This is a genomic window from Acinetobacter sp. TSRC1-2, assembly GCF_049895885.1.
Classification (GTDB): domain Bacteria; phylum Pseudomonadota; class Gammaproteobacteria; order Pseudomonadales; family Moraxellaceae; genus Acinetobacter.
Genome location: NZ_JAFCTF010000012.1, coordinates 57,672 through 115,342 on the forward strand (window position 1 = coordinate 57,672; position 57,671 = coordinate 115,342).

A 57,671-nucleotide genomic window follows, 5' to 3' on the forward strand; every position below is an offset into this window, starting at 1 on the left:
TTTAATGGTTGTATCTAGCTGATTTTTTATGTTTTTTGAAGATGCCAATAAGACTTGACCTGCTTCTGTGAAATCAATATTTTTACTATATCGTTTTAAAATTTGGAAACCCAACGCATTTTCAATATTTTGAATCCTACGTGTAAATGCAGATTGTGTGACGTGACGTATCTCTGCCGCCTGGGAGATAGATTCTTCTTGCTCAAGTGCAAGTAAATCTTCAATCCATCGAATTTCCAAAGTCATAATCAATCCTTAATACATACTTTTATAAATTATAATCTATTATGCAAAAAATGCATGCAGTAATATCTTTTTACATTAGAAAAAAAATACTCTGCGCTCTAATATGGATTTATTGGAAATTAGAGTCTATTTAAATGAACATTAAGATCAATACACGTACTGAAAAAGACTTATTGGGTTATAAAGAAATTCCTACTCATTGTTATTATGGTATCCAGACTTTAAGAGCATTAGAAAATTTTAATTTAAGTCAAAACAAATTAAGTCAGTTTCCTGTTTTTATTAATGCACTCGCAATGGTTAAATCGGCATGTGCACATGCTAACTTTAAACTTAATAAGCTTGACGAAAACAAAAACAATGCCATTCAATATGCTTGCCAACAAATTTTTGATTATAAGTACCATGATCAATTTCCGATAGATATGATTCAAGGTGGTGCAGGCACTTCAACCAATATGAATATTAATGAAGTTCTGGCTAATATTGGTTTAGAGTATTTAGAATACTTAAAAGGTGACTATCAATACTTACACCCAAATAATGATGTTAATATGTCCCAGTCTACAAATGATGTTTATCCTACAGCTATTAAAATTGGTTTAATTGCTGCAATAGATCAATTAAACACCCCATTTTTAAACTTAATTCAAAGTTTTAAACATAAGTCAGATGAGTTTTCTCATATTTTAAAAATGGGTCGTACTCAGTTGCAAGATGCTGTTCCGATGACTTTAGGTCAAGAATTTGGCGCTTTTGCAACTACGCTACAAAATGATTTGAACAAGCTTAATCAAATCATGCCAGATGCCTTAAGTGTCGTGAATTTGGGGGGGACTGCAATTGGAACAGGTATTAATACCGAAGTTAAGTACCGTGAGTATGCGATTGCCTCATTATCGGAAATTACCCAACGAAAAATTAGTAGCGCACCTGATTTAATTGAAGCGACTTCAGATATGGGCGATTTCGTTTTATTATCTAGCTTATTAAAACGTACAGCCACTAAACTATCAAAAATTGCCAATGACTTACGTTTACTTTCTAGTGGCCCGCGCACAGGTATAAATGAAATTCATTTAGAACCACGTCAACCTGGTAGTTCAATTATGCCAGGTAAGGTTAATCCAGTTATTCCAGAAGCAATGAATTTAGTATGTTATCAAGTCATTGCCAATGATTTAGCCATTACTTTGGCTGCAGAAGCAGGCCAGTTACAGTTAAATGCTATGGAGCCTTTGATCGCTTTCAAACTGTTCGAATCTATTGATTTGCTAAGCAAAGCGATGCAAATGTTCCAACATAAATGTATTGAAAATATACGTGCAAATGCTGAACATTGTCAGGCAAATGTTGAAAATTCAATTGGTATTATTACCGCACTGAATCCGTATTTAGGTTATGAAACAACAACACGTATTGCGAAACACGCCCATGAATCAGGCCACAGCATTTTGGCTTTAATTAAAGCTGAAAATCTACTGTCAGATCAAGTTTTGGCTGAGGTTCTAGCGATCAACAATATGGTACAGCCTAAACAATGTGCTTAATCATCAGTTCGTATTAGTATTAATAGTTATCTAAGCTAAAAGGAATCTATTATCAGGTTCCTTTTAGCTTGAAACCCTTGTGCTGGAGGGGAAGATAAACAGCATGATCCATCATAATAAAAATCAGATCTTTCTTTTCTGGTACTTTTTGATCGACTCCCGGCCACTTTGGCATAGGACATTCTTATTTTGGAGCTGCCTCAAATAATTCTGCACTCACCCTATCGAGATGCGAATGGTACATGATTCGATTGTAGGATATTTCGATATACTCATCCTTTCCAAATATGGCTGTAGGTTATGTCAGTTTAGATAATTCCCTGTTGTGCCTAGAAGATTAGAGATAGGTCACTTGTCATTAACTTTACAAAATGAATAATGTATCCCCTAGCTCTCTTTGATAAATCAAAAAGTTGTTTATTTTTTAATTTATGAAAAAGTTCTAAGTAAGTTTGCTAATCTTCCTGTATGCACTCAATCTTCTAACTTTGATTGAATGCCAGCTCGTTAACAACCGTTTATATTTAGCTGTCTGATAAAACATTTCCCGTCGCTCTTATCACTTGGCATTTAAGGTAAATGATCTGGTTTAACGATTGGGTGAATCACTTTCAATACGACCATCAACCAAATTGATGGTGCGATCACAAGTGGCTGAAAGACGCGGATCATGCGTGACTAGCAGTACTGCACAATCACGTTCACGATGTACTTTACGAAACAGTTCAAACATTTCAGCAGCGGTCTGGGTATCCAGATTGCCTGTGGGTTCATCCGCCAAGAGTAGGGCCGGTTCAGTAATCAGCGCCCGGGCAATCGCCACCCGCTGTTGCTGACCACCTGAAAGCTCATTCGGTTTCCGGTCAGCGAACTTTTCCAAACCCACAGCAGCGAGCAAATCACGCGCCCGTTGCAGCCCTTGTTGATTCGGTTTGCCACGAGTCATCATTAGTGGCATTAAAATATTATCCAATGCGGTAAATGCCTGAATCAGATGATGAAACTGAAAAACAAACCCGATGCTGTTACCGCGCAGCGCAGTACGACCGCTGTCCTCCATCGCACTGGTCGGTTGTCCCAGTAGATAAAGTTCACCGCTGCTAGGTTTATCCAGCAGACCCAAGATATTCAATAAGGTACTTTTGCCAGATCCAGAAGGGCCAATCAGCGCAGCAAAGTCGTTGCGACCAATACACAGATCAATGCCATGCAGAACTTCAACTTCATTAGGCTGGCCGATATTATAAGATTTACGCAACCCTTCTAGGCGCAGCACTTCCTGAGACTGATCAGACATGACGAATTGCCTCCACAGGGTCGAGCGCTGCTGCCCGGCGCGATGGCACCGCTGCAGCCAGTACGCCTGTGAGTGTGGCCAGTAATAATGCCAGCATCACCAGCTCGATTGAAATCGGGATATAGAATAACCCCGGGCCAAAATTATTAAAGACCCAGACCAGACCATAACTGACCACACTGCCCAGCACCGAACCGAGCAAGCCAAAGATTGCGCCCTGGAATAAGAAAATTCGTAAGATTTGTGATTGAGTTGCTCCAGTGGCGCGTAAAATACCAATTTCCCGGGTGCGCTGTACCACACTGACCGACATCACGCTAGCAATCCCGAAAGCGACTGAAATCGCCACAAACACAATAATCATATTGGTCGACAGGCTCTGTGCGGTAATCGCATTCATGAGTTGCGCATTGGTTGAAATCCAGCTTTCTGCTTTCAATGAGGTCAAACGTCCTATCTGTGCCGCAATGTTATCTGCCTCAAAAATATCTGCAATGGTCAGGTCAATGACCGTCACCCCGCCCGGCAGACCCAGTAAAGACTGCGCCTGTTTCAAGTCCAGATAAACATAGCGTGCATCCAGTTCGCGTACCCCCAGTTCAAATATCCCGGCAATATTCACCAATGCACTATTCTGCTGACCGGTATCCAGTCGCAACTTGCTACCCACCTGAACACCCAGATCTTTGGCTAACTGGCTGCCAATCAGTACATCGTCAGCGCCCACTCGTAACTGACCACTCAGCAGATATTCTTTCAGCGGAATGATCTGTTGATAACGCTCTAGATTGATACCGACTAACGCGACCGATTCGACTGCATCACCCCGCTGGACAAATGCAGGTCCAGACACTACCGGAGATACAGCTGTCAGTACAGGCAACTGATCCAAGGTTTCGGTAATTTGCTGCCAGTTATTGATCGAGCGCAGCCGCTGTGCTCGCTTGTCTTCCTGCACTAATTGCACAGTCCCTACAGGAGGCGGCACAATCTGGTTCACCTGATCCGGTGAAAGCAAACGGATATGTGCCTGAGTGCCCAAAGTACGTTCGACAATATTCGACTGCAACCCTTGAATTAAAGCGCTAATAAACACGATTACAGCCACACCCACTGCGACACCGACAGTGATCATGATGGACTGCGCGCGACCCTCGCGCAAAAAACTGACCGCGATTTTCCATTCGATCCAAAGCCGCCCGAGAAAGTTTTTCAATCGAATTTCACCGGTAATTCATTTTTGCTGTCGGTATCATTAGCAGGATTCACCAATGTATTGTCTTGTGGCTTTAAACGGACTCTTGCCCCATCTTTTAAGGAAGATTCTGCATTAACCAGTACTTGATCACCAGCACTTAAACCAGAAATCACTTCTGACATGGCAAGACCACGTAAGCCTAAACTCACCTGCTGATGCTGTATTTTCCCATCATGCACCATTAATACCACTGCCTTATTTCCCTTGATACCACTTAAAGCATCATTGGGAATCGTGAGTGCCCGCGCTCGTCTATCTGTCTCGACATTAACCGATACGGTCATGTCCTGACGTAGAAAATCAGGCACTGGATTCACATTTAATCTGACCTCGACCGTACCACGCTGAGGATCAATGCTCGGTGCAATAAAATTGATACGGGCAGGGAAAGATTGATCTGGATAAGCATCGGTAATGACTGTTGCATTTTGCTGCAAGGCCAGTTGTGGTAAATTCCGCTCATCCAGCGGCACCCGGATTTCTGTATTACCCTTCAATGCAATCGTAAATAAAGTTTGCCCTGGCTGGACCAAATCACCCGGCTCCACATCACGTGTCAGTACAGTACCTGCGACCGCAGTGCGAATTTTTGTTTTGGCCAATTGCGCCTGCGCCACTGCAAGCTGCTGACGAAGTGAAGCTTCTTCGACTTGCCCCGGAGCCAGGGCTGCCGCTTTTAAGCGTGCCGTTTCAAAATTGTTACGCGCGACTCTTTCTGCTTCTACCGCCTGTTCTATTTCTTCAGCCGACAGGATCCCCGCTTCTGCATTGCGTCTACGGACTGCCTCACGACTCGCCTGTTCCAGTTGTGCTTTGGCACTGGCCAACTCTGCCACTGCCTGTGGCCGTGTGCTGGTTGCCAATTCGGTGAGTGTAAGCTCGGCCTGCCGCACTTGGGCAAGCAGCTCATCCGATTTCAGAACCACCAACAGGTCACCCGGTGAAACCTGGTCTCCTTCCTGTACCAGCCGTTGAAGAACTACACCGCTAATTTCACTGCCTACCTGAGCACGCGAAACCGTCGCCACTCGTCCGGTCGCAACGACATTTTGCACCAGAGGCATAGAGGTTATAGTATAACTTGGCAATACTGGCCCTTGCCACCAGCGAAATAGAGCAAAACCTACTGCAAGCACAAGCAATATAATGATCAAATATTTATAGCGGGTAGCACGCAAGGAGCATCTCCAGTTCGAATTAAAAGCTTGGGGCCTTAAATGGCAAAGTATCGTTAGCCTATAAATTTGTATCTTTTCATTTTAGTTAATTATCAAGCTCTATTGAAAAGTCTCATAAACCTAAACAGTTGAACGCGGCAGAAGAAACCCGGTATAGATTGATGATTATCCTCATTATCACCCGAATACGCCCATCTAAAGATAAACGAAAATAGTATCTTATACCTCTCTATTCGCACTTTTTGCTTGAAGACAGTTACATACAAACTTATTTCATAAGTCACTTTTACTGCATTATATATTATAAATCCGGTCATTAAGTTGAATCTAAGCTTCCCTCTTTTCCTTCGGTTTTGATAATGCGTTGCAAGTGTTTTGAAAGTTTTTCAGCCTGCCGAATAGATACTGAATCCCTATTCTTATTTATTGATCTCTCGATTATGAACTCTTAATTCAGCATTCAATTCGCAGTATTTTTTGATTTTAATAACAATAGGGTGTGGGAATAAAATGCATCAATATCCTCATAGCCTTAATCTGCAAGAATAAAAACCCCTGTAGAAATCAATTTTGAATTTCTTTTAAATAACTCGAACTCATGTACCGCACCGCGACTGTTACATAAACTTAGAATTTGCGGAGTTTTGGAGTAAATCCTGACTTAAACGTTAAAAGCGGAATTCTGCACATCAGTAGTTGAGAAATTTCCTATAACATGTAAACCAGAAGCCCAGGTTACTGTTATATGCTGAATTTATGTTTTATACATCTGCTAACAGATTTTTAGAGAGCTATCTGACCCTGCTAATCCATTATAAAAGTTTAGTACCTAGAGGATAGATCTCAAACTGCAACACAAGAGTAAAGCTTTCCTTTTTACATCATGTAATCCCCTATTCTGATTGAGTTGGTCCAATCGGTTTTTAGGAAAGTTTATAACTGCCGGTACTTTTTACCCACTCATTCTTTTTTAAGATAGTGTTGTCCAATTTGAGCGCTGCTTTATCTTATTCCTTTCATATCCAGGATACGAAGCGTGACTACTAGATTCCCCGCTTTTTAATATGCATTTTTGAAATCAGTTCTACGTAATACTAAAAACCCAGTCGTTATCAAAATAAGTAACAATTAAAATGCTTCCCGGAAGGGAAGCATGAATGTGTGTAAAAATAAAAAATTAAACCATAAACTTGCATTGGTACTTTTTTGATTAGACTTAGATTAATGGGCTAAATTTCTGAAAATAAGTTTAAGACTTTCTAACATTTTTTCAATTTGTAATGGCGTTAAACCTTCAAAAGATTGATCTAAAACGATGTAGCTGAGATCGTTAATTTTTTGCGCCATTAGTTGTCCTTTCTCGGTTAATACAACCCGTGTAATGCGGGCGTCATCTTCACAACAATAAGTATTGACTAATCCTTCATCTTTTAAACGGTAAACAATTTTTGTGGTGGTCGACATTTTGCAAATCACCATTTCGGATAGATCAGATACACTTGCCTGGGGTTTGACTTTTAAAGCTTGTAAAATACGCCGACGAGAATTATCTAAACCATATTTTTTTAATGCCTGATCAACATTCTTTACATATTGAGCATGTACTTGTGTGACCCAGTAATATGGGGAATGATCCAGATTAAAATCGGCTGCTGGAGAAAAAAACTTATTGAATTTTTTTGTCATGATTGAAAACCTTTAATTTATTGTTGTAATTGAAATTATTTTTTAATCCTCAAATTCTATTTGAAAGATACTCGTTTTAGCAATACATATTAAATTACTTTTATTGCTTATACCGATATTAAGTTTCTTGTACAATTGTTAGAAAAGCTACACATACTTTAAATCCTGTGTAACAAAATTTTAGTAAATAAAAAATCTGCCCTCTTGCCCGAGTTTTCGTATCGCTTAGCTTCGTATAACTCCTGCCTTACCTTACTGTTTTGTGCACATCTATATTTTTATTATTGTTTGGGACTTGCTATTCTTCAGATCCTTATCATGGGAAATTACACTCGAAACATATAACTACAAAGGGTCGGAATTTTACTCAGCAAATGTGCAGCAAACCGTGTAATAACTATCCCCACTTTATCCACAGAAATTGGGGATAATTTTGATGCCGAAAGCAGCACAAACATTGAAAAAAAATCATTTTTGATTATTTTTTGATCAATATTAAGCTTTCAAACATAAAAAAGTTGACCTACTTGCAAACTCGTATTTTGCTCATTGTTCAATTTTTTTTTATTGTGTACTTCCCTGTTGATATTCAATTTTTATTTAAAGCTTGAATGGAATAAATAATTTAACTTAAGTTACGCCTCAACATAATCTTGAATCTCTTTGAAATCTGTACCTAAAATCAGTGGTTTAAGATGACGGAACCTTCTCTTAGCAATGATCAAAGCAAGTTTTCGATTTATACATAATATAAAAATTTCATTCTAAAAAATAATGAGTTATTAATGGCGATGAAAATTCACGTCAATTTTGATGATTTATAAGTTTAAGCAATATGTGATTTTAGTCACACTAACTTACATTTTAGTGAACATATTTTGAGTTTATGTGATGAGTATTTAATCAATAAGTGGTTTAATCAGTCTCACAATAACAATAAATAAATATAAATAGACAAGGGTGCGGAAATTTAACTCTCTAATTCTTTGTTATAAAAAGAAGTAAAATAAAGAATTAGAGAGTTATGCTTTTCTTGTCCAATTCACGACACTTTCCCTCGCATAAATCATATGAAGCATGGGTATAGAATCCAAATATTTTTGAGCGCGTATAAGCGCTATTAGAATAATTTTAGAAAAGATTAAACATGGAATGTTCTAAAGAATCTTCAAATGAACCGTACCGTGTTTGTCGGAGACCCATTTACTTGAGAGAATGTCCCGATGACAAAATCAAACCATACCCCTGAAATCAAAGAAAGAGCGGTTCGCTTACTTCTTGAATCCGAAAAAGACTATCCTTCAATTTGTCTGTAATCACAGCAATTGCGCCTAAAATTGGTTGTACTCCTGAAACACTTCGTGCCTGGCATGTGAGCAATATATTGCGCAAGATTTAGATCAACAAAATCCTGTCAAAGTGCAGCTCCTACAGATCAGCAACGCATCAAACAAATGGAACGCGCAATTAAACAACTGCAACGGGCGAATGAAATTCTTCCTAAGGCAGCCGCTTTCTTCGCCCAGGCGGAGCTCGACCGCCCACGCAAATAATGGTTGATTTCATTCAAAACAATAAAGTGCTCTATATTATTGAAGTCATCTGTAAGATCCTGCCGGTTTCACCATCGACTTACTATCGTGCATTCGATCTTGCAGGAAACCCTGAATATCGATCAAAACGAGATCTGCATGATCAGCATTATGGTGAACAAATTAAACGAATTTGGCAGGAAAGTACTGGTCGATACGGTGTTCGTAAAGTATGGCAACCACTGACACAAGAAGGATATGCTATTGCACGCAGTACAGTGGTTCGATTGATGTAGCAGCTTGAAATATAAGGTGTATGGCGTGGTAAGAATAAACGAACGCCACGTCGCAGAGATGGTCAAGAATGAGCTGATGATTTGGTGAAGCGTGGTTGCAGTGCGAAACACCCCAACCCTTGCGAAAAAGTGTTTCTCAGGTTGCTGACTTCACCTATATTTAGATAAATACGGGCTAGATTTATACAGCTTATTATTGATGTATTCTCCACAGGGATCGTCGGTTGGAAGGGATCAATACGGATGAATACAGATATGGTACTGGATGCACTTGAACAGGCAATTCATAGCCGTGGCATGCCTGAAAATGTCATTCATCATAGCCTTGCGCAGTAGCGCTGCTCAGGTGTGCAATACCTTTCAATTCGTTATACCAATCGTTTAGAGACTGCAAAATTAAGGGCTCCGGTCGGTACCACAGGAAATTCGTATGACAAGGCATTGACTGAAACAGTGAATGGTTGATACAAAACCGAGCTGATTGAATATTTGAAATCAGATTGAAGAGGTTGAGCTGATGTTGAGCTTGCCATATTAAATTGGGTGGATTGGTTTAAAAAAAACGGCCGCATAGTGCAATTGGGGATGTGTCACCATGTCAGTTTGAAGCAATGTACTATAATAAGTTGAATGTGTTAGGTCAGGCAGCCTAACTTAAATAAACTGTCTCCGACAAACCCGTTACGGTTCACCCTGTATAACTCCTCTCATACCTGCAGGTTCTTGTGCGGTAGTTTTCTTTTTATTTTCTGGAACTACCCGGTTCTATATGTTTCTATCGTAGAAAATTACAGTCAGGCCGCAGAGACTAGGAATTCTTGTGTTCAAATACTTATAACATCGAGTAAATTTTGTCCCATAGTTATTTGCAGAAATTGGGGATATTTTTTGCTCTGAAAATAGCGAAAACATTGAAAAAAGCTTAATTTTGATTAAAAAATGATCAATTTTCTTGGCAAAATATTTCAGTTAGAAGTAAAAAAGCTGACTTGTTTCCAAGCCAATTTGTTTGAGCATTTTTAATCATCTGTAAAATTTCTAAAGAGTTCATACTTAAACGAATATAAAACTGTACTTTATATATATACCCTTCTGCTAAATACAGAGGAAAATTGGTGGAAGTTTCACTAAAATATTTATAATTTTTGCTCTAATTTATACTTGAGTAAATATAGGGGACTTTAATGTTGCTTATAGTAAACAGGAATCACTCATCATTTTTTAACTCACCGTTTCTCATATAAAAAATAAATCTTATTTTTACATTAATAAATTTCGATACACCTGCTGGATTCCTTATTAAATTTATTTCTCTTAACGTGTACAGGCTATTTACCTTTTGCGAATAAAAATGAAAGGATACTATAGATATGGCGACTCGAAATAATGAAAATGATACAGATAATAGTTCAAATCGTGGATTTGCAAGTATGGATCCAGAAAGACAACGTGAAATAGCCAGTCAGGGTGGCAAAGCCGCGCATGAAAGTGGAAATGCTCATGAGTTTACTTCAGAGGAGGCCCGTGAAGCAGGTACACGTAGTCATATAAACGATAATAATTCAGGTGGCCGGGGGGTCGCAGCCGTGATGACGATGATGATCGCGGTAGTCGCTCTGGTGGTCGGGGTCGCAGCCGTGATGACGACGACGATGATCGTGGCAGCCGTTCAGGTGGCCGAGGCTCAGGTAGAACTCCACCACGTGATGAACAGGGACGATTCACGTCTAGATAATTAGAAAATTTCTATAATTTTTTTCAAATTATTAAAAAAGCGTAGATTTAATATCTGCGCTTTTTTATGTTCTTCCCAAATAGAAGTATTCTGTTTTAATTTCTGTAAATTATCTAAAATTTTAGATACTCGATTACTAAGAGATTTAGGTCTCTAGCCTCCCCAATAAGTTTTCAGTTTCTATTAATTCTACATTTCTTTTTCACACTTACATTATTAACTCAGAAAAACTCAAACCCTGATAACCCTTACACATATCCGATTTTTTATTGCGTAGACTGTGTATCTCGGCTTCTATAAATAGGCAATTATAATGAATAATTTCAATCCAAATGAGATCAAAGAACATGCTTCAGTAATCGCTTCATGTGGTACTCAAATAGGCAAAGTAGACCATTTAGAAGGTCAAGACTCGATTAAATTGACAAGAAGTGATGATGAAAATAATGAGCACCATATTATTCCCTTAAGCTGGGTAAGTGAAATCAAGGATGAAAATGTGATTTTGAACAGAAATGCAGAAGATGCGAGAAGAGAATGGAAGACCTTATAACAAGGTAATGCTTTTGAGTGAATTAATTCTATTCTTTGAATTTTAGAATGCCAGTCCAATCGACTGGCATTTTAGTGTCACATATAAATTTATAACCGCCCCTAAAATGATGTTTTACAGCTTCTAAAACATTGATTGTAGGTTCAGATTTTGGCTGCTATAACATTATTTTGAGGTGTAGTCTATTTTGACAAATTGTTGTTAAATCTCCTGAATCCAGAAAGGGAAAAACCAAGTTGTCAAAATCTCTTAATTGATTTCATTTAGTATAACTAACAAGTGTCTAAAAAATTGTCGCTCTTCACCAATACACATGTCTAGCCTAGGATGGTTTTTATCACCTGCATTAATCCTTCCACAAACATACAGATAATTGTATATGAGGTTTATCACAATTTTGTTATATTATTTAAGTGAGATTGGTACTCAATATTTGGATCTAATTTAAAGAATTTCAGTTGAGAATCTAGCAAATATGAGTAATACAACTCAAGGATGGGATACTAGATGAGTCAGACAGCGAGTTATTTGGATACTCAATCTATTTTTAATTTAATCGGGCAGCATGCCGACTTAACAGTCATCTTTGATACGGTCAGTCAATGGTTAGAAGCACGGATACCAGAGTCAATGGTATCTATTATGTTGTACTCAGAAGCCGAACAAACTTTAAATCTGATCAGTGGTAAACAGCATTTTTCTGATCGTTATAAAGAAGCGATGAAGGATTTAAAAATAGGACCCCATATAGGTGCCTGTGGGGCCGCAGCTTTTTATCGAAAATTAATTATTTGTGAAAATTTAGCTACCCACCAAAACTGGTCTTCTTTTTTGCAGTTTATGCAGCAAGATCAACTAAATGCCTGTTGGTCGACACCTATTATTAATGCAAACGGGAAACTATATGGTACTTTTGGAACTTATTATCCCTCCCCTAAAATTCCGACCAAGATTGAAATTAAATTACTTCGTCATGCCGCATCGCTCATTGCCTTAAGCATAGATTTGAATCAAGAACGTCAACATACCCTTGCATTGAATGATAAATATCGTTCTTTCTTTACCTATCATCCGGATACCATTTTTGAACATGATTTAAATGGGATTATTATTGATAACAATTTAGCCTCTAAAGAGTTAACCAAATTTAGTCTTGAACAAAGTAAAGGTTTACATTTTTCCCAGTTGGTTTGTCCTGAATATCGGGCGATAACACAAAGTGCTTTTGAGCAAGCTGTACAAGGCGTAGGACAACATCTTGAAATACAGGCGGTTAATAGTTTAGGAGAGAACTACTGGGTAGATCTGACTTATTTACCGATTAAACAGGCTCAACAGGTGGTTGGCATATTTAGTATCGCACGTAATATTACCGATCGGCGGATAAGCGAAGAGTTTCTACATCTTCTTAAACGCAGCGTGGATGCTAATCCTCATGGAATAATATTAACCGGAGCTTCCGATGACCAGGCTATCGAGTATATTAATCCTGCTTTTGAAAGCCTAACCGGCTATACAAAAGAAGAAATTTTGGGGAAAAATTGTCGTTTTCTGCAAGGTGCCGATACCGATCCTGAAACGCTAAATAAAATTCGAGAGGCGATTCAGCAGCAGCAAGAAATTCAGGTCACCATCAAAAATTACCGCAAAGATGGCAGCTGGTTCTGGAATCAGCTGGTACTCGCCCCCGTGTTTGATGAGCAACAACGTTGCAAGCATTTTATTGGAATTCAGCAAGATATTACCCAGCAACGAGCAAATATAGAATATAGAGCCCACCAACAAAATCATGACAGTTTAACCGGATTAATGAATCATCATGCTTTTGAAAAAGCACTTGAAGTGGCTTTTTGCATACAACATAATCGTCCTCAATCTTTGATTATTATGTATGTTGATCTGGATGATTTCCAACCTTTAAATCAAAGCTTGGGACATGTAGTAGGTGATGAACTGCTTATTGCTGTAGCCAATCGTTTGCGGCATATTATTCCAGAAGATGATTTAGTCGCTCATTTTTCAGGTGATGAATTTGCTATCCTGCTGAATAGATGTGAGGACCTAAAACAAGTTATCGTGATGGCCGAAAAAATATTAAAAGGCTTATCTGTGCCTTTTGATATTCAAGGCCACAAAGTCCATATTAGTGCCAGTATTGGCATTGCAGACGATGACCCTCAGGTAGAAAAATCTAAACAATTGCTCCATCATGCTATTCATGCCATGAGCGAAGCAAAAAAAGAAGGTGGAAATACTTGGCATTGGTATGCTTTTAACTCTACCCTTACCCCTAAAATTGATTATGTGCTAATGCGTCATGAATTAATGGTCGCGTTAGAGGAAAAGCAGTTTAGACTGGTTTATCAGCCGATTGTGAATGCCAGTACAGGACAGCTTAAAAGTGTAGAAGCATTAATCCGTTGGCAGCATCCTGAGAAAGGGATTATTTCTCCCGCAGACTTTATTCCTTTTGCTGAAAGAACCGGTCAAATTGTAGTGATCGGTCAATGGGTTTTACAGCAGGCTTGTCTGGATATGGTAGATTGGAATAACAAGCATGGGACTCATCTCAGTGTAGCAGTCAATCTTTCTCCCTTGCAATTTAGACGTAGTGGTTTTTTGCAAGAACTACAGCAAACGCTAGCAGAAACCCAGTTACCGCCTCGATTGTTAAAAGTTGAAGTCACTGAAACCATGTTAATTGCGGGTGCTGACCGATCATTAGAAATTTTAAAAACAGTCCGAGAACTGGGTGTAAGAGTTTCAGTGGATGACTTTGGAACTGGATATTCTAGTCTGAGTTATCTACGAACTTTACCTATTGATGAGATAAAACTTGATCGTAGTTTTATTGAACATTTACCTGAAAATGAAAAAGATGGCGCTATTGTTGCGGCAATTATTGTTATGGCTCATAAACTAGGATTACAAGTGATTGCTGAAGGCATAGAAACTCAAGCTCAAGCTCAGTTTCTAAGAGAATATCAATGTGACCATTTTCAAGGCTACTATTTTGCTAAACCTGCTCCCCTTAACGAGCTCAAGCTGAGTTATGAATAGATTGAATTATTATGAAAATAAATACAGTTCCACTCTCTAATAACAAATACAGTTACGGCCACTATTTTTAGCTTGATAAAGCTTATTATCCGCCATTTTAAAAACCTCGGTCACATCGTGTGAGTGTTTAGGCCAAAATGCGACTCCAATAGATATCGTAATCGGACCAATAGAATTGATATTGCTTGATTCCATTGTTTTTCTTAAACGTTCCGCAGCATTGTAAGCTACCTTAGGATCTGAAGTAGTCATTAAGACAATAAACTCTTCTCCTCCTACCCGGCAACAAATGTCTTCGTCCCTGAAATTATTTTTCATAAAGCTGGTCAGGGTTTTTAAAACAACATCCCCCTGATTATGGCCATACCTATCATTAACATTCTTAAAAAAATCAATATCAATTGCAAGAACAGCAAAATCTCTTCTTAAACTCACCACTTCTTTTAAGAAGAGTTGCATACCGCGTCGATTATACAAACCCGTCAGTGGATCAGTATTTACATGTTGACGCAATTCAGTAATCTTTTCACTGAACACTTGTGAACTGAGGAGCAAAGAAGTTCTAAATTTTAGTACTTCAAAATACCAAGGATCAACTTGTCTGATTTTGTCTTGAATGTCTGGCTGATTAAGCATACTGGCCATTTTAGCTAAACTATTTAAAGGTGAAGAAATAAAGCGCGACAATCGCCAGACAATAAAAAATATAAAAAAATAAAAAATAAAAATGCCAACTGAAACTTTCAAAAGAATTGTATTGGCTTGCTTTAACAACTCTTCGGTTGGCTGCTGGGAAACTACAATCCAGTTCACACTCGGAATATATGCAAAACCCGCCAGATTTTCGACCCCACGACTATTGATTAACCGGATATTTCCCATCCGTGTACGCACCATATAGTCTAGACCATTATTATTAATAATTTTTTCCCCAATTCTTTTCGGATTAGGGTGAAAAATAATTCGATTATCCTGATCAATAACATACATATAACTTTTTTTAAAGTCATACTCAGTGGAAAGCATGTTCTGAATCAGATTATTCTTTTGTAAATAAATCGTGCCGCCAATCATGCCATAATAATTTTTATTTTGGTCATAAATAGGTTGAGATAGCAGTACAACGAGATTATGTTTAATTGACCAATAGGGAGGAGAAATATAAGTCGTTTTATGCTTTAAGGATTCAGTAATTCCCACTGTGTTATATAAAATTTGGGTACTCAGATTCAAACTTTGCGGTGCAAAAGAGACGACTCTTCTTTGCTTATCAACAATTAATAAACTATTAAATTTGTTGGATTGATTTTTAAGCCGCTTTGCTTCTTCTTGTGTTAATTGGTGATTAGAAAAATTCTGTCCTAACAGGTCAGCACTATACTTTAATTCTTTGAGCATATCATCGAAATGCTGATCTGCACTGGTGGCAACCTTTGAGGCATATTTTTCATTGACTGAAAGCGAGTTCTGAATGAGTTGATCTTTAATCACATAATTGAGAATACATATAGAAACAATAAACAAGCATGAAACACTGACAATAGTCGAAATCAGGATCAGTTTACGCAAATTTAATTTAAGGGCCAGGAGAATCTGTTTCAAAAACGCAGTCTCGCATTATTGTGTCCATGTTTACACTTTATAACATATTTGCAAAATGAGTTAATAAATTGATTTGTAATAAACTTGATTATTTATGTTTTTAATTACAAAAACATGAAAGTATTCATTAAACTATTTAAAGAGAGCGTGATTGATCTGCTTTAAATTTTTAAAGCTTAATCCTTTATTTCAATGCAATTTATATATCACGATTCTAGACAACCACCTTATTTCAAGTTCAATCAGCAGCTAGATGGATGACGCTTTATTTAAAAAAACCGAGCTATTTATATAACTCGGTTTAATCTTAAAAACGATCCATCTATAGGAACCTGAAGCTATATTTACATCGAATCAGAATGTCACCCGCTTATAAGTACGGTAGGTGGGCTTCCAGAAATTTGCCTCGATTGCTTGAGTTAACAACTCATCAGAAATTACAGGTGCAACACCAGCATCCATAGCTGCCTTAGCCACTTTGAACGCAATAATTTTAGAAACCTGTTGTATTTCATTCAAATCAGGCAATAAATCTGCTTCTGGATTTTGTAACATAGGTGAACATGCGGCCAAGGTATTACTCGATGCTATCAGCATACTGTCAGTTATTCGAGTTGCACCTGAAGCAATCACCCCCAAACCAATACCAGGAAAAATATAAGAGTTATTACATTGCGAAATGTTGTAAATCTTGCCCTGATAATTTACAGGCGCAAATGGGCTGCCGGTCGCAATGAGTGCCCTGCCTTCGGTCCATTGCAAAATATCTGCTGGCACGGCTTCAACTTGTGAAGTCGGATTTGACAATGGCAAGACAATCGGACGTTCACAATTGGCAGCGAGCGTCTTAATGATCTCTTCAGTGAATAAACCGGATTGACCAGATACACCGATCAACACCGTTGGTTTGGCATTGTGTACCACATTCAATAAAGAAATAATTTCCTCCGCATTACCCCAATGTGCCACATTTTCAGGTTTTTGCGCAAGCCTGCGTTGGAAATCAAGCAAATTCGGCTGATTTTCAGTGATTAATCCAAAACGATCAACCATATAAACCCGGGCACGCGCCTGTGCATCGGTTAAGCCTTCAGTAATCATTTGTGCCACGATTTGTTCCGCGATTCCACAACCCGCTGACCCTGCCCCCAAGAAAGCAATCGTCTGATCCTTCAGTTGTTTTCCTGCTGCATGCGAGGCTGCAATCAAACTGCCTACAGACACGGCAGCCGTACCTTGAATGTCATCATTAAAACAACAGATTTGATGACGATATTTACTTAACAAAGGCATCGCATTTTTTTGGGCAAAATCTTCAAACTGAATGAGGGCTTTTGGCCAGCGGCGCTGAATGGCTGCAATCACATGGTCAACAAATTCATAATATTCATCGCCACTGATACGCGGTTGATTCCAGCCCATATAAATAGGATCATTCAGTAACTGCGGATTGTTGGTTCCGACATCTAAAGTAATCGGTAAGGTATAAGCTGGGCTTATTCCTCCACAGGCGGTATATAAAGACAGTTTTCCAATCGGAATGCCCATCCCGCCAATACCTTGGTCACCCAAACCTAAAATGCGTTCACCGTCAGTAATCACAATGACTTTGACATTCTTTTTATTCACATTCTGTAAAATGTCATCAATATGTGCTCGATCGGGATAAGAGATAAAAATCCCGCGATGCCGGCGATAAATATCAGAGAAACGCTGACACGCTTCCCCTACTGTAGGTGTATAAATAATCGGCATCATTTCACTTAAATGATGTTCAATTAAGTGATAAAACAGAGTTTCATTGGTGTCTTGAATATTACGCAGATAAATGTGCTTATTAATATCATCATTAAAAGCACAATACTGTTGATAGGAACGCTGGCTCTGCTCCTCAATGCTTTCAATTACATGGGGAATAAGGCCGTACAAATTAAAGTGACTACGTTCTTGTTCAGTAAATGCAGAGCCTTTGTTTAACAAAGGCAGTTCTAAAAGGGTATTACCCGCATAAGGAATATATAAAGGGTGCTTTTGAGCCAAATTCTCAGTTGTCATTTCCAATCTCATTTTGACGTATTGTCGATGGGATGCAGAAGAACGAATCCCATCTGACCAAAGTCTAGCTTAGCTCTATTTGCTGACAATTTGATATTTATAAGCGTGATAGCAATTCACAATTGATTTTATCAGTGAATAAAAAATAGGGCATAAATAAACTTAAGTCGATAAACAAAACTCACTTTACCCTATGTCTGATACTAAACTTCGCTCTTCCTATCAATCTCGGCTATGAGATATCAACAAAAGCTAAACATTCTTATTAAAGTAAACATAACCTCTGCTCATGTTTATAAATCATTGGCAGACTAACGCTAATTTTCTACTCTTCTAAGAGACTTCTTAACATCCAAGCTGTCTTTTCATGCACATCAAGTCGCTGTGTTAACATATCTGCAGTGGGCTGATCATTTGCTTTTTCCACAATTGAAAAAATTCCTCTGGCCGTGCGTGCGACAGTTTCATGCGCATTGACTAAAAGCTTGACCATTTCTTGGGCTTTAGGTACACCCTCGACCTCTTTAATTGCGGTTAAAGATGCAAATTCTTTATAGGTTCCTGGAGCAGGAAATCCTAATGCGCGAATTCTCTCAGCAATAACATCTAATGCATTCCATTGTTCAGTATATTGAGTCATAAACATGGTGTGTAAACTGTTAAACTGAGGACCAGTTACATTCCAATGAAAATTATGTGTCATTAGATATAAGGTATAACTATCTGCGAGTAAGCGTGAAAGATCTTTGACAATTTGAGCACGATTCTCTTTAGAAATTCCGATATCTATATCGCTTAGATGCACTTCTTGCTTAATGTTTCCCATTTTATAACTCCTTATAAATTTTTAACTTACATTTTTTCAGACCTAGGACAGCGATTCTTACTGCTTGACGCTTCTGCCCAAGCAACAGCATGCACCTAAAAATTTTTAATCCCTTCGATAAAGTGTAGGCACTGCATTTCTACCCCTCCTCTTATAGATAAATCTATTCTACTTTTCACCACCATGAAAAAATTTGGCTGGTATACATACCATACCCTCTGCGTTCTCGCTTTTATAGGGGAGCATTGTTTTTAATACTGACAAATCATCTCTAATATCACTTTTGTTGTTTTGGTTTTAAATAATTTTTTACCAACTTAATTCACTAAAGATAATCAGTGCATTTTCCTTCATCAGTTGAGTGCCGGCTTTATATCATTGGTTTTTACGACTGTTTGCGATTTTAGCATGTAATTACAGTACATTTCTTTTTTCTGGATCTTAGAGCCATTCATAGTTTCTGTTGCTGTTGTGAATAGGTCTTAAGATGTGTTATTTAAAGAATCGTATGAAGTGGAGAATTTGCAGCGAAGGTCAGAACATTAATCCTGTGCTTAACCTGAAGGGTTTGCATCACTCTATTGCACTTCATCTGAGAATCTAAAATTGAAATAAGGTTCTTTATTTGTTCCAGTCACTTAACCATAAAAAGCTGCTCTTTTAACTTAGTTGATTATTTTTTTTAGAAAAATATGGCACTTTCATTGTGGGAGTTAGTAGAAGATAAACATTCAATTGTTTTGATTGAACAAGCCATGTAGAAAGGTAAGCTTGTCAGTCACAGGTTTAGTAATACCCAGGAAACCACAGTGAACCTGACTGAAATAGTTGCTTTTCTGGTAGAAGATGTTCTTAAGGAAAATGGGGTAACTATTCCAAAGCAGAGGATCAGCAAATGCATGTTGAAGTGGATAGATTGCTCTTTTCTGGATAACCCTCCTCTTCTTCTGAAGTAACAGTCCAATCATTACTTCAGTTATTAAAATAAGCATTACTCATGGCTGCAGATATCATTTCGCATAGGCTCAGCCATTCGGATTAATAAATTAAGCTTATAGTTAGAAAAAAAATTATTCTTTACGAAGACTTATTTATTTTCGGATGTTTATATTCTTTTTTTAGGTCAATTTTAAGAAATTACTTTAATTTAAAAATCACAATTATACTTAGGCTATTTTACAGGGAAAGAATAACTTTCTTTTCACTTTTTTTGCTATAGAACATATGCTCAGGATTTTGTTGATCCAGTGCAAAGAACTGTACATTTTCCCGACAATTTTTTAAAGAAAGTGAACCTCAGAATTTGATTCTCCAATTCACTTCCCTCATCATTTCATTTCAAATATTGGTTATATTCCAAAGTAGCTTTATAGCTATTGTAGTAAACCCCAGTCAGTCCAAGTTCATATTTTTATTTCTTAATACTGAGGGTGTTTAGCTTGCTTATTAAAAACCTTTTCCCGAATGACTGGATTAGTGATTTTAATTTTGGTAATTAAAACTATTACGCCAATTAAATTATATCTATCGCTAAAAAATGTGTAGTAAGTTGCTACACCTTTTAAATAATCTCTTTCCCGAAAATTTCATTCAGACGCCCTCGATTTCCTTGAACAAAGTGGGGATCATTTTTTAACTTATATTTCATCTCTTTTTTGAAATCATTCATGGATACGCCGGTCACAGCAAAATCCATTTGGAATATAATATCGTTCACAATGACGTTGGCTTGAGAATCGGTTAAACAGCCTTCAGTTTTGAACCACTTGCTGAACTGTTTATAATTCGGATCATTGGCATGAATATACCAAGACCGAACCGTCATATCGAATTTTGCACCCAACTCTTTCACGATGGCATTATCGTCAAAATCTACATCAAGATAGATTTGAGTCTTTTCATTGCTCTGAGGAGTAATAACTTCAGTATGTCTACTAGTAATTTTAAACCGGACACCTACAATAGGCCGTCCTTTCTTAATGGTGTCATATTCCAGCTTCAGACTGGTTCTTTCATTAATTTCTTCAACAATTTTATCTAATACATAACGTCTGAAATCAACCCAACGATCATATTTCTTCTCACCAATATCGGTTAATGCCTTGATATTTTCCAGTGACAGCTCAACTTCATATGAATCCTGATTGGCATACTTGAACTCATTTTTAATAAAGTAGGAGTACAGACTCATACTGGTCACCGAGTCTAAAGCAAATAAATCCTTCAATTGGTAAGTGGTAAAGTTCCCACTTGCCAGACGGGTAAAATAAGGCAGTACTTCACTGGTAAAGCGAATCTGCAAGGCATTTTTGGCGTCATCTTCCCAACGCAACTCCCGAATAATAGGCACCACAGAATGTACTTTTTTTACTTTTCGTTTGCTGTCATCTAAAGACTCCTCAATCACAAAATGGGCAACACGCGATGACAACTCTTTATAGATCCGGTCAATTGCGACATTGATCGAGTTTTTTTTATCTAAACCCAGCAATTCTCCTAGATCATCTTTATGCAAATAAATATAAGTTTGCTCGGTAATTTCTCGATCTTGATTATTTTTTTCACCGTAATTCGCGACCGCCATCGCATAAAGGAGCGCTTTGTACTCATTGGATGACAATTCAATTGGCCGAATTAGGCGGTTGCTGGTACTAACCACTCCATTATGTCGAATATTCCCAATACAATAAGGTAAATATTCTATTTCTTGTTTTTCATTCAGATTATTCATAAGTGGAAAATAAAAGTACTTTTCTACATGTTATACACAAAAGTGGAATCCTATGCAAATTATCCACCCTTTTAACTAGACGATATACACTAGTGAACAAGAAGCAAGCAAAACAAAAGCTAAGAGTGGAAGCCATGTCACTTTGTTTTGTTATTTAAAACACTTTTTAAACTTAAAGTGGAAAATTAAAATAATATTGCACTTTTAAGTGACAAAGCTTCCACTTTTACTATTTCTCAATCACTTTTAAAGCGCTTAAAAACCAAAAGAATGCGTTAAACATCCTCTTAAAGTGGAATAAATAATTAAAATTACACCTTAATAGTGACAAACCTTCCACTTTTAGCTGGCCCAGAAATGAAAAAAGACAATATCCTTGATGAAATTACGAACAAACAGGTTATCCACAGTATAAAAATATTAAAATGACAAGTCTTCCACCTTTAGAGCCAAATAAACTCACTTATCAACAGATTAAGAATTTGTTTTTAAATAATTTTATATTATAAATTTAAACTTTATTTTAAAGCAGTGACAAGTCTTCCACCATAGTGACAAGTCTTCCACCTTTCAGTGACAGGTCTTCCACTTTTCGGTGACAAGCCTTCCACCTTTCAGTGACAAACCTTCCACCTTTCAGTGACAAACCTTCCACTTTTCAGTGACAAGTCTTCCACTTTTAAAATCATAAGATATTGATTTTTAATAATAAAAAAGAACTCTAATTATAATTAACTAATTATATAAATTAATACTAATTATAATTAGCTAGCTATATTTAATAAAAAAAAGAATATGTTTGTTTTTTAATCAAGTTCAGATTATAACTTCAACGTAGCGTAAAGAAGGTGTAGCAAGTTGCTACAAAGTTCTTTATATTACAATAACTCAAGTGAGGTCTATTATGACAAGTAAGTCGACTAAAATCATTGCTGTGGCAAATCATAAAGGTGGTTGCGGAAAGACGACCACTGTCGTTCATCTGGCATCAGAACTGGCAGACTTGGGCAACAAAGTATTGGTGATTGATTTAGATCCCCAAGCAAACGCAAGTCTACATATTGGATCAAGACATCCCAGTGAAGTTGAAACAACCTCTGCTGAATTACTGGTAGGTGATTTAAGTCTATTATCTGAAGCTTTAGAAGAAGAAACGAATTTCAAAAATGTTTCTTTAATTTATGGTTCTCTAACTTTAGGTAAAACTGAAGATCAACTCAAAGATGATTCTCCAAGACCATCTGAAGAACTGGCTACTAAATTGGAACTGTTAAAAGGGTTATATGATTTCATCCTCATTGACTGTCCTCCTAGCTTAAAACTTCTCACCAGTAATGCATTGGCGGCATCCACGCATGTCATGGTACCCATTGAATCAGGTTCACAATATGGCTTATACGGTGTGACTGACTTAATTAACCATTTAAGTAAAATAAGACGTGTTAATCCTGAATTAAAACTTTTAGGCGCTTTATTGATTAAACATGATGAACGTCAAAATGTATGTAAACTGATTAGAGATGAAGCGTTAAGTCAGGTCGGTGAATTACTAAAAACCACAATTCCGATGAGTACTAAAGTTAATCAAGCCGCAATTTTGCAACAACCACTATTAGCTGTAGATAAAAATGCTAAGGTTCGTAAAGCTTTTCAAGAACTAGCAAAAGAAATTATCAATCGTGTTGAATAAAAGCACTCTGAGAATATTATGGTAAGTACAAAAGAACTGTTGGCACAACGTCTTCAGCAAAATACTCAAAAACATCAACAAGCTCAGAAAGAGCATGTCAATGATGTGAAAGAATTACGTCGTAATGTACAAATTACAGATATTCAGCCTAGTCCTAATCAACCACGAAAAATCTTTAATCAGCAAGATATTGAAGACTTGGCAGCATCAATCGACGAAATTGGATTACTACAACCGATAGCGGTTCGGCGTGTGCAGGATAAATATGAATTAATCGCTGGTGAACGACGGTTGAAGGCACATCAGGTTCTCAATAAAAATACCATTGAAGTGATCGTTATAGACGCATCAGATGAGGAAGTTGCACTCTTAACTTTAGCGGAAAACTTAAAACGAGAAGATTTAACCGATTATGAAATCTATGTCGGGTTGAGCTCTTTGAATGAAAAATTGAAAAAGAATAAGCAAAAACTCGCAAAGTCCTTAGGCATGAACCGTGAGGATATGTATAAATATTTATCTTTTGAAAAACTACCTCAAGAGTTGATTGCTGATTTAGAGCAACAACCGACCTTATTGGCACGTACAGCAGCCACGGCAGTAAAAAAGTTTTTATCCGACTATGAAGATAATTACAACAATGCTAAAAAAGCTTTGTTAGATGCTTGGGCCAAACTCTTGAAAAAAGAAGTAGAACAAACAAAATTGGCCTTATTGGCTGAAAAAATTCTTAAGTCGACAGAAACCAAAGAACCGATTAAAACCTCAATCCTGCATAAAATTGAATATGATGGAAAGATCGCAGGTAATATCAAGTTTGATCACAACACTTTAAAAGTGTCATTAAAAATGAGTGAGTTTGATGATCAAAATTTACAAGAATTGGAAAGTCTGCTGAAAAAAATCCTGGTCCAATCAAAAAAACAAGTGTAGCAATTTGCTACACTTTTTTAGCTTCAATCAGCAGCCTACTTTTGAGGATAGCGATTGATGTATACGAAAATCGAAAAATATGATTGCTAGAAAATTGTTGGTTTCATAATTATAGTTTATTTTAATTATTTAGGTTTCTTACCAATTTAAAATTATTTTTTCTTATTGTTGAGGAAAGATAAGAAAGTGGTCAAAAAAATAAGTTTTGTATAAGTGTGCTGCATAATGCTTCTATTTTCTCGTGAGAGGCTGATTTCGATAATTTACACAGGAAAGCTTAAAATATAAAATAGTGCGTCTAGGCGCAAATGAAGAGGAAATATTAGGGTAGTAAATATCAAAATTATCTTTGTGAAAAACCGGCATAAACAGACGATGAAATATCTGCGAATAAAATAGTCATAATAAAAAAGAAGTTGATTACTTAGAAGAGTTTTTAAAGTGTTCTATTTTAGGATCAAATTCAATACTGCATTCACTAAAGTTCTTTCAGTTTAAGAGCAGTCTTTTAAACGACTAGCCTTATAAAATGGAAAATTGACTAATTTAACTTTGAGACTTTTAATACCCTTAAGTTATCTAACTTCAATCATTGAGATAGGTCCACTTCACACTAAATTTTTAGCCTTTTGCACTGCATTCATTAAATTCTAAACAACATATTAATTTAAGAGTAAAACCCAAACGTTTTTTTCATTTTGTATATTTCCTCTGGAGTAGATAGGTTGAGCATATCAAGAGTAGTGGAGGAGATTTATATTGATCATAAAAATATCTTTAGCGGTTCATCCCTTGGATACATCTACATCGTCTAGACCATTAGAAGCTGCATAAATCTCTCATCAGTGATCATACAGAAGAAGTAATCCCTAATTTTAACTTTGGTTCAGTTCTGTCAAATGCTTCAACTTGAATCTTATACAAGAGAGTAGTGGCGAACCAGAAGTTCCGATGAGCAATGCCAAAAAATTGAGTAGTGATAAATCCATTTATATCCTCTGAATCTACCAAATTTGCTAGCCCTCACTGTAGAAGCTATAGCAATGGATGGGTTCTATACATGGTCAGCAGCTACCTTCTAAGCCAAATTTAGTAGTATTAAAAATAATGTCATGACAGCTTCAGTCCTTCAATTTATATTAAATAGCCTAAGTATTAATCAATTTTATTTAAACGAACTACAAATTGCATTTGACAGATAAAGTCAAACCAAAACTTTCGATATAAATAGCAGGGGAGGGTTTCAATCTTTCTGTTCTAACTTCTGTAAAGCCTGGAAGGCGATCTCTGTAATCTTCGCCCTCTCTTGCAAAGTTAGATGGAGCTCGGTACGCAAAAACTTAGCGCCCTTATGGATTTCTACTCTGGATGTTGCTCAATACTCCACCTCCTGTTGACGTCTTTGGATCTGTTCAATTGGGCTTAAAGCCTTAAATCGTTTATCCATCTTAGAGCTCGTTTAATTGCTGACAAATGTTGCTGATGCATACTGTACTATTTTCAATAATTTCAGAATTCATATAGATGCAGTCTATATGCGAAAGCAAGGTTTCATACATGGGTATGTGTTGCTTGAGTACTTAACGAAATATCTCTGAGACTGAACTCACCTCAGCAGTTTATTTAATTACAGAGGCGCATACAGGGGAACCGCCTTGAGGATCCCGTTTCCAGCATGTAGTACGTGTGATGCCATCGGGGTGTAGCCACATTGGGGCAAAACAAATACCGGAATCAATTGAACAGAACCTTGTTCCGTTCTTTAAATAACCTTATTGCATGTATGGTTATCTTTACTGCCTAAGGCAATATTAGCGAGATCACGTTTTAAGTATTTAATGATTTCAGTTTCTGGATGTATGCAACTGCTTGCCAATAATTGACAGATTCCGTTATATGTCAATTTGACATCAAACTCTGCGCATTACTTAAAATAGATTTCGATGCACTTAGCAGACAAAGAATTTGATGCGCAAGAGGTATTGAAAAAGCTTGATAAAGGTGAGGTCAAAGCTATAATTCCACGAAAATCAAACAGGAAAGTATAACGGGAAATAAATCATCAAATATACAAATGGAGGCACCTGTTTGAAGAGTTAATTTTGTAAGTTATAAGAGTTCAAAAGAATTAGAATACTAAGTGATAAAATTGATTCAAGTTTTTCAGCAATGGTTTATCTCTGTACCCGAATTATTAAGTCACGTTAATTCTTAACTAGCTCTAATATAAAAATTTTAAATTTTTGAAAAAACTTGATAGGGCTCGAAACCTTGCAATACCTTAGCTCCAATCAATTGAAGGAAAGGTGTTGAGAAGTACGGCCACTTCTATCAGTAAAACTCTAAATACAGACACAATCGACATGAATCTTAGTAGTAGTTTCAATACAATATAATCGGTCAGCTTCAGAATTTTAACAATCGAATAACTGAGCTATATCGTTATCCACTCATAATGGTTTCTCGTATGCAAAAGAATAGACGATATTTGTCTAGGAGAGGAGAGTGGGGCAATCCAGATTATCTTTAAGTCCATAAATAGGTGTCTATTTAATTTAGTACACACTATCGGGATATTACCGACGATGGTTAATAGAAAAAAGATGTATTATATTAAATTACTATGGGACAAATTGAATATAAGGAGCTTCCAAACTCAGATAATAAAATCTATGCACGTATAGTGGTGCTCAATAGATTCACCGAATTAGGTAGACCTCATACTCAAGTTGTGACTTTAATTTAATCCACTTAGAGAAAAGTTAGCTTTTAAATCTTTATGTAACAAAGCCATTCAATAAATTGATGATTTACTATAAAAATTATTCGGCTTTTATGTAAGTATTAATCACATTAATTAAATTTTTTTCTTCGATAGGTTTCGTTAAATAATCAATAGCTCCTTGTCGTTTTCCCCAGACCCGATCAGTTTCCTGATCTTTTGTACTGATAATCACAATAGGAATGTGTTTTGTCGTTGGATTCTGAGCAATTTGACGCGTAGCTTGAAAACCATTTACTCCTGGCATTACTATATCCATAAGCACGAGATCTGGTAACTCGCTTTGTGCTAGTCTAATGCCATCAGTAGCATTCAGCGCTTCAATAACGTCAAACCCATACTTGATTAAAATTTCTTTAAAATAGAATACTTCTGTTGGTGAGTCATCGACTATAAGAATACGTTGCATAATTTCCCCCATGAAAATTAACTTATGCTGCTATATAGATTTTAATTTGTATTTAATAACTTAATTTTATTAAGAATTTGGTTATTAAATGTTCATTTTAATTAACCTGCCCATTTTTTGAATATAAGAGTAAGTGTCTTAAAATGCTTAATTACAATATATAAATATTCTTAACATATATTCACTTGTAGTTTCAATAACTATTTAATTTTTAATTTTTAAGAATCAGTATTTTTTACTCGTCATTAATTTTTAAGATAAATCAAGTAAAATTACCTCAAGACATATCTCTTTGAAATTTTATTTTAGAATGCTTAGTGAAAAAATTTCGAGTCAATTATTATGAATTTAAATAATTAAATTTACTAAATTTTTAATTAATAGGATGTTGTTTATATTTAATTTTTTTTATTTTAGTATGAGTGTAAGCAAAAAAAACCACACTGGAGAGTGTGGTAAAAATTAAAGCGCCTTGGGAGGCATGAAGAAACTACAGCTAGTTTCTGATTTTTATAATATATAAAATAGAAGTATTTTCATTGGCAAAATATTTCAAAATTAAAATACAAATCACTGTAATGTTCATTTTTTAATCACCATGTTGCATGTTTAATAAGCAATAATATTGAGTATTATTCATGAAAAATGGATGAATTGATGTTGATTACTAAATTAAATTAATAACTTATATGAGTTGAAATTTTTTAAATAGTTTATATACATATTATGTCAGACTACTTGATTGCACTTAATAAAAATAATTAACAATTATCTGGTCTTAAACTTAATTAATGTTGTGCTTAAATGGAGCAAATTAGATCATTAAGTAAGCATTTTATGCAGAATAAACCGTCTTTAATAATTTTATTATAAATACTTAAATATAATTAAATTCAGAGTAATGATTCAATTATAAGTTTAAGAACAATAAGGAGATAATTTACAATTTTATAATATATCTAAAACTTAACCTAAATGTAATAAATAGAATGGAGTTTTTTAATTCTGATTCATTTTTAGGGTATTTATATGAAAATTTAAATAAAATAATTTTATTTAAGGGGTTATTTTTGATAGGATAATTTTGAGTATAAAAAAGTTTAATATTATTAAGTATTTGATTTAAGGTAAAAATTGTAATGTTAAAGAAACTAATAATGCCATTCTGAGTAATGATAGCTATATAATGTAAGCGTGGACATTTGTAGCACGCTATTTACAAATTAAAACAATACGCATATATTTTGATAAAGTATAAACACTAATTTGTTTATTTACTTAAAGTACATATTATGCTGCAAAAGGCAAACCCGTTGAAAAGCGGGGACGCAAAGCCACCTGCCTAAAGGATTTATTCCTATGGTCGAGGGGTTACCACGCGTCTTTCGTAATTTTTAAGATGGATATTCTTTCTCTCTTGAGTTATGTCGCCTTGGCAAGCAAAAAAGTCTTAGGTCATGCTAATTTTAGCGTAACTAAAAAACTCTTATTATCATAATTACGAGGTTCATCATGAAGACTTCTAATGCCAAGTTGTTTAATAAAATTGCTCTTGTTTCTACTGTAGCTTTGGCTGCGGGTTGGGGAGTATCTGCTCAAGCGGGTACAGCTATTGCTAGTCTAGATATGACTGCAGAAGTTATAGCGAATTGTACGATAAATGCAGCTCCGTTAAGTGCTTCTGGATATGACTATGTTGTTGCCAACAAAACCAACAACTTAGATGTAACAAGTACTATCAATGTGGTTTGCACTAAGGGAACAGGTGCAACAATTGATTTAGATACAGGTGATAACGATCGTAAACTTAAGAATGGAACTAATTTTCTGACATATCAATTGTATAAAGATAATAGCCGCGTAGTTCCATGGGGGAGTGCTTTAGATTCATTATCTATTACAGGTACTGGTTTAGCACAATCTGAAACTGTATATGCGCGTATCAATGGTGGTCAGAATGTACCGGCTGGTTCATATACTGATACTGTAACTGCTACCATTAACTTCTAATGAAAAGCAGTATGAAATGCCGGACCGTATCTCACGGTCTGGCAATTTTTTTCTCATTACCTTTTCTTTTTCTCGCTAATTTCAGCTTGGCTGCAGGTTTTAGTGTCAGTCCTATAATAGTCAACCTTTCGGCTGATAAAAAAGTAGTGTCATTAAAGGTTCACAATAGTGGAAATGAACCGACGGCCGTACAAGCTGAGTTGATGGATTGGCGTCAGCAAGATGGGAAGGATATTCATCAGGTAGTCACTCGTGATCTTCTGGTTTCTCCGCCTATTTTTACTATTTCTCCTGGGGAAACCCAAGTCATTCGAGTGGGCTTGCGTAGACCAGTAGACTTAAAACAGGAATTAAGTTACCGGTTGTTCTTGCAAGAAATTCCTCCCGCTATTCCTGATAATTTCCAGGGATTAAGGGTAGTGATGAGAGTGGGCTTACCCGTTTTTGTAGAACCGGCGCAAGTCCGAACAAATGCTGATTTAAAATGGAAAATTCGTCAAAGTCATACTGGTGATCTTATTCTCAATGCTGACAACCAAGGTAATGGTCATGCTAAAGTGACAGAGTTACGTCTGAAATTGCCAAATGGTCAGGAGCTGGTTCAAAAGGGTAATTTTTATATTCTCCCCGGAAGTCAACGAGAGTGGTCTATCGCTTCTAAGATGGCTCATCTATCTGGTGTAACTGTGACGTTAGTAATTAAAAACCAAGGTAAAACTGTCACTAGCGAGTTGCGGTTGGAATAGCACAATGCCAGTGCAAATAAAGATATGGAAGGGCCTTTTGCTTTATAGCTTAAGTTCTTCCATTTTAATAGCGTCTCCTCTTGTTTTGGCGAATAGTTCAGAGGGAGCGGCTACGATCCATGCTGTTCATTATGAAAAATTATCGGATAAGTACCGACTACTTTTGGAAACTGATCGCGATATTGAGTTTCAAGTCCTTTCTGATATGAATACCGATCAGGTAATCATTGAATTAAAGGATGTTAATGAAAATAACATAGCCGAAGCCTTGGCTAAAGCAATCTCATATCCCCATGCTTTAATTCGGAATATAGAAATTCAAACAGTTCATAATGTATTTCGTTTGCAACTTATATTAAATAAAAAAATAACAGCGAAAGTATTTAAATTTCAGTCCCCAGACAGTAGCAAGCATCAATTAGTAGTCGACCTGTCTCCCCATATTGAAACAGAAAATGGACTATTAATAAATGAAAAACTCACTCACTCTTTAGAAAACCCAGCTGGGTCAGTTTTGCCAATCAAACCTTCTTTTAAAGACGCAGAATTAGAGCAGACGACTCCACGCGAATTTGAAGAACTTTGGTTGGAAACTATGTTAAACAACCAGGTGCAACGTAATACACTATTCACTTTGCGAGATGGTAATGGAGATATTTTATTGTCAGAGCGAGATTTAACTGCTTGGCAATTACTATTACCTGCAAGTGGAGCTTTAGATTATCAAGGTGAGCATTTTTATTATCTTAAAGATCTAGGTATCCAGACAGAGATAGACTTACGTCGTCTGACTATGGATATTCAGGCACCCACAAAACTATTCAAAGCTAACACCTTAAATGGATTGCAGCAGAAAAAAACAATACTTACCCCTTCATCCAGAGGCGTATTTTTTAATTATGATCTTTCGATGATACAAAATAGTAGCGATCAGGAAGTCCGTAGTAGTGGGTTATTTGAAGTGGTCGCTTTTAATGAGTGGGGTAGTGGGTCAACAAACTTTCTAGCACAATATAATCAGGTGGCTAACTCTCCTGAATGGATACGTTTGGATAGCTATTGGCGCAAAGATGATCCAAATAAAATGCATACCTTAACTTTAGGTGATACTTATAGTCGAGGTACAGGTTGGAGTGGTGGAGTGCGTTTTGGAGGATTGCAGTGGGGAAGTAATTATAGTACTCAACCTGAATTTGTAACTCTTCCACTGATGAGTATGGCAGGTGAAGCGGCTTTGCCTTCTACAGTCGACCTCTATATTAATAATGCATTGCGTCTACAGCGGGAAATACCCCCGGGTCCTTTCAGCATTGACGAGATTCCCACTGTTACAGGCGACGGGCAGGCTAAATTAGTTGTACGGGATATATTGGGCCGTGAAAAGATTATTACACAAGATTTTTATTCCAGTCAGCAATTGTTGCGTGTGGGGTTAAATGAGTATTCACTCGAGTTTGGGGCCATTCGAGAAAATTATGGTCGTTCGAGCAATGACTATGGCCGTATGATGGCGGCAGCTACTTGGCGTAGAGGATTGAGTAATCGGTTTACCTTACAAACACATGCTCAAGCTCTTTCCGAACAAGGATTGTTAGGATTAGGAACATATTCCGTATTGCCCTGGGGTGGAATGCTTTCTCTAGCTGCTGCCGCCAGTTATAAAGATGATCGGCGAGGTGAATTTTTCAGTCTAGAATTACAGCGTCAGGGAAATATTTTCAGTTTTGGTTTAGATAAAAAGATCGCCAGTACAGATTTTGTGCGCTTAGGGATGATTGATGGACAGTCTTTACCCGCTGACCAGAGTAGAGTCTATGCCAGTATAAAAGGCTTGGGTTCAGGTTCTCTTAATGTGAATTATACCAGCCAGCAATATAGCGATGAGAATAAAATCGATTTTTTTACTGTAGGTTATAATTTTAGGGTTCTAGATATCGGTTTTATGCAACTTTCAGCAATTCATTTTCTAGATAAGTCTGATACAACTCTGCGTGCCGCTATAACACTTCCTTTGAGTACCCGTACTCGCACGAATCTGAATTTAGGTGCGACCCATATGAGGGATCGAAATGAGAGTTTTATTCAAGTACAACGGAGTCTGCCGGTAGGCACCGGATATGGCTATAACCTACGCGTCGGTATGGGAGAGAGTAAACAGCAACAAGGTTCTCTCAGCTATCAGAATGATTACACTACTTATCAACTTGAAGCTTCACACCTAAACGGACAAACTGGAGTTCGTGCGAATGTAAGAGGTGGCGCGGCCTTAATTGGAGGTACTTTGTTGCCTAGCCGGTACATCGATAACAGTTTTGCCATAATAAAAATACCTGACTTTGCTAATGTCCGTATTTATGCAGAAAATCAGGAAGTTACGAGAACCAATAGTAAGGGGGAGGCGCTCATTCCGAGACTGAGACCTTATGAACGCAATCAAATTAGAATAGAACAGTCAGACTTACCTATGGATGCAAAAATTAAAAGTTTGGACATGGATGTGTATCCTTACTACCGTAGTGGGGTGATGCTGAACTTTCCGGTTACTTCTACCCGTGAAGCATTTTTTAGTCTGGTTTGGGAGGATGGGAGTCCTTTACCAGTAGGTGCCATAGTGACCAATGAAAAAAATGAGCATTTTCCTGTGGGTATGCGAGGAGAGGTTTTTCTTACTGACTTAAAACAAGTAAATCACTTAAAAGCCACATGGAAAGATCAATCTTGTAAATTTATTCTGAATGTCTCAGATAGTCATGCACTCATATCTGAACCCAGTGAGATAGTATGTTACAGCCACTCTTTTTAATATTTTGCTGTTAAAAGTAATATAAGAAGTCGAACTATGATTGTTAAGCTGACCCAGTATGTTTCTTACACAATAATCTTTATTACTCTATATGCACCGTATTCTGCTTTTGCCAATTGTACTGCTTCTTCTAGTGGAGTGGTTTTTGGTAGTTATGATGTATTTGAGACGACTTCTAATGACAGCGTTGGAACAATTACTATTAATTGTAATACAAGCACTTCCTATACTCTAAAGCTCAGTGAAGGATATGGTAGTTTTAATGAGCGAAGACTGATCAATGGGGATAACTACTTAATTTATAATCTTTATACAGATACTGCACGTAATTTAATATGGGGAGATGGGGGTTCAGGGAGTATTATCCAAGGTAAAACTACTGCTGAATATTCTATTTACGGCCGTATTCCAGCAAGACAAAATGTATCTGTAGGAAGTTATAGTGATACCATCATCATTACATTAGAATATTGAATAACCAGAGATAAGTATTTAATTAGATTCTAATAAAATTTTTATTTTTCAAAAACGTAATATTATTAATACTTTGATAGATCATCATATTTCTAGAAATGGCTGTCTCGTTGAAAAGAGCAAATCAAATAAATATCTTCCAATACCTCGATAATGATAATGCTCTCAATCTTGTTTGTTGAGCGTTCAGTTATTAGAGCACTTAATAAAATCAAGATTATACTTAAAAAACACATTATATTTTTCAGATTTCTTTATCTTTGAACTATTTTATTTTTTTATAAGTTTCTAATGACATATATATGAGGTTTAAGTTATTTATAGGTGCAGGCCGTGCATAAAAGTGTAGGCGTCCGGTGAACCCGTGCCTATTGCCGGTGGTGGTCAATTGAGTAATTCCCAGTTATCCGAACAACTCAGATTGCAGTGCTTGCCCCCTGATCGCTGAGCAATTCCATGGTTTTGGACCAACTTTAGCGCATGAAAAGCTCAACACTGTGCATGGATTTGATCTTTCAGTGGAAACCCTACGTTGCTGGATGATTGTGGCTTCCTCCACGATCCAAACGTATGCAAAGCCCATATTATCCACGTTATAACTGTGATTGCTTCGGTGAACTGATCCAGATTGATGGCTCATATCATGCCTGGTTTGAAGGACGATCTGGCAAATGCTGCTTGCTGATTTATATCGACGATGCCACTGGAAAGCTGTTTCGTCTGCGCTTTTGTGAAGCTGAAACGACCTTGACTATATGCTTTCAACCCAAGCTTACATTGAATAATACGGCAAGCCTCTGGCCTTTTATAGCGACAAACATTCGGTATTCAGAGTCAATCAGAAATCCAGGCAAGACAGCCAGATCACGCAATTTGGGCGGATTCTAAATAATTTGAATATCGATATTATCTTTGCCAACTCACCACAGGCGTAGGGTCGTATGGAACGTGTCAACAGAACCCTTCAGGATCGCCTGATTAAGGAGATGTATCTGAAATGGGCCGCTGCTACTCTTCTAGAAAATTTTTATTTATTTTACCTAGGAGAGAACATTATGACTTTATATGATGACTATAAAGTTAATCCTTTATAGCAATCCTCCAATTATTTGACTTTATAAGCAATGACACTATCCCCCAATTGAGTTCCTAATGAGCCATGACCACCAGCAGAAAGAACGACGTATTGAGCTTTATCTTTACCAATGAAAGTCGCTGGAGTTGCTTGTCCACCTGCAGGAAGTTCAGTTTCCCATAGCTTTTCGCCAGTATTAATGTCATAAGCACGGAAAAAATTATCTGCAGTCGCTGCTTGGAACACAATGCCACCTTTGGTGGTTAAGGTGCCTCCATGAGCCAACATCCCCATGTTGAATCCAATCGGGAACCGGCCTGGCAAAAAAGTCGTTTTCAAGTTTTTAGTGTTGCCTATGCGACGTACCCATTCAGTTTTACCTGTTTTAAGATTCACCGCTGCTAAACGCCCCCAAGGTGGAGCGATACAGGGAATACCTAAATTAGATGCAAACTGTTTAATTTGAGTGGCGTAATGACCTTCAAAGTTTTCATTCCAATAAGGGGTGTTTTCCTGGGTAAATAAACGTTTTTCTTCAGTTTCCGGGGTACGTTTAATTAACTTATACAGATAAGCTAAACGCACAGGAGAACCAATTAAAATTTGACGCTCTGGGTCAATAGAAACCGAACCCCAGTTAAATACACCAATGTTACCGGGGAAGATAATCGAGCCTTTTTCGGTAGAAGGTGTCCACGGGTTACCATCATAACGATTTTTATTGAATTCGATACGACATTGAATCTGGTCAAACGGGGTAATTCCCCACATTGAAGCTTCAGTCAACATTTCAGGCATAAAGTTCAAGCTTGATTTAGGTTGAGTCGGTGCATAATTTTCACCAATGTCACCTTGAGTAGATACTTTGACTTGTTCAATCGGATAGACAGGCTTACCTGTTAAACGGTTGAGAACAAAGATGTTGCCCACTTTAGTCGGTAGAATAATTGCAGGTGATTTTTGTCTTTTGTAATCAATATCCAATAATGACGGTTGTGTAGGATTATCACGATCCCATAAGTCGTGATATGAGGTTTGGAAACTCCATTTCAACTTACCCGTATTTAAGTCAAGTGCGACTAGAGCATCGCGGAACTTTTCAGAATTGCTTGCCGGATCACGATCAAGGCCTAATAAATCGGGTGAAGCATTACCGAAGGGAATATAGACTAAACCATTTTTAATATCAGCCGTAAATGTAGACCAAGCCACTGGTGTGTCGTAGGGGTATTGCTGACCCTCTGCAAGTGGCTGGGTTAACTCTGGATTTGCAGGATCAAAATTCCATACCAATTGACCCGTGACCGCATCATAAGCACGGATTACACCAGATGGATTACCAGAATTGTAACCATTATCCATTACTGATCCGCCAATAATAATCAGATTATTGGCTACAAGAGGAACTGCCGTTTGCATATAAACATGCGGTAAAATTTCCCCCATGTTTTTAGTCAAATCGACTTCGCCATTGTCACCAAAAGATGAACATAATTTACCTGTATCTGCATCTAAGGCGATCAGTTTTGGATCAGTTGCCGTGGTGGTAATAATACGTTTACTGCATTCTTGCGGTGTAGCTGCAGCAGGGGGTACATTATTTGCAGATGTTTTTACAGCATTAACATCGAAATAACTCACTCCACGGCAGGTTTGATGTTGCTGCAAATACGAACCTTCCCGTTGAGGGATATATTTCCATTTCAACTGACCTGTTTCAGGTACTAAGGCATGAACTTGATTATTACCGGTACACAAGTAAAGCGTATCATTTACTTTTAGCGGTGTGGCTTCAAAGGTATATTCAGACGCATCAATTTTAGGATCACGTAGATCCCCGGTATGATATTCCCAGACAGCTTCAAGATTTTTTACATTTTTAGAATTAATTTGAGCTAATTTTGAATAGCGTAAAGCATCAGAATTACCGCCATATGCTGCCCAGTCTTGGGCAGCAACAGCTGCATCAGTCGCTTCTGCTGTATTTTCAATATTTCCTTTTTCACGAACTGGATCGTAAAAAAGAATACCTACTACCATTAAAATTATAACCCCTACAGTTCCACCTAAAAAGGGATGAAACTTTCGGTTCTCCGATTCAGGAGTCGAGGAAGCTGCTTTATATAAAGGCTTAACCACAAATGGCAGAGCCAACCAGAATCCGATGAGAGCAAATAATGCCCCACGTGGGATCCATTGCCATTTATCTAGTCCAACTTCAGTAACAATCCAAATCAGAATTGCCCACATCAGGAAAGCATAAACTGTCAGGACAATTTTTTTTTGAAGAAAAAGTAAGATCGCTGTTGCCAGTAAAACCAGTGCAATGAGGAAGTAGGCTAAGCTGCCTCCAACCATGAGTAATTTTCCACCCATGTACAACAAAGCGATTGCCAGTAAAGCTATTACAATACTCGTAATTTTATTTAGCATACTGGATTCCTTTTTATTATATATTGGTTAAATATTAACCTCTTTTAAAGTAAAAAACTCAGTCCGAAACGGAGAATGAATAAATAATTGAGACTAATGGTCGCGAAGTGTATTCAAATAAAATTAATCTCAAACCTTGATCGACCTTGCAATTCATTTAGGAAGGTTTAACAAATCATTAAGAATGCATTCTTTAAAAAAGGATAAGCACGATGGTTCTCTCAACTTATTTCAAAATCACCTTGTTTAGTAGCAGCCTATTATTCTGTCACTTAACTATGGCGGCCAATCAGGCAGGGTCTCAAGATCGTCAATGGCTATTAGGCGATTGGAATGGTCAACGTCAACAGCTTAAAGACCAAGGGTATAAATTAATTACTTCTATAATCACGGAAAGCGCATCTAATATTGATGGTGGCTATAATCATGATAATACTACCTTACATGCTTATACTCTCACTTTAGGCACAACTTTCGATTTAGAAAAGCTGTCTGGCTGGAAAGATACTGAAGCCAGTGTGCAAATTACCAAACGTGATGGTCAATCCCTGTCTGCCGAACGTATTGCAGACCCGCGTGCTGGCCAATTTAGTAATACGCAAGAAACCTATGGGCGTGGGCAAAAATGGCGTCTGACTCAAGCTTGGATTAAAAAAGGCTTTATGGAAAATAACCTGCAATTTAAAGTAGGTCGTATGGGACTCAATGAGGATTTTAATGGCGCTCAATGTGAGTTCCAAAACTTACTCCTTTGTGGTAACCAAATTGGTAAAAGTAATGGCAGTATTTGGTACAACAGCCCAGTGTCGGGTTGGGGCGCGAATGTGAAATATCAGTTTGCTTCAGATTGGTCTATTGCAACCGGTATTTATGAAATTAACCCAGAAAACCTTTTGGAAAATGGCGGCTTTAATCTCAGCATGGATGAAACCGAAGGTGCAATTATTCCTGTTGAGTTAGCCTGGAAACCTAAACTCAATGGTTTAGCAGGCGAATACAAAATTGGTGGTTATTATGCCAATGTTGATATTAAAGATGTTAAAAACAATAAAGAGCATGATGAAAAGCATAGTTTTTGGATCAATAGCCAGCAACAATTGACATCACATGCAGGTAATAGCAAACGTGGTTTATTTGCAGCTGGGAATTTTGTCTGGAATGACAAACAAACGTCTCAAGTTGAATCAACGCAACAAATTTCTTTTTGGTACAAAAGTCCATTTCGTCCAAATGACTCTATTGGCTTAGGCGTTGCACGTTTTGATGTGAATAATCGTGTACGTGATGCACAAAATTTAAAAAATGAGTCAAATGGTCTAACAGTTGCTGATTATAGCAATAGCGTATATCAACCCATTCAATATGATGAAGTTAATGTTGAACTAAACTACACTTACAATTGGTCATCTGCTGTGATGTTTCGCCCTAATATTCAGTATATTCACCAGCCGGGTGGGGTAAAACAAGTAGATGACGCGTGGGTTGCGGGCTTAACCATGCGTCTTAATTTCTAATTGGACTGACTATCCCCCAAAAAATTCTAGACCCAGATAAGCATCTTTTGATGGGCTTTGCATAATTTAATGGAGAACGCTGACCATTGGAATCATGCCTGTGTTTTGAATGATAAAACATCTTAATATATTCAAAGATATTAGACCCTGCTTCAGTTCTTGATGCATATTTATCGTCCTCATCCTTTCCTTTTAAAAACTCAAATAAACTCTCAGCAACAGCTTCATCATGACAATTGCCGCGTCTATATTCCTACTGCTTTCAAGATTATAAGGCCTAAGAAATAGCTCCCATTTATAACGAATGTATGGGCTAGCTGGGTGAGAGCGAGTCAGAACTGTGTTCTTTGGATGTTTCATAGGGCCATTTTGCATTTTACGCTAGTTTAAACAGGTTTAACCTATATCTCCCCCAAGCTTTCCCATTTTGGATCATCCTGCGCGATATCAGCTGTTTTAACCGGACAATTAAAAGGTTCGAAGGATTAGCTTGACCCAATTCCGCAATTTCAAACCAGGCCCCCAGTTGAATCAGGTATTTGGTCCGCGCTCTACGTTCCGCCTCTTTTTTCTCATTCAGTAATTTACGCACCAAGGTTTTTTATTTGTTGGTAGGATCCATAGCTTTTTCAGCTTTGATTACTCAAGATAACATTCAGCGCATCATTGCGGTCCATTTTAAACATTTCTTATTCAGCCATTCTTCATTCATCACAGAAGTTTATTGCCATAGACCGCTTAGAAAATCACTATTCATCATTGTACTTATAGGTTGATTGCTAGTGACGCAGCGTAGAAACTTTTTTGTCTAAGAATCAAACTTACTATGTTTTTTATCAGCTTATATAATTTCAGGAAAGCAAAATACTATTGTAATTTAAATATTTATAGAGTTGTTCACCCATTGAACTCCCTTTTATAGTTTCTGTCATACCGAAAGTGAATATATCGTTTAATATTAATTGGTTTCTTATATTTGACTGAAGTGTTATCTAAATTAAGCATATCTGTTTTAAGAATAAGCTTCTATGCACCGACATAGGCATCCCGTACTGTTTAGCCATTAATTATAAAAACGTAAACAGCTAAATGGAGTCAGCTATGTTTTTAAAAACGGTTAAACGCACAACGGCGTTATCTATTGCATTATTTTTATCGGGGCAGGTTTTGGCATTGGAGCTTGGAGCAGCACTACAAGCATCAGCTGGAAATACCATGGGTATTCCACTCAGTGCACCATTCAGTATATTGATCTGCCAGATGAGCAGATGTGTCTGACTGCAGTGAAGCAAAATGGTTATGCTTTAAAATACATCAAAGCGCAAAACCCCCAGATTTGTTTACAAGCCATTACCACTCATCCGCAAGCGATAAAATATGTAAAAAACCAGACCGATGAACTCTGCCTAAAAGCAGTAGAGAGTGATGGTCTGGCACTGCAGGATATTCACTATCCAAGTGCTGAGGTGTGCGAGCTTGCAATCCGCTCGAATCCGTCAGCCATTCGATATATTGACAATCCATCATCAGCTTTATGTTTACTAGCGGTACGTCGAAAGCCACATACGATTCAGTTTTTAAAAAATTGTTCAGAACAGATCTGGCTGGAAGCCATTAAACGCAATGCCTTGGTCATCAAATACTTAAAACAGCATACGGATAGTTTGATGCATGCCGCAGGCAAGTATAATCCGATGGCTCTTAAATATATTCAGAATCCTTCAGAAGCATTGGCTAAGTTTGCAATTTCCTTGGATTATGAAGCTATTCGCTACCTGGCCGATCCATCAGAAAAAATATGTTTATTCGCATTATCACAATCAAGTGATGCCTATCACTTGATTCAGAAAAAATTCAGAACGTCCAAAGTGATTGAGCAATATTTTAAGTTGAAGGATCAGACTTAACGGCATGCCTGTTATTCATTTTTTATCACATGATTATTCAGATAAAAGTTATATCTATTTGGATTTTTTAGGTAAAAAATGAATTAGGGAGGATGTGATGAAAACAACAACAGAGTTAAAAGGTTGAATTGAAAGCACGCCCATGACCCGTTATCAGTGGTTAATCATTTCAATTTGTATTCTGATTTATACTATAAAGGGTTTGGATATCTTGGCGATAGCATTTACTGCGCATTCGGTATCGCAGAGCTGGGGACTTAAAGGAATCATTTCTCAACGTTATCAAATCACAGCTATGATGAGTATGCTTGCAGGTACAGTTTTATCTTCCATTTTTATGGTGTTAGAAGGGTATAAAGGGTGGCGTGATATGGGAACTGAAGTGGCAGAGTTGATGCTGATAGCATGAGGACTGAATGCTGAAGAAGCCTTTGAAATTGCACGGTTAGATTTGCCGCATTTGAATGAGTTATAGGGGTTTTTAGTCATTACACGATTCTAAAAAAGCCCAGATCTAAGGTCTGTTGAGAATTAACTCGCGTTAATTCTCAACAGACCCAATATTTAAAGCTTTAAAATTGGAGCTAAGAAAGTTTTATTAAACTTCATTGATCATCTTATTCAACCAGTTTTTCAACCTTCATGCTTTCTCGATAATATGTACAGCCTTTGTACAGTAAAAACACTCCAATTACACCTGCGAAAGCATTCACAATTGAAATGGAATTTCCCACCATTACGGTGTTTTGGAAATATTTATCAGTAATTAAAGCAACAGCGGTGGTTCCTACACCAAGGGCAATCATATTTGAGATAAGCAGGAATTTGGCAGAAACTTGTGCACGTAGTTGGTTTGGGGTCAGCATTTGAGTTGCGGCTGCAGATGCTGGAATCGGGAATGTTGAGAAGAACATAGCCACAGATATCAGTGCAAATGATAAATACATGTTGTCGACCTGGGTAAACAATACGCTTGGAACAATTAAGGCTGCACAGCCGATTGCACCGGCACGGATAGCAGCATCACTGTATCCACGTTTAGAGAAAAAGTCGATCAGCCAGCCACAGAATAAGGCACCAGAGGTATTGGCCACTAAAATGATGCTCCCTAAGATATAACCGGTCTGACTTGCATCAAGGCCGAAGTTACGCATGTAATAAGCAGGTGCCCAGCCCAGAAGTGAATACAACATCATGGTATAAAAAGAAAAACCAATAAAATGACAGAAGAAAGTCTTCTTATGAGTCTTAATAAAGCCAATCGAATTCTTGAAGGAAGCCTTAACAACCTGACCATCCTGACCAACTTTCATACCCTTACGAGCAGGTTCACGCACCGTCAGAACCATGAGGAGCGCAAGCAATACACCGGGTAAGCCCACAATCATAAAGGTGAGTTGCCAGGTCTTCACTTCACCAATCACCGGTAAAGCCACGAAACTGATGTCTTTTAATAGGCCAATGACATAGCCGCCAATCAGGAAAGCTAAACCTGAACCAATAAAGGCACCAATCGCATACACACCGAGTGCACGGCCTAATTTTTCTTTAGGAAATAAATCGGCGACAATCGAATAAAATGCCGGGGAAAGTGCGGCTTCACCTGCACCCACACTCAAACGTGCCAGAAACATTTGAATGAAGTTTTTACTTAAACCACAGGCTGCAGTGGCAAGACTCCAGAAAGCAATACCAGTCGCAATAATTTTAATCCGGGACTTTCGATCAGCTAGCGCGGCAATAGGAAGGCCCATAATGGCATAGAACAACGAGAAAGCGAGTCCTTGCAACAAGCTAAACTGAGTGTCGCTGATCATTAAATCGGCTTTAATCGGCTCAATCATTAAAGATAAAATTTGACGGTCTACAAATGACAGAATGTAAGCCACCATACAGATCACCACCACGTACCATTGATAGGTACTGCTTTCTGGTGGCGGTTGAATCTGCTCCGAAACGGGTGAATTTGTCTCTGGCGATGTTGGCTCAAAACTTTGATGCGGCGGTTGAATCGTCCTTTCAACCACTTCTATGTCCAGCGATTTATCATTCATCATGCAACATCCTGTGCTGATTGTTTGAGATTTTAATTTGATACTTATAGTTTATATATTATTTTCATACTGTATCGTGTTTTGTTAATCTAGAGTTTAAATAACGTGCCGTCAATCAGTTTTTGATAAGAGATACAAATAATATTTAAATACAAAAAAAAGGAATCATAATGATTCCTTTCTTAATATTTAAACTTATTCGCCGCGCTCAACCAAGGTCAAAATATCATAGGTGGCGACCAGTTCATTGCGCTGATTTTTCACTTTAATATCCCACACCACCACACCGTGTGGCTTCTGTGCAGGATCGCGTAAGGCTTTAGGGGTTTTCTGCTTGCAAGTCAGTTCAACCTGAAGAGTATCACCAATTTTCACCGGTTCTACAAAGCGCAGATTGTCCATGCCATAGTTGGCAATTACCGGACCCGGCGCTGCATCGACGAACAAACCGGCCGCGGCAGAGACCACGAAATAACCATGTGCGACGCGTTCACCAAACAGGGATTCCGCGGCAGCGATTTTGTCCATATGCGCATAGAAGAAGTCACCGCTCAGACAGCCAAAGTTGACCAGATCGGCTTCTGTAACGGTACGTCGTGCGGTCAGCAAACGTTCACCAATACGCAATTCATCAAATGATTTTTTAAAAGGATGCACGCGGTCTTCAAAGACTTGAGCACCGGCGGTCCAGCTATGACCAACTTGGGTCATGGCATTTGGCGAGCCTTGAATCGCAGTACGTTGCATATAATGTTTGACTGCACGCAAACCGCCCAGTTCCTCGCCACCACCGGCACGACCTGGCCCGCCATGGACCAGTAAGGGTAATGGAGAACCATGTCCGGTACTTTCTTTGGCACTTTCCGCATCTAGAATATGGACACGACCATGCCATGGAGCAATTTTACTGAGTAGTTGCTCAATGTTTTCATCAGTATTACGGATGATGGATGCGACCAAGCTACCTTCACCACGTGCTACCAAATCGGCAAGCTGAGCCAGATCATGATACGGCATTAAAGTCACCACCGGACCAAAAGCTTCTACTTGATGAATATGCTGTGCCTGTTCGGGCGCTGTGCAGACTAAAACCGTAGGTGGATAGCAGGCTGATTTTTCAGGATTTTCGATCTGAAGAATAAAGTCCTGACGCAAGTGACTACCGAACACAATCTCTGCATCCTGGCTTAGCTGTTCAACTTTTTCAGCGACATCGTGTTTCTGTTTTACGCTGGCCAAAGCCCCCATACTCACGCCTTCTTGAGCAGGATCGCCTACGACGACTTTTTTCAGTTTTTCAATCAGTCTAGTCTGTACCGTGTCCAAAAGTGCGGCCGGAATGAACGCACGGCGAATTGCGGTACATTTTTGTCCGGCTTTGCTGGTCATTTCACGGAAGACTTCACGGACAAATAAATCAATGCTTTCATCATTGGCTTGCGCTGTCAAAATCGCGCTGTTAACTGAATCCGCTTCCATGGTGAACGGAATCGAGTAGGCATTTAAGTGTGGATGGGAACGGAGTTTTTGCCCTGTTGAAGCAGAACCAGTAAAGGTCACCGTATCTTGAGGATTCAAATGATCAAATAAATCATAGATCTGACCACAAATAAGCTGTAGTGCACCTTCTGGCAAGAAACCGCTTTCATGAATGGATTTGACCACGGCGTGGGTCAGTTCAGCACCTTCCGTTGCCGGTTTGACAATACAAGGCACACCGGCCAGTAGCGTAGGTGCGATTTTTTCCAGCATGCCCCAGATTGGAAAGTTAAAGGCATTGATATGGACTGCGACACCGGCTTTAGGACTCAGAATATGTTTGGCGCCAAAGTTGCCTTGCTTAGACAGAGGAATCCAGGCATCTTCGACCAACGCTGTTTCATCACTGAGTTCGCGACGCACCAAACTCGAATAGGCATATAAGGTCCCAATCCCGCCTTCAATATCAATCCAGGCATCTTTACGGGTACAGCCTGTCGCCTTGGCCAGCTGGTAAAACTCTTCTTTGCGTTCCATCAAATACTGTGCCACTTGCTTTAGTGCATTGGCACGTTGATGGAAAGTCCATGTGGCAATAGTGGAGCCTTTTTGTTTGGCATAATTCACTACGGCTTGGGTATCCATGCCCTGACTGCCGACCTGGTAAACCGCATCACCGCTAATGGCATGATATACCGTACGTAAATCGGCTTGAGCTGTGTATTCCTGACCATAGATCAGTGAGCTTAAGCTTTTGATGGAAATAGGATTATTTTGTGCCTCAGTATCTTGATAATCCATTGCGCTTGAGCCGCTATCTAACTCTAACATTGTAAAACTCCATTTATGATACGTTTTTAAAAGTATTTTAATTTTGATGTTTCATAATTTGTGATTAAAAAACTGAAATGTCAATCACAAATGTGTGTTTAAAAATGATTAGCAATAAAATAAAATTTATTTCTACATAAAAAACAAAAGTTTATTAAAAATATGCTGCAAAAATTAAATGATACTAATAAATATGTATTGATTTTAATTGTGTATCGTTTTAATTTGAATGTATCAACACTTGGGATAAGTGAGGGAACAATGAATAATCAACAACAAATCTTTGATCAAAAGATTGGAAAGGATATTTCCATCGAGCCGAAGGACTGGATGCCGGATGCTTATCGTAAGACTTTGATTCGTCAGATCGGTCAGCACGCACACTCTGAAGTGGTTGGCATGTTGCCGGAAGGCAACTGGATTACCCGTGCACCGACCTTGAAACGTAAAGCAGTGCTGATGGCAAAAGTCCAGGATGAAGCAGGTCATGCTTTGTATCTGTACAGTGCTGCAGAAACCTTGGGTGCGGATCGTGACGACATGATGGATAAACTGATTGCCGGTCGCATGAAATATTCATCCATTTTTAACTATCCCACCCTGAGCTGGGCTGATGTTGCAGCGATTGGCTGGCTGGTGGATGGTGCAGCCATTGTCAATCAGGTTGCGCTGTGTCGTACGTCTTACGGTCCTTATGCCCGTGCCATGGTGCGTGTCTGTAAGGAAGAAAGTTTCCATCAACGTCAGGGCTTTGAAGCCATGATGGAACTGGCCAACGGTACGCCAGAACAAAAGCAATTGGCACAGGATGCAGTGAACCGTTTCTGGTGGCCAGCACTGATGATGTTTGGTCCAAGTGATGATAATTCACCGAACAGTGCACAAAGTATGCAGTGGAAAATTAAATTATTCAGCAACGATGAGCTACGTCAGAAATTTGTCGATAACACCGTGTCGCAAGTCTTACAGCTCGGGTTAACGGTTCCAGATCCAGACCTCAAGTTTAATGAAGCAACTGGACATTACCAATTTGGTGAAATCAATTGGGATGAATTCTTTGCGATTCTTGCAGGCAAAGGGCCTTGTAACCATGAGCGTATTGAAGCACGCCGCAAAGCTTGGGAAGGCGGCAAGTGGGTACGTGATTCAGCCGCAATTTATGCTCAAAAACAGCAGCAACAGGCAAAAGCGCAAAAAGTTGCTTAAAACAGTTTGATCAATATAAGGAAATTTGCTCATGAATAACAAAAACAACTGGTCACTTTATGAAGTGTTTGTTCGTAGTAAACAGGGTCTGAGTCACCGTCATGTGGGAAGTCTGCGTGCACCGGATGAGGAAGTCGCACTACAAAACGCCCGCGATGTATATACCCGCCGCAATGAAGGCATCAGTATCTGGGTGGTGAAATCTGAATTGATTACCTCTTCCCAGCCAGATGAAAAAGCAGAATTTTTTGAACCGGCTTTGGACAAGGTTTATCGCCATCCAACCTTTTATAATATTCCAGCTGGCATCGAGCACATGTAAGGAAGAGGAAGAACATCATGACGAATCAAGTGTTGGCAGAATTTCTTTTACATGTGGGTGACAGTCAATTGGTCCTGTCGCATCGCCTAGCCGAATGGTGCGGCCATGCACCTGAGCTGGAGCTGGATATTGCACTGGCCAATATTGGACTGGATTTACTCGGTCAGGCACGTACCGCACTCAGTCTGGCCGGTGAAGTGGAAGGCTTGGGCCGTGATGAAGACAAGCTGGCTTATTTCCGCACAGAGCGTGAATACTGTAATTTACTGCTGTGCGAACAGCCGAATGGTGACTTTGCCCAGACTTTGGTCCGCCAGTGGTTGATGGATCATTATCACGCTTTATTATTTACTGCCTTAAGTGACAGCCAGCATGCTGAGTTGGCGGCCTTTGCAGTGAAGTCACTAAAAGAAGTGAAATATCACCAGCGTTTTTCCACCACCTGGATGGAGCGCCTAAGTTTAGGTACAGCAGAAGCGCATGAGAAAACCCAGCAAGGCTTAAACCAGTTATGGCGTTTTACAGAAGAGCTTTTTGTCCTGACGGCTGATGAAAAACAGTTGGTAGACATCGGCTTAATTCCAAATATCGAAGATTTAAAAGCACAGTGGCTGGATACCATTACAGCCGAGTTAGCTCGATTTGAATTAACCCTGCCAGAGCTGGGTGCTTATCGTAGTGGTGCTAAACAAGGTTTACATACAGAACATTTAGGTTATGTCTTGGCTGAACTGCAATATATGCAGCGCTCATATCCAAACATGAACTGGTAATTCGGCACAATCACAGGGAGTGAGTCGCATGAATCTGATTCGACACGTAGAAGATCAATGTTGGGACGTTTTGCAGCAGGTTTCTGATCCAGAGATTCCGGTATTGTCAGTGATAGATCTGGGCATGATTCGTGGCGTCGAGCTGAATCAGCAGGATGAAATTGTGGTACGACTCACGCCGACCTATAGCGGTTGTCCGGCCACGGATGTATTAAAGGCAGAAATTACCCAAGCTTTCGAGGCCAAAGGTTTGACGCCAGTCAAAGTGATTGTGGACCTGTCTGAAGCCTGGACCACCGACTGGATGAGTGAGTCAGGTAAATACAAGCTACAGCAGTATGGAATTGCGCCACCGCAAGGTCAGTCACATAGCTGTGGCACCCATGTCGCTTTAACTGACGGCATTACCTGTCCACAGTGTTTAAGTAACAACAGCAAATTATTAAGTGAATTTGGTTCGACCGCCTGTAAAGCCTTGTATCAATGTCGGGACTGCCTAGAAACTTTTGACTATTTCAAATGTATTTAATGTTTCGTTGAGCGTCTGCCTGAACACAAAAAAGAAAGAGCCAAAACGAAAGAGGGATTTTCCAATGAGCCAATTTATACCGTTAACCATTAAATCTATTCAGCTACAAACAGAGCAGGCGATCTGCATTGCATTTGATCTCGCGCCTGAACAATTGGATGTATTTAAATATCAGCCAGGTCAACATCTCACTATTCGCCACTTAACCGATGATGGCGAGCTACGTCGCTGCTATTCGATTTGTAGTGATACTCGGGAAGATATGAGTATTGCGATTAAAAAAATTGATCAGGGTCAGTTCTCCGCTTGGGCTAATGATCATTTGAAAGCAGGCGATGTTTTAGAAGTCATGCCGCCGCAAGGGGTGTTCTTTCAAAAAGCAGCCAAGGTCGGCGGTCAACATTATTTAGCTTTTGCAGCAGGTAGCGGGATTACCCCGATCTTATCGATTGTGAAGTCGGTCTTGAACCGTCAGCCTGAAGCGACTTTCACTCTGGTCTATGGCAACCGTTCCTGGAAACAGACCATGTTTTCTGAACAGATCATGGACCTGAAAGACCGTTTTAAAGAGCGTCTGCAACTGGTGAATATTTTTTCACGTGAATTGAATGATAGTGACATTTTTAACGGTCGGATCGATGCGGACAAATTACAGCAGTTATTTCGGGCCAATCTGATTTCTGCCGAAGCCGATCATTGTTTTGCCTGTGGTCCTGAAGAAATGATGGCAGCGGTGGAAACGGTATTGCCGACTTGGGGAATTCAGCGCGGCAAAATTCATACCGAACGCTTCAATACTGGGACTGTACCGAAAGCAACAGCCCAGCAGATGGAAAGCCGTAGCGAAGAACGCGTCAACATTATTCTGGATGGTCGTGAGCTGATTGTTGAAGTATCCAAACAGGATGACAGTATTTTAGATGCTGCACTACGTGCCGGGGCAGACCTGCCATATGCATGTAAGGGCGGCGTCTGTGCAACCTGTAAATGTAAGGTGCTCGAGGGTCAAGTTGAAATGGCTGTGAATTACAGTCTGGAAGAAGATGAAATTCAAAAAGGTTATGTGTTGAGTTGTCAGGCACGTCCAACCACGGCCAATGTCCGACTCAGTTTTGATGAGTAAAACCTAAATTTACCGCACCGAGCACAGCAGGAGTTCAAGGATGACCTATATTAAAACCAGCTCACCAAAACCCGGCGTAGTCCTGATTGAGCTGAATCGCCCGGAAAAGCGCAATGCCTTAAACAATGCCATCTTGCAAGACATTGCAGCATGCTTGCAGGGCCTGGAAACAGATGCTGCTGTGAAGGCCGTGGTCATCACTGGAAATACGCAATGCTTTGCTGCCGGTGCCGACTTAAATGAACTGGCACAACTGGATGTGGTGAGCATCCAGCAAGACCAGCGCCCACTGCTCTGGAAAAAAATTGATGAATTTTCCAAGCCTTTAATCATGGCCGTGAATGGCTATGCCTTTGGTGCGGGTTTTGAGTTGGCTTTGCATGCTGACATGATCTTGACTGGCGACAATGCCCAGTTTGCCTTGCCTGAAATTGGTTTAGGCATGTTACCGGGTGCCGGTGGCACACAGCGTCTGGCACGTTTAGTCGGGCAGCAGTTGACCATGCGCTGGGCCATGACCGGTGAAATGATTTCAGCTCAAACTGCACTCCAACACGGCATTAGCAGCCAGATCTGTCCGGCAGATCTTACGGTGCAATACGCACTGGAACTGGCAGAAAAAATTGCCAAGCAGGCACCGCTCGCTATTCGTGTCATCAAGCAGTCTTTAAAGTCGATTCATGAAGTGACTTTAAGTCAGGGACTGAAACTAGAACGTCAACATTTTGTCTGGCTGGCGGCCACTCAAGATCGCCAAGAAGGCATTAATGCATTTTTAGAAAAAAGAAAACCAGAATTTAGAGGTGTGTAATGGGTTATCAAACAATTATTGTCGAAGAAAAAAATGCAGTGGGCTATCTGACCTTTAACCGTCCGAAACAGCTCAACAGCTTTAATGAAACCATGCATCAGGAAGTCTCCAAGGTCATCAAGGCCTGGGTCAAAGACAGCCAGATTCGTGCCGTGGTCATTTCAGCTGAAGGTCGCGGTTTCTGTGCCGGTCAGGATTTAAATGATCGTGTGGTCGATCCGAATGTTGATGCACCAGACTTGGGTTTGTCGATTGAAAAATACTACAACCCTTTAATCAAGCTGATTACCGAAATGCCAAAACCGGTAATTTGTGCAGTGAATGGTGTGGCAGCAGGGGCAGGTGCCAATATTGCCTTAGCTTGTGACATTGTGATTGCAGCAAAATCAGCCTCATTTATTCAAGCCTTTTGCCGTCTAGGTTTAGTTCCAGATTCAGGCGGTACCTGGTTCTTGCCTCGTTTGGTCGGGCGTGCTCAGGCGATGGGCCTTGCCATGCTGGGCGATAAAATTCCGGCTGAACGCGCAGTACAACTGGGCATGATCTGGCAGGTCGTAGAAGATGAGCAATTAAAGATAGAGGTCATCAAAATGGCCGAGCATCTGGCCAAGCAACCGACCTATGGTCTGTCACTGATTAAAAAAGCCATTCATGCTGCAGCTGACAATAATCTTGATCAGCAGTTAATTCTGGAGCGTGATTTACAACGTTTGGCAGGTCAATCGAGTGACTATAAAGAAGGTGTACAAGCCTTTATGCAGAAACGTACCCCTGAATATAAAGGATGCTAAATCATGCAACAGATCAATTTAGAGCAAGTAAAAGTTGCTGTGGTCGGTGCTGGGACCATGGGGATTGGCATTGCGCAACTGGCAGCCATGCACGGGCATCCGACCTATGTGTTTGATGTTGATCGCAGCAAAGTTCAGAGTGCCTTAAGTGCTTTAGAAGCACAGCTCAGCAAGCGGGTACAAAATGGCAAAATGACCCATCAATTACTGGAAAGTACTTTCGCCAATCTGATTGTGGCAGAGGATATTCAGCAGCTTGCCGATGCGGGCTTAATTATTGAAGCCATTGTCGAAAAGAAAGAAGTGAAACAAAACCTGTTTCAACAGCTTGCTGCCATTTGCCCGGAACAGACGATTTTTGCTTCCAATACCTCATCGATTTCCATTACCGCAATTGCCTCGGCTATTCCGAATCCGGAACGGGTGATTGGGCTGCATTTCTTTAATCCGGCACCCGTGATGAAACTGGTCGAGATTATCCGCGGACTGAAAACCTCAGCAGCGATTGCTGATGCGGTATTTGCCCTGATGGCATCTTGGAAAAAAGTTCCGGTACGGGCCAAATCGACTCCCGGTTTTATCGTCAATCGTGTCGCGCGACCGTATTATGCCGAAGCCTTTCGTGCCTTGCAGGAAAATGCTACCACACCGGAACAGCTCGATTACATCATGCGCGAATGTGGCCGCTTTGCCATGGGACCGTGCGAACTCACGGATCTGATTGGACAGGATGTGAATTTCTCGGTGACACAAAGTGTTTATCAGGAGTTTTTCTATGAGCCACGCTACCGCCCATCCTTGATTCAAAAAGAACTGGTCGATGCCGGCTGTTACGGCCGCAAGTCTGGACAGGGTTTTTATGATTACGCTCAGGCCAAGCCTGCACCAGTGTATGAATTGCCAGTGTGTTATGCCAAGTTGCTGAATAAGCTCAAAGTCACGGTAAAAGGTGAATGGCTGCATTCATTAGCACTGATTGAACGTTTAAAACAGGCATCTCATGTGGAACTGAGTTTTCAGGTAGCAGAACAGAATGAAATCCTGATTGGTGATCTTTCCTTGCGTTTATCGCTTGGAGAGTCGGTTGAACTGGCTTATCCGCATGACCCGGTGGTGTTGATGGACTGGCATGCAGACTGGAGCAATGCTAAGGCGATTCCAGTGGTAGCATCACCGGCTTGTAGTGAAGAACAGCGTCAAGCGGCAGAACTATTCCTAATAGGTATGAATGTGATACCAATTTGGTCTAAGGACCATCCAGGTCTTTATGTTATACGTAGTATCGCCATGCTGGTGAATGAAGCGTGTGAAGCCGTATTGCATGATATTGCATCAGAACAAGATATTGATTCTGCTATGAAATATGGTGTGAATTATCCTTGTGGTCCATTTGATTGGGCAGATAGAATTGGATATTACACAATTTTACAAATTTTAGAAAATATGTATCATATTTATGGTGAAGATCGCTATAGAACTAGTATATATTTAGCAAAGAAAGCGGTGCAGGGACATGCACAGAAAACTCAGCAGCAACCATTACGCGTCGCGGGCTAAAAGGAAGAATCATGCAACAGGTTTATATTTTTGATGGCATACGCACCCCGATCGGACGCTACGCCGGTGGACTGAGCAGTATCCGTAGCGATGATCTGGCAGCGCTACCGATTCAATATCTCAAAGATCAGTATCCTGCATTACCATGGGCAGAACTAGACGAAGTCATTTTAGGCTGTGCCAATCAGGCCGGTGAAGATAACCGTAATGTGGCTCGTATGGCGGCTTTACTCGCAGGACTACCTGAATCTGTTCCAGCGCTAACCGTGAACCGCTTATGTGCCTCAGGTCTGGATGCCATTGGACTGGGAGCACGTGCTATCAAATCGGGTGAAGCACAATTTATTTTGGCCGGTGGGGTAGAATCCATGAGCCGTGCGCCGTTTGTACAATCCAAACCAACCACGGCCTTCAGCCGTACGCCAGAAATTTTTGACACCACCATCGGTTGGCGTTTTATCAATCCAAAATTTAAAGCGCAGTTTGGCGTCGACAGCATGCCGGAAACTGCAGAGCACGTGGCCGAGAAATACCAGATTAGCCGTGCAGATCAAGATTTATTTGCCTATCACAGCCAGCAGAAAACAGCAGTAGCACAGCAGAAAGGTATTTTTGCCGAAGAAATTCTGCCGGTAGAGGTCAAAGGTTCGAAGAAAACTACCCTGACCATTTCCCAAGATGAGCACCCACGTGCAGAGACTACGCTGGACAATCTGTCAGCCTTAAAAACACGATTTCGTAAAGAAGGTGGTTCAGTCACCGCCGGTAATGCTTCGGGTGTCAATGATGGTGCAGCTTGCGTATTGCTAGGGAATCAGCAGTTTGCCGAGCAGTATGGTTTACGTCCGAAAGCCAAAGTGATCGGGACAGCCAGTGCCGGTGTTGAAGCCAAATATATGGGCATTGGACCGGTGCCAGCCGTGCAGAAAGTCTTGAAGCAGACGGGTCTAAGTCTGGAACAGATGGATGTGATTGAACTAAATGAAGCTTTTGCTGCGCAATCGCTAGCCGTGATTCGTGAACTGGGTCTACAAGATGATGATTCAAGAATTAACCCGAATGGTGGTGCAATCGCTTTGGGTCATCCTTTAGGTATGAGTGGCACCCGTCTGGTGATCACGGCCATGAAAGAACTGAAACGTCGTAATGGAAAATATGCCCTCTGTACCATGTGTGTTGGTGTAGGACAGGGAGTTGCACTGATTCTAGAAAATATGGATTAACAACATCATTCTATTAATGAAATAAATCGTGGTCAGGATGACTGCGTCAGGAGTAAGAATATGAATAACAATGCAATGGAAAAAATTGAAACAGTATCGGTTGATGAGTTACGCAGTGTCCAGCTTCAGCGTATGAAAAATACCCTGCAGCATGCGTATCAGAACAGTCCGGTTTATAAAAAGAAATTTGATGATGCTGGTGTGCATCCGGATGATTTGAAATCACTGGAAGACCTGGCTAAATTCCCGTTTACCACCAAACAGGATTTACGCGATAACTATCCGTTTGGCATGTTCGCTGTTCCACAGGAACAGATTGTACGTGTGCACGCATCTTCTGGCACCACTGGCCAGCCTACCGTGGTCGGTTATACCCAAAATGATATCAATGTGTGGTCTGACGTGGTGGCGCGTTCTCTTCGAGCAGCCGGTTTGACTAGCAAGGATATCATTCAGGTGTCTTATGGTTATGGTCTGTTTACTGGCGGTTTAGGTGCCCATTATGGTGTTGAACGCTTGGGTGCAACCGTGATCCCGATGTCAGGTGGACAGACGGAACGTCAGGCTCAGCTAATTCATGACTTTAAGCCGACTGCATTGATGGTCACCCCATCTTACTGTCTGAATATTATTGAGGCGCTTGAGAAAAAATTTGGAACCGCTAAAAACTGTTCGATTAAAACCGGTGTATTTGGTGCAGAGCCATGGAGCAATGAAATGCGCAAGGAGATTGAAGAACGCCTGGGCATTAATGCATTGGATATTTATGGTCTGTCAGAAGTCATGGGACCCGGCGTGGCGATGGAATGTCTGGAATCTAAAGATGGCCCAACCATCTGGGAAGATCATTTCTATCCTGAAATCATTCACCCTGAAACAGGTGAAGTGTTGGCAGACGGTGAGTTAGGTGAGTTGGTCTTTACCACCATTACCAAAGAAGGCATGCCGGTGATTCGTTATCGTACCCGTGACTTAACCCGTTTATTGCCAGGAACTGCTCGAACCATGCGCCGAATGGATAAAATTGTCGGGCGTAGTGATGACATGATGATTATCCGTGGTGTGAATGTATTCCCATCCCAGATTGAAGAACAGATTTTACAGATCCAGCAACTCATCCCTAATTATCAAATCCATATTTGTAAACATGGACATATGGATACGTTGCATATCAGTACTGAAATGCGTAAAGATAGTAGTGATATTATGGCGCATCAGCTGGCGACTCAGCTTAAGGGCCAGATTAAAACTATGGTGGGTATTAGTGTAAGTGTGGAAGTGTTACCAGAAGGCAGTCTGCCACGCTCTGAAGGTAAGGCACAACGTGTGTTTGATATCCGCAAGTCTGCATGAAGTTCTATTGGATGATAGCCAAATGGTCTATCATCCAGTCTTTAAAAGGTAAAGTTAAACGAAATGAATCCGAAATTAAAACAAATAATCGATGACTTTATTCGCAATGAAGCACTGAGCGGGACTTCATTAATCATGACTATCTTTGGTGATTGTATTTTTCACCGCGGTGGTATTATCAGTCTTGCCAGCTTAATTCAGTTAATGGACGTATTTGGTTTTAACGAGAGATCCGTTCGTACTGCCGTGTTTCGCCTGGTTCAAAATGGCTGGCTGGTCTCGGAGAAAATTGGCCGCACCAGTTATTACCGGGTGACTGAAAGCAGCCGCCAGCGCTTCATTATGGCGGACCAAAAAATTTACAGTTTTACTCATCAGGAATGGGACCAGAAATGGGATCTAGTGCTGCTGAGTTCGGTTGAACTGGAAAATAAACTACTACTAAAAAAAGAACTGGAATGGCTAGGTTTTGCCAATATTGCTACCAATGTCATGGCCTATCCGGGTTGCGATCACCACAAACTGCAAAACTTGCTGTTAAATTTAAAAATGACAGAGCAGGTGGTGGTATTTAAGGCAGAAGCTTTACTGTTATGGCAAGAATCTTATCCAACCGTGAAACGCATGGTAGAGACTAATTGGCCGGTTCAGGAGTTGCATCAGCGTTATGAAAAATTCATCGGTGTGTTTAGAGAGTTCTTTCATTTAGTCGAAAATGAAGAGGAGCTTGATCCGGTACAGGCCTTTCAACTGCGAATTTTACTGATTCATCAATATCGTCGCATTTTATTAAAAGATCCAAACCTGCCATTTGAGTTATTGCCGTCCAACTGGTTATCCATCAATGCCCGAAACTTAAGCAGTAACTTGTATCAAACAGTTGTGGCTGCGGGTGAAGAATTCTTCATGGATATCGCACGAACTTCAGAAGGTTCCATGCCGCCTGTACATCCGCAGTTTTATAAACGCTTTGGTGGTTTGCGGCAGGAAGAAATTAGCTATTAAAGCAATCAGATTTTAAAGGAATAAAACGATGCCTTGTTATGCCATAGATGGTGTGATCCCTGTTGTCAGTCCTCAAGCTTATGTTCATCCGACTGCGGTGCTGATTGGTGATGTCGTGATTGAGGCCGGGGTCTATATTGGTCCTTTCGCGGCCTTAAGAGCCGATTTTGGTGGAATTCGTATTCATAAAAATGCCAATGTTCAAGACTCATGCACCATTCATGGTTTTCCAGACAGTGTGACCTTAGTGGAAGAATATGGTCATATTGGACATGGCGCAATTTTACATGGCTGTATTATTCGCAAAAATGTGCTGGTGGGAATGAACAGTGTCATTCTAGATGAAGCAGAAATTGGCGAAAATACCATTATTGGTGCCAATAGCACGGTAAAAGCCAAAGCCAAGATCTCTGAAAATTCACTGGCACTTGGTAGTCCAGCCAAGGTGATCCGTAGCTTGGAGGCCAAAGAAATTGCATGGAAAACCAAGGGTACCGAGCAGTATATACAGCTTGCAGAACGCTGCCTTTCGTCTATGTATGAGGTTGAGCCTTTGTCAGAAGATTCAGCAGATCGGCTCACCTATCAACACTTCAATGCGGAACATGCCATCAAGCATAACCGTTGATTTTTAAGAGGAGCGAAAACAACATTTCAACGGATATATTTTTTCAAGCTGCCCGGGTTAAATGACAATTTGGGTATATAAATCTGCCTAATTGGGTTGATTTATTCAGGCCATAAGTTTCATTAGAACGAAGCTGCATGATTATCATTGCTCTAACTTGAAAAGCGTTTTATTGATCAGTCTAAGTTTATTCGACATAACTCTAGGATGAGTATCTAGCCCTTAGCTCTAGCTATTTGGATAAAATTAAGCAGGGGGAATATGTTGATATTTTCTAAGCTTGAGATGAGTTAAATTCATTATGTGTGATTTTAGACGAATTCTAAAGGGGCTGCTTTCCTGCTTAAATAACAGAATAAAAATCTCATGGAGAAAATTTCAAGTCAAATACAGAATTTAATTTATATACTTAAAAGTCAATTTTATAAAAGTATCTTTTAGCCATATTTCGATAAAATACTTAATTAGTAATTGTTTTTTATAGCTTTTCATGCAGTTAATAAGTCCATGGCTAAACTTTTATTCTCAACCCTTTCCCACGGGTTTAATTGATTTATCTTATTAAAGATTGGTTAGTCATTTTTCTACCTTGCCTCCCTTATTCATATGATAAAACTTATAAACATGAATTTCTCTCATCTTTGCGTGAGATCAAATCATTTTTATTCATGTTCTGATTCAAGTATAAATTACCCCATACAGAAATTTTGTTTTTATCTAAAAAAATTAGGGTAGCGGATCATCATGAGTAAAGAGTTTGTATGTTCAATTAAACGTATTCGTTTCGATGAAAACTATCATCCTGCAAATAGCACACGTCTGACCACGAATTTTGCGAATTTGGCGCGCGGTGAGTTTCGTCAAGAGAACTTGCGCAAAACTTTAAACATGATGAACAACCGTTTTAACGCTTTGGCGCATTGTGATAACCCGACAGCAGACCGTTATTCAATTGAAGTCGACATCATTTCTTTTGATCTGGATGTTGCAGGTGATGGCAATACCTTCCCGGTGATTGAAATGTTGAAAAGTACGATTATGGATCACAAAACCAATCAACGTATTGATGGCATGATCGGCAACAGCTTCTCATCTTATGTACGTGATTATGATTTTAGCGTGGTATTGCCAGAACATCTTAACAAGAAATTGACATCAGCGGCGCCAGAGCAGTTTGGTGATTTGCATGGCAAGCTGTTCCAATATGTATTGAATACAGAGGCATACTCAGCCAATTTTAATAAGGCACCTGTGATTTGCCTGAGTGTTTCAACCACGAAAACCTATCATCGTACGGCAAATGTGCATCCTGTATTGGGCGTTGAGTACAAGCAAGATGAATATTCACTCACAGATGGATACTTCCACAAAATGGGCTTACAGGTGCGTTATTTCATGCCTGAAAATGCTGTTGCACCTTTGGCATTTTACTTTAGCGGCGATTTGACTCGTGATTACACCGATCTTGAATTGATCAGTGCGATCAGCACCATGGAAACCTTCCAAAAAATTTATCGTCCTGAAATTTACAATGCCAATGCTGCGGCAGGGCAAGTGTATCAACCAAGTTTGAACTATCAGGATTATTCACTCACGCTTGTTGAT

General features: G+C 39.3%; 39 protein-coding genes, 7 pseudogenes and 1 riboswitch (2 of these 47 cut by a window edge). Of the genes and pseudogenes, 31 read left to right on the forward strand and 15 right to left on the reverse strand.

What is annotated here, in order from left to right; all coding sequences use genetic code 11:
- Positions 1 to 246, reverse strand: the 5' end (the start) of a protein-coding gene (locus ACP69Y_RS12685; protein ID WP_425918729.1) for a LysR substrate-binding domain-containing protein. 651 nt of this gene lie to the left of the window's left edge; only the first 246 of its 897 coding nucleotides appear in the window; it begins with the start codon at positions 244 to 246; its stop codon lies off the left edge, out of view.
- Between the two features lie 134 nt (positions 247 to 380).
- On the opposite strand from ACP69Y_RS12685, the gene ACP69Y_RS12690 reads away from it, so the two are divergent.
- Positions 381 to 1,796, forward strand: a complete 1,416-nt coding sequence (locus ACP69Y_RS12690) for an aspartate ammonia-lyase (RefSeq protein WP_425918730.1) — start codon at positions 381 to 383, stop codon at positions 1,794 to 1,796.
- A gap of 589 nt (positions 1,797 to 2,385) precedes the next feature.
- Here the strand turns inward: ACP69Y_RS12690 and ACP69Y_RS12695 are convergent.
- The 4 genes from ACP69Y_RS12695 to ACP69Y_RS12710 all read right to left on the reverse strand — a co-directional run bounded on the left by ACP69Y_RS12695 (position 2,386) and on the right by ACP69Y_RS12710 (position 7,215).
- Positions 2,386 to 3,093: an ABC transporter ATP-binding protein gene (locus ACP69Y_RS12695; protein ID WP_425918731.1), complete on the reverse strand. Its 708-nt coding sequence runs from the start codon at positions 3,091 to 3,093 to the stop codon at positions 2,386 to 2,388.
- Complete coding sequence (locus tag ACP69Y_RS12700; RefSeq protein ID WP_425918733.1) at positions 3,086 to 4,309, reverse strand: ABC transporter permease; 1,224 nt, start codon at positions 4,307 to 4,309, stop codon at positions 3,086 to 3,088. Before ACP69Y_RS12700 ends, ACP69Y_RS12695 begins: the two co-directional genes overlap by 8 nt.
- Positions 4,306 to 5,529 carry an efflux RND transporter periplasmic adaptor subunit gene (locus ACP69Y_RS12705; RefSeq protein WP_425918734.1) on the reverse strand — a complete coding sequence of 408 codons (1,224 nt, stop codon included), beginning with the start codon at positions 5,527 to 5,529 and terminating at the stop codon, positions 4,306 to 4,308. Before ACP69Y_RS12705 ends, ACP69Y_RS12700 begins: the two co-directional genes overlap by 4 nt.
- A gap of 1,221 nt (positions 5,530 to 6,750) precedes the next feature.
- Complete coding sequence (locus ACP69Y_RS12710; RefSeq protein WP_425918735.1) at positions 6,751 to 7,215, reverse strand: MarR family winged helix-turn-helix transcriptional regulator; 465 nt, start codon at positions 7,213 to 7,215, stop codon at positions 6,751 to 6,753.
- 1,223 nt (positions 7,216 to 8,438) lie between these two features.
- Here ACP69Y_RS12710 and ACP69Y_RS12715 point away from each other — a divergent pair.
- From ACP69Y_RS12715 to ACP69Y_RS12730, 4 genes and pseudogenes are all read left to right on the forward strand, one after another.
- Positions 8,439 to 9,696: pseudogene (locus ACP69Y_RS12715) on the forward strand (IS3 family transposase).
- Between the two features lie 717 nt (positions 9,697 to 10,413).
- Positions 10,414 to 10,581 (forward strand): annotated as a pseudogene (locus tag ACP69Y_RS12720) (KGG domain-containing protein); the annotation flags it as partial.
- A 510-nt stretch (positions 10,582 to 11,091) separates the two neighbouring features.
- Positions 11,092 to 11,331: a DUF2171 domain-containing protein gene (locus ACP69Y_RS12725; RefSeq protein ID WP_425918736.1), complete on the forward strand. Its 240-nt coding sequence runs from the start codon at positions 11,092 to 11,094 to the stop codon at positions 11,329 to 11,331.
- Between the two features lie 507 nt (positions 11,332 to 11,838).
- Complete coding sequence (locus tag ACP69Y_RS12730; RefSeq protein ID WP_425918737.1) at positions 11,839 to 14,391, forward strand: EAL domain-containing protein; 2,553 nt, start codon at positions 11,839 to 11,841, stop codon at positions 14,389 to 14,391.
- Between the two features lie 36 nt (positions 14,392 to 14,427).
- On the opposite strand, the gene ACP69Y_RS12735 is transcribed toward ACP69Y_RS12730, so the two are convergent.
- The 3 genes from ACP69Y_RS12735 to ACP69Y_RS12745 form a co-directional block, all read right to left on the reverse strand.
- A complete protein-coding gene (locus tag ACP69Y_RS12735; protein WP_425918738.1) occupies positions 14,428 to 15,993 on the reverse strand; it encodes a sensor domain-containing diguanylate cyclase in 1,566 nt (521 codons plus the stop codon).
- 354 nt (positions 15,994 to 16,347) lie between these two features.
- Entirely contained in the window at positions 16,348 to 18,048 is a 1,701-nt protein-coding gene (locus tag ACP69Y_RS12740) for an NAD-dependent malic enzyme (protein ID WP_425918740.1), read from the reverse strand.
- Between the two features lie 325 nt (positions 18,049 to 18,373).
- On the reverse strand, positions 18,374 to 18,874 hold the full coding sequence (locus ACP69Y_RS12745) for a Dps family protein (protein ID WP_425918741.1): 501 nt from the start codon (positions 18,872 to 18,874) through the stop codon (positions 18,374 to 18,376).
- Between the two features lie 704 nt (positions 18,875 to 19,578).
- On the opposite strand from ACP69Y_RS12745, the pseudogene ACP69Y_RS12750 reads away from it, so the two are divergent.
- Positions 19,579 to 19,808, forward strand: a pseudogene (locus ACP69Y_RS12750) (type 1 glutamine amidotransferase domain-containing protein); the annotation flags it as partial.
- 627 nt (positions 19,809 to 20,435) lie between these two features.
- On the opposite strand, the gene ACP69Y_RS12755 reads toward ACP69Y_RS12750, so the two are convergent.
- Positions 20,436 to 21,605, reverse strand: coding sequence for a RepB family plasmid replication initiator protein (locus ACP69Y_RS12755; RefSeq protein ID WP_425918742.1), 1,170 nt, complete (start codon positions 21,603 to 21,605; stop codon positions 20,436 to 20,438).
- Between the two features lie 904 nt (positions 21,606 to 22,509).
- Between ACP69Y_RS12755 and ACP69Y_RS12760 the strand changes: the two genes are divergently transcribed.
- The 3 genes and pseudogenes from ACP69Y_RS12760 to ACP69Y_RS12770 all read left to right on the forward strand — a co-directional run.
- A complete protein-coding gene (locus tag ACP69Y_RS12760; protein ID WP_425918743.1) occupies positions 22,510 to 23,295 on the forward strand; it encodes a ParA family protein in 786 nt (261 codons plus the stop codon).
- 18 nt (positions 23,296 to 23,313) lie between these two features.
- Entirely contained in the window at positions 23,314 to 24,228 is a 915-nt protein-coding gene (locus ACP69Y_RS12765; protein WP_425918744.1) for a ParB/RepB/Spo0J family partition protein, read from the forward strand.
- Positions 24,229 to 26,796: 2,568 nt separating this feature from the next.
- A pseudogene (locus ACP69Y_RS12770) lies at positions 26,797 to 26,974 on the forward strand (IS5/IS1182 family transposase); the annotation flags it as partial.
- A 76-nt stretch (positions 26,975 to 27,050) separates the two neighbouring features.
- Here ACP69Y_RS12770 and ACP69Y_RS12775 read toward each other — a convergent pair.
- Positions 27,051 to 27,419 carry a response regulator gene (locus ACP69Y_RS12775; RefSeq protein ID WP_425918745.1) on the reverse strand — a complete coding sequence of 123 codons (369 nt, stop codon included), beginning with the start codon at positions 27,417 to 27,419 and terminating at the stop codon, positions 27,051 to 27,053.
- Between the two features lie 1,293 nt (positions 27,420 to 28,712).
- Positions 28,713 to 28,798, forward strand: a riboswitch (cyclic di-GMP riboswitch).
- Between the two features lie 133 nt (positions 28,799 to 28,931).
- On the opposite strand from ACP69Y_RS12775, the gene ACP69Y_RS12780 reads away from it, so the two are divergent.
- The 5 genes and pseudogenes from ACP69Y_RS12780 to ACP69Y_RS12800 all read left to right on the forward strand — a co-directional run.
- Positions 28,932 to 29,429 carry a Csu type fimbrial protein gene (locus tag ACP69Y_RS12780; protein WP_425918746.1) on the forward strand — a complete coding sequence of 166 codons (498 nt, stop codon included), beginning with the start codon at positions 28,932 to 28,934 and terminating at the stop codon, positions 29,427 to 29,429.
- An 11-nt stretch (positions 29,430 to 29,440) separates the two neighbouring features.
- Positions 29,441 to 30,175 (forward strand): fimbrial biogenesis chaperone, encoded by a 735-nt coding sequence (locus tag ACP69Y_RS12785; protein WP_425918747.1) that lies wholly within the window; start codon positions 29,441 to 29,443, stop codon positions 30,173 to 30,175.
- Between the two features lie 4 nt (positions 30,176 to 30,179).
- Positions 30,180 to 32,978: a fimbria/pilus outer membrane usher protein gene (locus tag ACP69Y_RS12790; RefSeq protein WP_425918748.1), complete on the forward strand. Its 2,799-nt coding sequence runs from the start codon at positions 30,180 to 30,182 to the stop codon at positions 32,976 to 32,978.
- 36 nt (positions 32,979 to 33,014) lie between these two features.
- Entirely contained in the window at positions 33,015 to 33,452 is a 438-nt protein-coding gene (locus tag ACP69Y_RS12795; RefSeq protein ID WP_425918749.1) for a Csu type fimbrial protein, read from the forward strand.
- Between the two features lie 373 nt (positions 33,453 to 33,825).
- Positions 33,826 to 34,486 (forward strand): annotated as a pseudogene (locus ACP69Y_RS12800) (ISNCY family transposase); the annotation flags it as partial.
- Between the two features lie 71 nt (positions 34,487 to 34,557).
- Here the strand turns inward: ACP69Y_RS12800 and ACP69Y_RS12805 are convergent.
- Positions 34,558 to 36,960 carry a membrane-bound PQQ-dependent dehydrogenase, glucose/quinate/shikimate family gene (locus ACP69Y_RS12805; protein ID WP_425918750.1) on the reverse strand — a complete coding sequence of 801 codons (2,403 nt, stop codon included), beginning with the start codon at positions 36,958 to 36,960 and terminating at the stop codon, positions 34,558 to 34,560.
- A 212-nt stretch (positions 36,961 to 37,172) separates the two neighbouring features.
- On the opposite strand from ACP69Y_RS12805, the gene ACP69Y_RS12810 reads away from it, so the two are divergent.
- Complete coding sequence (locus ACP69Y_RS12810) at positions 37,173 to 38,474, forward strand: carbohydrate porin (protein ID WP_425918751.1); 1,302 nt, start codon at positions 37,173 to 37,175, stop codon at positions 38,472 to 38,474.
- Between the two features lie 26 nt (positions 38,475 to 38,500).
- On the opposite strand, the pseudogene ACP69Y_RS12815 reads toward ACP69Y_RS12810, so the two are convergent.
- Positions 38,501 to 38,831: pseudogene (locus ACP69Y_RS12815) on the reverse strand (IS3 family transposase); the annotation flags it as partial.
- A 44-nt stretch (positions 38,832 to 38,875) separates the two neighbouring features.
- Positions 38,876 to 39,117, reverse strand: a pseudogene (locus ACP69Y_RS12820) (conjugal transfer protein TraD); the annotation flags it as partial.
- A gap of 458 nt (positions 39,118 to 39,575) precedes the next feature.
- On the opposite strand from ACP69Y_RS12820, the gene ACP69Y_RS12825 reads away from it, so the two are divergent.
- From ACP69Y_RS12825 to ACP69Y_RS12835, 3 genes are all read left to right on the forward strand, one after another.
- Entirely contained in the window at positions 39,576 to 39,752 is a 177-nt protein-coding gene (locus tag ACP69Y_RS12825) for a hypothetical protein (protein WP_425918753.1), read from the forward strand.
- The gene (locus tag ACP69Y_RS12830; RefSeq protein WP_425918754.1) at positions 39,743 to 40,381 is read left to right on the forward strand and encodes a DUF4116 domain-containing protein; all 639 of its coding nucleotides are present in this window, start codon (positions 39,743 to 39,745) and stop codon (positions 40,379 to 40,381) included. Before ACP69Y_RS12825 ends, ACP69Y_RS12830 begins: the two co-directional genes overlap by 10 nt.
- 142 nt (positions 40,382 to 40,523) lie before the next feature.
- A complete protein-coding gene (locus tag ACP69Y_RS12835) occupies positions 40,524 to 40,790 on the forward strand; it encodes a hypothetical protein (RefSeq protein WP_425918755.1) in 267 nt (88 codons plus the stop codon).
- Positions 40,791 to 40,998: 208 nt separating this feature from the next.
- Here ACP69Y_RS12835 and ACP69Y_RS12840 read toward each other — a convergent pair whose 3' ends face one another.
- Positions 40,999 to 42,438 carry a spinster family MFS transporter gene (locus ACP69Y_RS12840; RefSeq protein WP_425918756.1) on the reverse strand — a complete coding sequence of 480 codons (1,440 nt, stop codon included), beginning with the start codon at positions 42,436 to 42,438 and terminating at the stop codon, positions 40,999 to 41,001.
- Between the two features lie 192 nt (positions 42,439 to 42,630).
- A complete protein-coding gene (gene paaZ / locus ACP69Y_RS12845; RefSeq protein ID WP_425918757.1) occupies positions 42,631 to 44,745 on the reverse strand; it encodes a phenylacetic acid degradation bifunctional protein PaaZ in 2,115 nt (704 codons plus the stop codon).
- A gap of 261 nt (positions 44,746 to 45,006) precedes the next feature.
- Between paaZ and paaA the strand changes: the two genes are divergently transcribed.
- The 13 genes from paaA to ACP69Y_RS12910 all read left to right on the forward strand — a co-directional run.
- On the forward strand, positions 45,007 to 45,951 hold the full coding sequence (gene paaA, locus ACP69Y_RS12850) for a 1,2-phenylacetyl-CoA epoxidase subunit PaaA (RefSeq protein ID WP_425918758.1): 945 nt from the start codon (positions 45,007 to 45,009) through the stop codon (positions 45,949 to 45,951).
- A gap of 31 nt (positions 45,952 to 45,982) precedes the next feature.
- On the forward strand, positions 45,983 to 46,273 hold the full coding sequence (gene paaB, locus ACP69Y_RS12855) for a 1,2-phenylacetyl-CoA epoxidase subunit PaaB (RefSeq protein ID WP_004279183.1): 291 nt from the start codon (positions 45,983 to 45,985) through the stop codon (positions 46,271 to 46,273).
- A 17-nt stretch (positions 46,274 to 46,290) separates the two neighbouring features.
- Positions 46,291 to 47,046 carry a 1,2-phenylacetyl-CoA epoxidase subunit PaaC gene (gene paaC / locus ACP69Y_RS12860; RefSeq protein WP_425918759.1) on the forward strand — a complete coding sequence of 252 codons (756 nt, stop codon included), beginning with the start codon at positions 46,291 to 46,293 and terminating at the stop codon, positions 47,044 to 47,046.
- 28 nt (positions 47,047 to 47,074) lie between these two features.
- Positions 47,075 to 47,575 (forward strand): 1,2-phenylacetyl-CoA epoxidase subunit PaaD, encoded by a 501-nt coding sequence (gene paaD, locus ACP69Y_RS12865; protein ID WP_425918760.1) that lies wholly within the window; start codon positions 47,075 to 47,077, stop codon positions 47,573 to 47,575.
- Between the two features lie 64 nt (positions 47,576 to 47,639).
- Complete coding sequence (paaE, locus tag ACP69Y_RS12870; protein ID WP_425918761.1) at positions 47,640 to 48,698, forward strand: 1,2-phenylacetyl-CoA epoxidase subunit PaaE; 1,059 nt, start codon at positions 47,640 to 47,642, stop codon at positions 48,696 to 48,698.
- 40 nt (positions 48,699 to 48,738) lie between these two features.
- A complete protein-coding gene (locus ACP69Y_RS12875; protein WP_425918762.1) occupies positions 48,739 to 49,509 on the forward strand; it encodes an enoyl-CoA hydratase-related protein in 771 nt (256 codons plus the stop codon).
- A complete protein-coding gene (gene paaG, locus ACP69Y_RS12880) occupies positions 49,509 to 50,300 on the forward strand; it encodes a 2-(1,2-epoxy-1,2-dihydrophenyl)acetyl-CoA isomerase PaaG (RefSeq protein WP_425918763.1) in 792 nt (263 codons plus the stop codon). Before ACP69Y_RS12875 ends, paaG begins: the two co-directional genes overlap by 1 nt.
- A gap of 3 nt (positions 50,301 to 50,303) precedes the next feature.
- Entirely contained in the window at positions 50,304 to 51,857 is a 1,554-nt protein-coding gene (locus ACP69Y_RS12885) for a 3-hydroxyacyl-CoA dehydrogenase (RefSeq protein ID WP_425918764.1), read from the forward strand.
- An 11-nt stretch (positions 51,858 to 51,868) separates the two neighbouring features.
- Complete coding sequence (pcaF, locus tag ACP69Y_RS12890) at positions 51,869 to 53,080, forward strand: 3-oxoadipyl-CoA thiolase (protein WP_425918765.1); 1,212 nt, start codon at positions 51,869 to 51,871, stop codon at positions 53,078 to 53,080.
- A 60-nt stretch (positions 53,081 to 53,140) separates the two neighbouring features.
- The gene (gene paaK / locus ACP69Y_RS12895) at positions 53,141 to 54,433 is read left to right on the forward strand and encodes a phenylacetate--CoA ligase PaaK (RefSeq protein WP_425918766.1); all 1,293 of its coding nucleotides are present in this window, start codon (positions 53,141 to 53,143) and stop codon (positions 54,431 to 54,433) included.
- Positions 54,434 to 54,496: 63 nt separating this feature from the next.
- Positions 54,497 to 55,438, forward strand: a complete 942-nt coding sequence (gene paaX, locus ACP69Y_RS12900; RefSeq protein ID WP_425918767.1) for a phenylacetic acid degradation operon negative regulatory protein PaaX — start codon at positions 54,497 to 54,499, stop codon at positions 55,436 to 55,438.
- A gap of 28 nt (positions 55,439 to 55,466) precedes the next feature.
- The gene (locus ACP69Y_RS12905; protein WP_425918769.1) at positions 55,467 to 56,066 is read left to right on the forward strand and encodes a gamma carbonic anhydrase family protein; all 600 of its coding nucleotides are present in this window, start codon (positions 55,467 to 55,469) and stop codon (positions 56,064 to 56,066) included.
- A gap of 744 nt (positions 56,067 to 56,810) precedes the next feature.
- Positions 56,811 to 57,671 carry the 5' portion of a DUF1852 domain-containing protein gene (locus ACP69Y_RS12910; protein ID WP_425918770.1) on the forward strand. Its footprint extends 147 nt past the window's final position, so only the first 861 of its 1,008 coding nucleotides appear in the window; the start codon lies at positions 56,811 to 56,813; the stop codon falls past the right edge of the window.

Coding starts and splice junctions, on each gene's coding strand:
- ACP69Y_RS12810 (WP_425918751.1), top strand. CDS start 37,173: ATGGTTCTCTCAACTTATTTCAAAATCACCTTGTTTAGTAGCAGCCTA.
- ACP69Y_RS12760 (WP_425918743.1), top strand. CDS start 22,510: ATGACAAGTAAGTCGACTAAAATCATTGCTGTGGCAAATCATAAAGGT.
- ACP69Y_RS12905 (WP_425918769.1), top strand. CDS start 55,467: ATGCCTTGTTATGCCATAGATGGTGTGATCCCTGTTGTCAGTCCTCAA.
- ACP69Y_RS12785 (WP_425918747.1), top strand. CDS start 29,441: ATGAAATGCCGGACCGTATCTCACGGTCTGGCAATTTTTTTCTCATTA.
- pcaF (WP_425918765.1), top strand. CDS start 51,869: ATGCAACAGGTTTATATTTTTGATGGCATACGCACCCCGATCGGACGC.
- ACP69Y_RS12755 (WP_425918742.1), bottom strand. CDS start 21,605: ATGAATAATCTGAATGAAAAACAAGAAATAGAATATTTACCTTATTGT.
- ACP69Y_RS12725 (WP_425918736.1), top strand. CDS start 11,092: ATGAATAATTTCAATCCAAATGAGATCAAAGAACATGCTTCAGTAATC.
- paaA (WP_425918758.1), top strand. CDS start 45,007: ATGAATAATCAACAACAAATCTTTGATCAAAAGATTGGAAAGGATATT.
- ACP69Y_RS12710 (WP_425918735.1), bottom strand. CDS start 7,215: ATGACAAAAAAATTCAATAAGTTTTTTTCTCCAGCAGCCGATTTTAAT.
- ACP69Y_RS12790 (WP_425918748.1), top strand. CDS start 30,180: ATGCCAGTGCAAATAAAGATATGGAAGGGCCTTTTGCTTTATAGCTTA.
- paaZ (WP_425918757.1), bottom strand. CDS start 44,745: ATGTTAGAGTTAGATAGCGGCTCAAGCGCAATGGATTATCAAGATACT.
- paaG (WP_425918763.1), top strand. CDS start 49,509: ATGGGTTATCAAACAATTATTGTCGAAGAAAAAAATGCAGTGGGCTAT.
- ACP69Y_RS12875 (WP_425918762.1), top strand. CDS start 48,739: ATGACCTATATTAAAACCAGCTCACCAAAACCCGGCGTAGTCCTGATT.
- ACP69Y_RS12780 (WP_425918746.1), top strand. CDS start 28,932: ATGAAGACTTCTAATGCCAAGTTGTTTAATAAAATTGCTCTTGTTTCT.
- paaB (WP_004279183.1), top strand. CDS start 45,983: ATGAATAACAAAAACAACTGGTCACTTTATGAAGTGTTTGTTCGTAGT.
- ACP69Y_RS12740 (WP_425918740.1), bottom strand. CDS start 18,048: ATGACAACTGAGAATTTGGCTCAAAAGCACCCTTTATATATTCCTTAT.
- paaX (WP_425918767.1), top strand. CDS start 54,497: ATGAATCCGAAATTAAAACAAATAATCGATGACTTTATTCGCAATGAA.
- ACP69Y_RS12690 (WP_425918730.1), top strand. CDS start 381: ATGAACATTAAGATCAATACACGTACTGAAAAAGACTTATTGGGTTAT.
- ACP69Y_RS12830 (WP_425918754.1), top strand. CDS start 39,743: ATGTGTCTGACTGCAGTGAAGCAAAATGGTTATGCTTTAAAATACATC.
- ACP69Y_RS12805 (WP_425918750.1), bottom strand. CDS start 36,960: ATGCTAAATAAAATTACGAGTATTGTAATAGCTTTACTGGCAATCGCT.
- ACP69Y_RS12730 (WP_425918737.1), top strand. CDS start 11,839: ATGAGTCAGACAGCGAGTTATTTGGATACTCAATCTATTTTTAATTTA.
- paaD (WP_425918760.1), top strand. CDS start 47,075: ATGAATCTGATTCGACACGTAGAAGATCAATGTTGGGACGTTTTGCAG.
- paaK (WP_425918766.1), top strand. CDS start 53,141: ATGAATAACAATGCAATGGAAAAAATTGAAACAGTATCGGTTGATGAG.
- paaC (WP_425918759.1), top strand. CDS start 46,291: ATGACGAATCAAGTGTTGGCAGAATTTCTTTTACATGTGGGTGACAGT.
- ACP69Y_RS12695 (WP_425918731.1), bottom strand. CDS start 3,093: ATGTCTGATCAGTCTCAGGAAGTGCTGCGCCTAGAAGGGTTGCGTAAA.
- ACP69Y_RS12745 (WP_425918741.1), bottom strand. CDS start 18,874: ATGGGAAACATTAAGCAAGAAGTGCATCTAAGCGATATAGATATCGGA.
- ACP69Y_RS12885 (WP_425918764.1), top strand. CDS start 50,304: ATGCAACAGATCAATTTAGAGCAAGTAAAAGTTGCTGTGGTCGGTGCT.
- ACP69Y_RS12795 (WP_425918749.1), top strand. CDS start 33,015: ATGATTGTTAAGCTGACCCAGTATGTTTCTTACACAATAATCTTTATT.
- ACP69Y_RS12835 (WP_425918755.1), top strand. CDS start 40,524: ATGACCCGTTATCAGTGGTTAATCATTTCAATTTGTATTCTGATTTAT.
- paaE (WP_425918761.1), top strand. CDS start 47,640: ATGAGCCAATTTATACCGTTAACCATTAAATCTATTCAGCTACAAACA.
- ACP69Y_RS12825 (WP_425918753.1), top strand. CDS start 39,576: ATGTTTTTAAAAACGGTTAAACGCACAACGGCGTTATCTATTGCATTA.
- ACP69Y_RS12765 (WP_425918744.1), top strand. CDS start 23,314: ATGGTAAGTACAAAAGAACTGTTGGCACAACGTCTTCAGCAAAATACT.
- ACP69Y_RS12840 (WP_425918756.1), bottom strand. CDS start 42,438: ATGATGAATGATAAATCGCTGGACATAGAAGTGGTTGAAAGGACGATT.
- ACP69Y_RS12775 (WP_425918745.1), bottom strand. CDS start 27,419: ATGCAACGTATTCTTATAGTCGATGACTCACCAACAGAAGTATTCTAT.